51 protein-coding genes and 2 pseudogenes (1 of these 53 running past the window's edge) are annotated in these 57,671 nt (G+C 59.0%); 28 read left to right on the top strand and 25 right to left on the bottom strand.

The annotated features are described in order from the left end of the window. Positions 1–31, top strand: the end of a protein-coding gene (locus tag FHT71_RS25535; RefSeq protein ID WP_132589558.1) for a GTP-binding protein. It extends 1,154 nt beyond the left edge of the window; 31 of the gene's 1,185 nt are visible here — the last part of the coding sequence; the start codon falls outside the window, past its left edge; its stop codon occupies positions 29–31. A 316-nt stretch (positions 32–347) separates the two neighbouring features. On the opposite strand, the gene FHT71_RS25530 is transcribed toward FHT71_RS25535, so the two are convergent. Further along, positions 348–1,142 carry a TIGR01458 family HAD-type hydrolase gene (locus tag FHT71_RS25530; protein WP_183722587.1) on the bottom strand — a complete coding sequence of 265 codons (795 nt, stop codon included), beginning with the start codon at positions 1,140–1,142 and terminating at the stop codon, positions 348–350. 126 nt (positions 1,143–1,268) lie between these two features. On the opposite strand from FHT71_RS25530, the gene FHT71_RS25525 reads away from it, so the two are divergent. Next, a complete protein-coding gene (locus FHT71_RS25525) occupies positions 1,269–2,195 on the top strand; it encodes a cation transporter (RefSeq protein WP_183722586.1) in 927 nt (308 codons plus the stop codon). 14 nt (positions 2,196–2,209) lie between these two features. On the opposite strand, the gene FHT71_RS25520 is transcribed toward FHT71_RS25525, so the two are convergent. After that, positions 2,210–2,647, bottom strand: coding sequence for a VOC family protein (locus FHT71_RS25520; protein WP_183722584.1), 438 nt, complete (start codon positions 2,645–2,647; stop codon positions 2,210–2,212). A 222-nt stretch (positions 2,648–2,869) separates the two neighbouring features. Between FHT71_RS25520 and FHT71_RS25515 the strand changes: the two genes are divergently transcribed. From FHT71_RS25515 to FHT71_RS25480, 9 genes and pseudogenes are all read left to right on the top strand, one after another. Beyond that, a complete protein-coding gene (locus FHT71_RS25515; protein WP_246718090.1) occupies positions 2,870–3,328 on the top strand; it encodes a hypothetical protein in 459 nt (152 codons plus the stop codon). 471 nt (positions 3,329–3,799) lie between these two features. Continuing rightward, positions 3,800–5,188: a diguanylate cyclase gene (locus FHT71_RS25510; protein ID WP_183722582.1), complete on the top strand. Its 1,389-nt coding sequence runs from the start codon at positions 3,800–3,802 to the stop codon at positions 5,186–5,188. Positions 5,189–5,394: 206 nt separating this feature from the next. Then, positions 5,395–5,837, top strand: a pseudogene (locus FHT71_RS31900) (N-acetyltransferase); the annotation flags it as partial. 296 nt (positions 5,838–6,133) lie between these two features. Then, positions 6,134–7,060 carry a helix-turn-helix domain-containing protein gene (locus tag FHT71_RS25505; protein ID WP_132589568.1) on the top strand — a complete coding sequence of 309 codons (927 nt, stop codon included), beginning with the start codon at positions 6,134–6,136 and terminating at the stop codon, positions 7,058–7,060. Between the two features lie 106 nt (positions 7,061–7,166). Next, positions 7,167–8,678, top strand: a complete 1,512-nt coding sequence (locus FHT71_RS25500) for an alpha-N-arabinofuranosidase (RefSeq protein WP_183722580.1) — start codon at positions 7,167–7,169, stop codon at positions 8,676–8,678. Between the two features lie 245 nt (positions 8,679–8,923). Beyond that, entirely contained in the window at positions 8,924–10,024 is a 1,101-nt protein-coding gene (gene ugpC, locus FHT71_RS25495) for a sn-glycerol-3-phosphate ABC transporter ATP-binding protein UgpC (RefSeq protein WP_132589572.1), read from the top strand. Further along, entirely contained in the window at positions 10,017–10,952 is a 936-nt protein-coding gene (locus tag FHT71_RS25490; RefSeq protein WP_183722578.1) for a sugar ABC transporter permease, read from the top strand. Before ugpC (FHT71_RS25495) ends, FHT71_RS25490 begins: the two co-directional genes overlap by 8 nt. Then, positions 10,949–11,800, top strand: a complete 852-nt coding sequence (locus FHT71_RS25485) for a carbohydrate ABC transporter permease (RefSeq protein ID WP_183722576.1) — start codon at positions 10,949–10,951, stop codon at positions 11,798–11,800. The genes FHT71_RS25490 and FHT71_RS25485 overlap by 4 nt, the downstream gene beginning before the upstream one ends. Positions 11,801–11,867: 67 nt before the next feature. Then, on the top strand, positions 11,868–13,193 hold the full coding sequence (locus FHT71_RS25480; RefSeq protein WP_183722574.1) for an extracellular solute-binding protein: 1,326 nt from the start codon (positions 11,868–11,870) through the stop codon (positions 13,191–13,193). Between the two features lie 98 nt (positions 13,194–13,291). Here the strand turns inward: FHT71_RS25480 and FHT71_RS25475 are convergent, their stop codons facing one another. The 6 genes from FHT71_RS25475 to FHT71_RS25450 all read right to left on the bottom strand — a co-directional run bounded on the left by FHT71_RS25475 (position 13,292) and on the right by FHT71_RS25450 (position 20,057). Then, positions 13,292–14,497 carry an MFS transporter gene (locus tag FHT71_RS25475; protein ID WP_183722572.1) on the bottom strand — a complete coding sequence of 402 codons (1,206 nt, stop codon included), beginning with the start codon at positions 14,495–14,497 and terminating at the stop codon, positions 13,292–13,294. 92 nt (positions 14,498–14,589) lie between these two features. Then, complete coding sequence (locus FHT71_RS25470) at positions 14,590–16,026, bottom strand: M81 family metallopeptidase (RefSeq protein WP_183722570.1); 1,437 nt, start codon at positions 16,024–16,026, stop codon at positions 14,590–14,592. Positions 16,027–16,034: 8 nt separating this feature from the next. Next, on the bottom strand, positions 16,035–17,954 hold the full coding sequence (locus tag FHT71_RS25465) for a beta-N-acetylhexosaminidase (protein ID WP_183722568.1): 1,920 nt from the start codon (positions 17,952–17,954) through the stop codon (positions 16,035–16,037). A gap of 25 nt (positions 17,955–17,979) precedes the next feature. Beyond that, positions 17,980–18,756, bottom strand: a complete 777-nt coding sequence (locus FHT71_RS25460; protein WP_132589586.1) for an SDR family oxidoreductase — start codon at positions 18,754–18,756, stop codon at positions 17,980–17,982. A gap of 27 nt (positions 18,757–18,783) precedes the next feature. Further along, entirely contained in the window at positions 18,784–19,647 is an 864-nt protein-coding gene (locus FHT71_RS25455; RefSeq protein WP_132589588.1) for a MurR/RpiR family transcriptional regulator, read from the bottom strand. Between the two features lie 20 nt (positions 19,648–19,667). Then, complete coding sequence (locus FHT71_RS25450; protein WP_183722566.1) at positions 19,668–20,057, bottom strand: RidA family protein; 390 nt, start codon at positions 20,055–20,057, stop codon at positions 19,668–19,670. Positions 20,058–20,168: 111 nt separating this feature from the next. Between FHT71_RS25450 and FHT71_RS25445 the strand changes: the two genes are divergently transcribed. The 4 genes from FHT71_RS25445 to FHT71_RS25430 all read left to right on the top strand — a co-directional run bounded on the left by FHT71_RS25445 (position 20,169) and on the right by FHT71_RS25430 (position 23,655). After that, positions 20,169–20,654 carry a hypothetical protein gene (locus FHT71_RS25445; RefSeq protein ID WP_132589592.1) on the top strand — a complete coding sequence of 162 codons (486 nt, stop codon included), beginning with the start codon at positions 20,169–20,171 and terminating at the stop codon, positions 20,652–20,654. A gap of 20 nt (positions 20,655–20,674) precedes the next feature. Continuing rightward, positions 20,675–22,135 (top strand): M81 family metallopeptidase, encoded by a 1,461-nt coding sequence (locus FHT71_RS25440; protein WP_183722564.1) that lies wholly within the window; start codon positions 20,675–20,677, stop codon positions 22,133–22,135. Positions 22,136–22,150: 15 nt separating this feature from the next. Then, positions 22,151–23,251, top strand: a complete 1,101-nt coding sequence (locus FHT71_RS25435; protein ID WP_132589594.1) for a D-TA family PLP-dependent enzyme — start codon at positions 22,151–22,153, stop codon at positions 23,249–23,251. A 107-nt stretch (positions 23,252–23,358) separates the two neighbouring features. Next, a complete protein-coding gene (locus FHT71_RS25430; protein WP_007798758.1) occupies positions 23,359–23,655 on the top strand; it encodes a hypothetical protein in 297 nt (98 codons plus the stop codon). 28 nt (positions 23,656–23,683) lie between these two features. Here the strand turns inward: FHT71_RS25430 and ugpC (FHT71_RS25425) are convergent, their stop codons facing one another. The 6 genes from ugpC (FHT71_RS25425) to scpA all read right to left on the bottom strand — a co-directional run bounded on the left by ugpC (FHT71_RS25425) (position 23,684) and on the right by scpA (position 31,486). Beyond that, positions 23,684–24,817 (bottom strand): sn-glycerol-3-phosphate ABC transporter ATP-binding protein UgpC, encoded by a 1,134-nt coding sequence (gene ugpC / locus FHT71_RS25425; RefSeq protein WP_183722562.1) that lies wholly within the window; start codon positions 24,815–24,817, stop codon positions 23,684–23,686. A gap of 94 nt (positions 24,818–24,911) precedes the next feature. Further along, on the bottom strand, positions 24,912–26,141 hold the full coding sequence (locus tag FHT71_RS25420) for an ABC transporter substrate-binding protein (RefSeq protein ID WP_183722560.1): 1,230 nt from the start codon (positions 26,139–26,141) through the stop codon (positions 24,912–24,914). Positions 26,142–26,174: 33 nt separating this feature from the next. Beyond that, on the bottom strand, positions 26,175–27,035 hold the full coding sequence (locus tag FHT71_RS25415; protein WP_132589600.1) for a carbohydrate ABC transporter permease: 861 nt from the start codon (positions 27,033–27,035) through the stop codon (positions 26,175–26,177). Continuing rightward, a complete protein-coding gene (locus FHT71_RS25410) occupies positions 27,032–27,916 on the bottom strand; it encodes a sugar ABC transporter permease (protein WP_183722558.1) in 885 nt (294 codons plus the stop codon). Before FHT71_RS25410 ends, FHT71_RS25415 begins: the two co-directional genes overlap by 4 nt. A 13-nt stretch (positions 27,917–27,929) precedes the next feature. Continuing rightward, positions 27,930–29,087 (bottom strand): Gfo/Idh/MocA family oxidoreductase, encoded by a 1,158-nt coding sequence (locus FHT71_RS25405; RefSeq protein WP_132589602.1) that lies wholly within the window; start codon positions 29,085–29,087, stop codon positions 27,930–27,932. A gap of 260 nt (positions 29,088–29,347) precedes the next feature. Next, positions 29,348–31,486: a methylmalonyl-CoA mutase gene (gene scpA / locus FHT71_RS25400; RefSeq protein WP_183722556.1), complete on the bottom strand. Its 2,139-nt coding sequence runs from the start codon at positions 31,484–31,486 to the stop codon at positions 29,348–29,350. Positions 31,487–31,857: 371 nt separating this feature from the next. On the opposite strand from scpA, the gene FHT71_RS25395 reads away from it, so the two are divergent. The 7 genes from FHT71_RS25395 to FHT71_RS25365 all read left to right on the top strand — a co-directional run bounded on the left by FHT71_RS25395 (position 31,858) and on the right by FHT71_RS25365 (position 39,464). Then, entirely contained in the window at positions 31,858–32,856 is a 999-nt protein-coding gene (locus tag FHT71_RS25395) for a LacI family DNA-binding transcriptional regulator (RefSeq protein WP_132589606.1), read from the top strand. A 38-nt stretch (positions 32,857–32,894) separates the two neighbouring features. Further along, positions 32,895–34,190 (top strand): sugar ABC transporter substrate-binding protein, encoded by a 1,296-nt coding sequence (locus FHT71_RS25390; RefSeq protein WP_183722554.1) that lies wholly within the window; start codon positions 32,895–32,897, stop codon positions 34,188–34,190. 74 nt (positions 34,191–34,264) lie between these two features. Next, the gene (locus FHT71_RS25385) at positions 34,265–35,197 is read left to right on the top strand and encodes a sugar ABC transporter permease (protein WP_132589610.1); all 933 of its coding nucleotides are present in this window, start codon (positions 34,265–34,267) and stop codon (positions 35,195–35,197) included. After that, positions 35,190–36,074 (top strand): carbohydrate ABC transporter permease, encoded by an 885-nt coding sequence (locus FHT71_RS25380; protein ID WP_183722552.1) that lies wholly within the window; start codon positions 35,190–35,192, stop codon positions 36,072–36,074. The genes FHT71_RS25385 and FHT71_RS25380 overlap by 8 nt, the downstream gene beginning before the upstream one ends. Before the next feature lie 3 nt (positions 36,075–36,077). Then, a complete protein-coding gene (locus tag FHT71_RS25375; RefSeq protein WP_132589614.1) occupies positions 36,078–37,787 on the top strand; it encodes a glycoside hydrolase family 32 protein in 1,710 nt (569 codons plus the stop codon). 149 nt (positions 37,788–37,936) lie between these two features. Continuing rightward, complete coding sequence (locus tag FHT71_RS25370; RefSeq protein WP_183722550.1) at positions 37,937–38,206, top strand: cyclase; 270 nt, start codon at positions 37,937–37,939, stop codon at positions 38,204–38,206. Between the two features lie 232 nt (positions 38,207–38,438). Then, on the top strand, positions 38,439–39,464 hold the full coding sequence (locus FHT71_RS25365) for a hydroxyacid dehydrogenase (RefSeq protein WP_132589618.1): 1,026 nt from the start codon (positions 38,439–38,441) through the stop codon (positions 39,462–39,464). A 459-nt stretch (positions 39,465–39,923) separates the two neighbouring features. Here the strand turns inward: FHT71_RS25365 and FHT71_RS25360 are convergent, their stop codons facing one another. Beyond that, positions 39,924–40,823, bottom strand: a complete 900-nt coding sequence (locus FHT71_RS25360) for a LysR family transcriptional regulator (RefSeq protein WP_132589620.1) — start codon at positions 40,821–40,823, stop codon at positions 39,924–39,926. Positions 40,824–40,949: 126 nt separating this feature from the next. Here FHT71_RS25360 and FHT71_RS25355 point away from each other — a divergent pair, with 126 nt between their 5' ends. The 4 genes from FHT71_RS25355 (at position 40,950) to FHT71_RS25340 (ending at position 43,810) form a co-directional block, all read left to right on the top strand. Then, complete coding sequence (locus FHT71_RS25355) at positions 40,950–41,429, top strand: carboxymuconolactone decarboxylase family protein (protein ID WP_183722547.1); 480 nt, start codon at positions 40,950–40,952, stop codon at positions 41,427–41,429. Positions 41,430–41,489: 60 nt separating this feature from the next. Continuing rightward, positions 41,490–42,242, top strand: coding sequence for an SDR family oxidoreductase (locus tag FHT71_RS25350; RefSeq protein ID WP_183722544.1), 753 nt, complete (start codon positions 41,490–41,492; stop codon positions 42,240–42,242). A 61-nt stretch (positions 42,243–42,303) separates the two neighbouring features. Beyond that, positions 42,304–42,723 carry a cupin domain-containing protein gene (locus tag FHT71_RS25345; RefSeq protein WP_132589626.1) on the top strand — a complete coding sequence of 140 codons (420 nt, stop codon included), beginning with the start codon at positions 42,304–42,306 and terminating at the stop codon, positions 42,721–42,723. Positions 42,724–42,799: 76 nt separating this feature from the next. Further along, positions 42,800–43,810 (top strand): mechanosensitive ion channel family protein, encoded by a 1,011-nt coding sequence (locus FHT71_RS25340; RefSeq protein WP_183722541.1) that lies wholly within the window; start codon positions 42,800–42,802, stop codon positions 43,808–43,810. Here FHT71_RS25340 and FHT71_RS25335 read toward each other — a convergent pair. The 7 genes from FHT71_RS25335 to FHT71_RS25305 form a co-directional block, all read right to left on the bottom strand. Then, positions 43,793–44,281 carry an Rrf2 family transcriptional regulator gene (locus FHT71_RS25335; protein WP_132589781.1) on the bottom strand — a complete coding sequence of 163 codons (489 nt, stop codon included), beginning with the start codon at positions 44,279–44,281 and terminating at the stop codon, positions 43,793–43,795. The two genes, FHT71_RS25340 and FHT71_RS25335, sit on opposite strands and share 18 nt — an antisense overlap. 218 nt (positions 44,282–44,499) lie before the next feature. Then, complete coding sequence (locus FHT71_RS25330) at positions 44,500–46,119, bottom strand: FGGY-family carbohydrate kinase (RefSeq protein ID WP_183722538.1); 1,620 nt, start codon at positions 46,117–46,119, stop codon at positions 44,500–44,502. A 2-nt stretch (positions 46,120–46,121) separates the two neighbouring features. Then, the gene (locus tag FHT71_RS25325; protein ID WP_183722535.1) at positions 46,122–46,850 is read right to left on the bottom strand and encodes an SDR family oxidoreductase; all 729 of its coding nucleotides are present in this window, start codon (positions 46,848–46,850) and stop codon (positions 46,122–46,124) included. 26 nt (positions 46,851–46,876) lie between these two features. Further along, a complete protein-coding gene (locus tag FHT71_RS25320) occupies positions 46,877–48,136 on the bottom strand; it encodes an ABC transporter permease (protein WP_007798827.1) in 1,260 nt (419 codons plus the stop codon). Beyond that, positions 48,133–48,954, bottom strand: a complete 822-nt coding sequence (locus tag FHT71_RS25315; protein ID WP_132589634.1) for an ATP-binding cassette domain-containing protein — start codon at positions 48,952–48,954, stop codon at positions 48,133–48,135. Before FHT71_RS25315 ends, FHT71_RS25320 begins: the two co-directional genes overlap by 4 nt. A gap of 84 nt (positions 48,955–49,038) precedes the next feature. Next, the gene (locus FHT71_RS25310) at positions 49,039–50,124 is read right to left on the bottom strand and encodes a sugar ABC transporter substrate-binding protein (RefSeq protein WP_183722532.1); all 1,086 of its coding nucleotides are present in this window, start codon (positions 50,122–50,124) and stop codon (positions 49,039–49,041) included. Between the two features lie 234 nt (positions 50,125–50,358). Beyond that, the gene (locus tag FHT71_RS25305) at positions 50,359–51,255 is read right to left on the bottom strand and encodes a helix-turn-helix domain-containing protein (RefSeq protein WP_132589638.1); all 897 of its coding nucleotides are present in this window, start codon (positions 51,253–51,255) and stop codon (positions 50,359–50,361) included. Positions 51,256–52,003: 748 nt separating this feature from the next. On the opposite strand from FHT71_RS25305, the gene FHT71_RS25300 reads away from it, so the two are divergent. Then, on the top strand, positions 52,004–52,513 hold the full coding sequence (locus FHT71_RS25300; RefSeq protein WP_132589642.1) for a hypothetical protein: 510 nt from the start codon (positions 52,004–52,006) through the stop codon (positions 52,511–52,513). Between the two features lie 152 nt (positions 52,514–52,665). On the opposite strand, the pseudogene FHT71_RS25295 reads toward FHT71_RS25300, so the two are convergent. From FHT71_RS25295 to FHT71_RS25285, 3 genes and pseudogenes are all read right to left on the bottom strand, one after another. Then, positions 52,666–54,089, bottom strand: a pseudogene (locus FHT71_RS25295) (NAD-dependent succinate-semialdehyde dehydrogenase). A gap of 22 nt (positions 54,090–54,111) precedes the next feature. Next, positions 54,112–55,704: a gamma-glutamyltransferase gene (gene ggt / locus FHT71_RS25290; protein WP_183722529.1), complete on the bottom strand. Its 1,593-nt coding sequence runs from the start codon at positions 55,702–55,704 to the stop codon at positions 54,112–54,114. Between the two features lie 91 nt (positions 55,705–55,795). Beyond that, the gene (locus FHT71_RS25285) at positions 55,796–56,437 is read right to left on the bottom strand and encodes a YecA family protein (RefSeq protein WP_183722526.1); all 642 of its coding nucleotides are present in this window, start codon (positions 56,435–56,437) and stop codon (positions 55,796–55,798) included. 283 nt (positions 56,438–56,720) lie between these two features. On the opposite strand from FHT71_RS25285, the gene FHT71_RS31895 reads away from it, so the two are divergent. Further along, entirely contained in the window at positions 56,721–57,182 is a 462-nt protein-coding gene (locus FHT71_RS31895) for a hypothetical protein (RefSeq protein WP_246718089.1), read from the top strand. Positions 57,183–57,671 lie beyond the last annotated feature (489 nt).

Below are 57,671 nucleotides of genomic sequence, written 5' to 3'. Positions count from 1 at the left end.
CGCACTCGAAGATCCGTTTCCGGCCTGGTAGCGCGGGCAGCGCTGCTCGACATTGGCCTCGGCCTCGTCGATCTCGCAGTCTCTCCTGACCGGCACCGCGCAGCGTCGAACTGCTTGAGGACCTTGTAGCGAAGCACAGGCCGCCGGACCTGCCGTCTTCGACATGGGCCCCGAAGGCCGCGATGCGTCTTGGCCGCAAGGTTCTCGAGGAACAACACATTCATCGTCCCCTTCAGGCCGACATGTTGCTCGCCGATCTCTCCCCCGGCCACTGTGACGATCGGCACGCCTGCGACACCGGCCTCGTCGCGTGTCAAACCAGACAGCGCCGGCAGGCTGCGTTGATGTCAATCGCCCTTAGCAGACATTCCCAGGATGAGCTGGGTGGCCTCCTCGATACTTGCGACGATAGCCGTCGGTCGTGGTTCGACCTGCCTCTCGTCTCCGGCGCGGTATTTCCCCGTTCGAACCAGGATACCCGCGCCGATCCCCGCCCTAAGTGCTCCGGCAACATCGCTCTCGACGTCGTCCCCTACCATGGCGACATCGTGCGGGCGGCAGCCCATGCTTTCCACCGCTGCGGTGAAGAAATCTCGAGACGGCTTGCCAAACAGAATGGCTTTGGTGCCGGCGGCATATTCGAGCGCCTCGACGAAGGCGCCCGCGTCCAGGCTCAAAAGGCCGTCGTGATCCTTGAAAGCGCGATTGCGGGCCAGTGCCAGGAATGGCGCACCCTTCTGCAGCTTGCGGAAGGCTTCGTTCAGACTGTCATAGCCGAAGGCTTGTGCCGCATCACCGATGACGACAGCGCAGGGACCCGAGGTGCTGCACTCGGCGAAATCCTCTTCAAGGTCCGGATGAACCAGCAGATGCGGCGCGTATCCGTTCTTTTTCAGCCAACCACAGGCAGCCGCAGCGGGGGCGAACAGTCTGTGCAGCTCAACCTCGATGCCATGAGATCGGAGATGTTGCGCAAGTTGGCGTTTGGATTGCCGCGTCGTATTGGTCACGAGCCGGACAGGCAGGCCGGCCGATTCAAGGCTCACGATACACTGTGCTGCTCCCGGCAAAACCCTGTCACCGTCGAGCAGCACGCCGGAAACGTCAAGAAGGACACCCTTGACCATAAGATAAGACTGCATGAGGGCGGCGCGTCGGTCAACGCACAACAAAGCAGGCGACGGGTCCGAATGGCTCCGGACGTCTTCACCATCGGTCCGGAAACGATAGAGTGAATGCGGTGCCGTGCCATCGTGGGGGAAATGCGGATGTGGAGTGAGCAGGGTTTTTTACGCATTTCGATCGCTGCCACGGTTGTGGTTGCTGCGCTCGGTGTCGTCTTCGGCATATTGTCGGGCTCGTTTTCCATCGCCTTCGATGGCGTCTATTCGCTGGCGGACGCGGCAATGACGGGGCTCGCGCTGTGGGTTTCGAGCCTGATCGTCAAGTCGGCGCAGACCGATGCGCTCTCCGGCAGAATTCGCAACCGCTTCACCATGGGCTTCTGGCACCTGGAACCGATCGTCCTCATGCTCAACGGCTGCCTGCTCATGACGGTGGCAGTCTATGCGCTGATCAACGCGATCATCAGTATCCTCAACGGCGGTCACGAACTGCATTTCGGTGTCGCGATCGCCTATTGCGCGGCGACATTGCTCGTCTGTGTGGCCATGGCCGGAATGGGCATCAGGCTGAACCGCAGCCTGCAATCGAATATCATATCGCTCGATATCACGGCCTGGATCATGTCCGGCGGGATCGCGCTCGCATTGCTGATTGCTTTTCTGGTCGGCCTCGCCGTCCAACCGACGCCCGCTGCCTGGGTCGCCAATTATGTCGATCCGGTCGTCCTGACGCTCGTCTGCCTGGTGATGATCCCGCTTCCGATCGGCACCGTCTGGAAGGCGCTGACGGAAATCCTGCTGATCGCGCCGGCCGATCTGAAGGACCATGTCGATGAGGTTGCATTGGAGACGGTTCGCCGCCTTGGTTTCCTCTCCTACCGCGCCTATGTCGCTCGCGTCGGCCGCGCGACGCAGATTGAGCTCTACTTCATCGTTCCAGAGGGCCTGCCGCCCAAGACGGTGGAGGAATGGGATGCGCTGCGCGACGAAATCGGTGCGGCAATCGGCGACGAGAGTGCCAATCGCTGGCTCACCATTGCCTTTACCGCCGATGTCGAATGGGCGGAATAGACGCCTTATTGCGCTCAGCAGAGTTCTTGGGCGAGTCCGATGAGAATCCCTTCAGGCCCACGGATGTAGCAGAGCCGATACGCGTCTTTATACTGGACCACTTCGCCTACGAGCTGCGCGCCGCGCGTGCGGAGCCGTTCAAGCGTCTCGTCGATTTCGTCCACTGCGAACATGACGCGGAGGTAGCCTAGGGCGTTAACCGGGGCTTTCCGGTGATCTGCGACGACAGGCGGCCTGATGAAGCGGGAAAGCTCGAGCCGGCTGTGGCCGTCCGGTGTGCGCATCATGGCAATCTCGACCTGCTGATCGCCCAGTCCCGTGACACGTCCGGCCCATTCTCCTTCGATCACGGCCCGTCCTTCGAGCTCGAGGCCAAGTTCGCGAAAGAAATCAATCGTCCCGCCGAGGTCTTCGACGACGATTCCGACATTGTCCATCCGCTTGAGGGCCATGTTTCCAATCTCCAAGGTGTCGTTTCAATCTGCAAGGTGTCGCCTCGTCTAACAAAGGACGTTTGAGGCAACCCAACACCGACAGCCATCTACGCCCAATTCGTTGTTTTCCACATCAGAAGCTTGAACCACGGGCCGCCTCAAATTTCCGCCCCGTTGTCAAACGGTCTCTAAGATCTGTCGGCTATCTGGTAAGCCGCGCTTGATGGTGATCAAGGGTAAATGTCTAGACGCAGCAACATCCAAACATGTCGCGTACGAAAACCGGTACCGTTTGGTACTTTTTTACTTGCTAGTAAGGCAGCGCGAAGTAGAGAGGTGCAAGTCGCCTATAACGAGGGTCGTATGGTCACCGCTATTTCGAATTCGTCGACATCGACAACGTTGCTTTCGACATCAGCTTCTTCATCTTCGTCGGACGATGCAGCGAGCATCAAGCAAGAGATCGCCAGCAAGAAGGCCGAACTTGCCAGCACGAAGGACCAGAACGAAGCGCAAGCACTGCAAGGCGACATTTCAACGCTTGAGGCAAAATTGGCCAAACTGGTGAAGTCTTCGAATACAGCCTCTGGCCAGCAGGTCGGCGGCCAGCCGCCGAGGCTCTCTGGTGAAGGTGACCGCATCGGAACCAAGAACTTTGATGACGACAGCGAATTCGGCGAGCGGGTTGCTTACGTCTGATTTCAACGCTCCCGCTCTAAAAGCAGAGCGCTTTGGTGACGAATTCGCCCCCGCCACCCTGCGCCTGACCGGCGGACAGATCGCCGGCTGCAGTGCGGTGCGAACGTGAAAACGTCCGCCAAAGCCGCTGGAAACCGGCAAAGGAATAGTTCCTTTCCCCAGACGATGACCGGGCCTCGGTTGCCTCTATCGGCATGGTGTGGAACACAGTCAGCCCCGCAACTGCGCCAACTCACCCGACTTCGATGGTATTTGGCGACCCCGAAGGAAAGGTGCACGGATTGCTCGCGCGCAATCTCAGTGAAAAATTGGCACGAGAAAGATTGAAACTGAGGCTCTTTCTTCACGACTTCTAAATTAAGCGCGTGCATAGGTCATCTGCAAATGGCGGGTGGTCACACAAGCCAAGAGCGCCGGGTTTTTGGATTGCTCGGCGACCTTCCGCGCAAGAAACGCTGTTCGTTGAGAAAAATGCCCAGACAAATCGATGCCACCCGGCAATTCTTCTTCAGGGTCATTCTGCCACTTGTGCTGCTGACCGCACTGCTGCTCGTTGGTTCGGCTGGCGGTTTGATCTGGCTCGCAAACTATCAGACGGAGACCGCGATCAGTGAACAGGCACGATTGGCGCGTGCCGCAATTGACGTTCACGGCAAAGCCCTTGCCAAGGGAGCGTCAGATTATGGCCATTGGGATGAAGCCGTCGTTGCAATCGTCGATAACTTCGATTTTCCCTGGATCGACGGCAATATCGGCCACGCCGGCGAGGATAGCTACGGCTTAGCAATGTCGTTCGTGCTGGATCCAGAAAATCGCACCGTTTACTCTTATGTCGATAAAAAAGGCGGGGCGGTGGATGCCCGGTCTCTGTTATCGAACGGCTTCAACGAGATTGTTGCGCGCACTCGTGGCGGCGATCGCGTCAGCGCGACGTTTGGCCTGGTCAGCGCCGGAAATGAACTCGCTATGGTGGCGGTAGCGCCCCTGCGTCCTTTCGTTGACAAGACACGGCCTCAGGATACGGGCTATCTGGTTGTGTTTGTGGACGTCTTGACCGCAGCCCGCCTGGCCGACCTTGGAAATACCTATCTGCTGCCCAATCTGAGACTCGCCGATATTGATGACGAGAGTGTAGACCCTCGTGCGCGAATCCGCTTTTCCGACGAGATAAAGGCGACGGCCCGCTATCTGGCCTGGGATCCTGCGCGTCCCGGTGATGCGCTCTTGCGAACGGCCGGACCGATTCTTGTCATCACCTTATGCGCCTTCGTGGCTCTGTCGGTATTCGTACTTCGCTATTCGGGAGAGGCGGCACGGCTGATCCGCAGCAGCGAGGCGCGCGCCATGCGCGACGCACTTACGGGCTTGCCCAATCGCGTGCTGCTGCTTGATCGCCTGGATCGCCTCATTGGCCATCTGAAAAGCCGCCAGCCGGGCGTAGCCCTCATGTATCTTGATCTGGATGGCTTCAAAGCGGTCAATGACGGGCACGGCCATGCGGCCGGCGATGAGCTTCTCTGTCAGGTCGCGGAGCGGTTGCGATCGCTCCTTCGCGAGCAGGATACGGCGGCCCGCCTCGGGGGCGATGAATTTGTGGTGGTGATGCCGGGGCTGACAAACCGTGACGAGTTGCGGACACGTGCAAGCAGGATCATCGAGACTTTGCGATCCCCCTACAGGGTGACGGACACTGTCGTCGAAATCGGTGTCAGCATCGGTATCGCAGTCTCGCCCACCGACGGACGAGAAGGCGCCGATTTGTTACAGAAGGCCGATCAGGCGCTCTACCTGGCCAAATCCAGTGGCAAGGGAACAGCAAGATTCCACTCGGATAAGGCCCTTCAGGTGGTCGGCGGCTAGCGCATTTTGTGTAGGAAGTCGTCATGGAGCAGGTGCTGGTTCGCATGAGCCCTGAAGGATTCGCCGAATTTATGGAAGTCCTATCTCGTAAGGCAGCCCCAGGTCCCGAGATGGTGGAGCTTGCCAGGCGGCCCGCGCCTTTGGAACCTGGCTACGTGGCGAAGCGGTAAGACGTCTCGCCATCGGCTCGCGCGCTTACCACCACGCATGACGTTTCTAACTTCTCCTGCGGAAAACCCACGCTCGATCGCTGGTTGAAGACGCGCGCGCTCACCAATCAGCAAAAGGGCTTCACGGCCGTTCTCGTAGTCCACGAAGCCGGCCTGGTGGTCGGATGTTGTGGCCTTGCCCCTACAGCTGTGGTTGCCTCTATCTTGCCGCGCTCAATTCGCACGGGCCAACCACCCGATCCGGTTCCCTGCCTGCTTCTCGGTCAACTCGCTGCCGTCACGGCATGGGCGGGGTGCGGCATTGGCGCGGGTCTGGTCAAGCACGCCCTCCAGCGTTCGGGCCTTGATGGTCAACGCCATCGACGACGAAGCCGCTGAAATTTTGGCGGCGGCGAGGTTTCACACCTTCGAAGGATGATTGGTTCGTGCTCTTCCGCTCCATCGCAGACATCGCCGCATCGCTCGGAGACTTCGGCTAACCGTTCAATGGCGGCCCCGTCCTGATCCGTGTGACTTGCCTCCGCAGCGCACGCGCCCGTAACCTCGCCTCATACGGCAGCGCGCAGCAAGACGCTTTGCGTATTCAAGCCGCTTCATGTCCCAGGCCGACGCAAGACAGCCCAGGCAGATAGAGTTGCCTGGAGGCCCGCCCTGATGCGTTTTCCTGCAGAACACGCCTGTGGTCGCTTCTGATCAATCAATCGCGATCGTCCAATTGATAACATCACATTTTCTGATATAAAACAACGATTGTGTTGTCGTAGATCGGAGTCCCATGAGCCGCAACTTTCTTGTCGTCGAGCCAGAAGAGGGGATGCCTATCCTCAAAGGGCTCGCATCTCCGGCTCGCATCGCCGTATTGAAGCTCCTGCACGAGAGGGGGGCGATGAACGTCAACGAAATTGCTGATATACTTGACCTGCCGCAGTCCAGCGTATCGACCAACGTGCAGATGCTCGAAGAGGCCGGGCTGATCCAGACGGAAACCCAGAAGGCACGCAAGGGCAACCAGAAGGTCTGCCGTAGCGTTTACGATGAGATTCTCGTCGTCTTCAAGAACGAAATCAAGGAAACCAAACCGGACGCGATCGAGGTGTCGATGCCGCTTGGGCTCTATACGAGCTTCGAAGTGACGGCGCCTTGCGGGCTCTGTTCAGCCGATGGCATCATCGGGCTACTCGACGTTCCCAATACATTCCTCGATCCGGACCGGATGAAAGCCGGGCTCATTTGGTTCACGCGAGGCTACGTCGAGTATCAGTTTCCCAACAACGCGCGACTGACGAATACCAGCATCCGCGAGATTGAGTTCGTGATGGAACTGAGTTCCGAGGTTCCTGGCACCAGCGCCGACTGGCCCTCCGACATCACCCTCGCGGTCAACGGTACCGATATCGGAACCTGGACGTCTCCGGGTGATTTTGGCGACAAACGTGGGGTTTTCACGCCCGACTGGTGGAAGCTGAAGGGTTCGCAGTACGGCAAACTGAAGAACTTCCGCATCAATGACGATGGCGCTTTCGTCGATGGATTGCGCATTTCCGATGTAACCCTTGCCGATCTGAAGCTGGACGAACACCATTCAGTCCGTCTGCGCATCGGTGTGCGCGACGACGCCAAGCATCCCGGTGGCATCAACATCTTTGGCCGCGGCTTCGGCAACTACGATCAGGACATTCTGCTGCGCCTGAAGACTCGATGAGTCTATCCGATTTTCTGAATTTTACGCTTGACCGCGCCTCGGGGTTCCGCTTTATTGATCTCAAATTGTGATATAAATCACAAAAGACGATACAGTGGAGGACACCATGAGGGCTGCGGTTACAGCGCACAGTAAATACACGATCTCTGACATCGATCCGCGCCTTTATGGCTCATTCATCGAGCACCTCGGTCGTGCCGTTTATACCGGCATCTACGAGCCTGATCATGCGACTGCTGACGAAAGCGGCATGCGCAAGGATGTCATCGAGCTCGTCAAGGAACTGAATGTTCCGATCGTGCGCTACCCCGGTGGCAATTTCGTGTCTGCCTACAATTGGGAAGACGGCATTGGCCCCAAGGAAAGCCGTCCGACGCGCCTCGATCTTGCTTGGCACACCTGCGAGAGCAATCAGGTCGGCATCCACGAGTTTGCCGATTGGTGCACGTCGGCCAACACCGAGATGATGCTTGCCGTCAACCTCGGCTCGCGCGGCCTCGATGAGGCGCGCAACTTCCTCGAATATGTCAATCATTCCGGCGGCAGCGAGTGGAGCGACAAGCGCATTGCCAATGGCCGCAGCCAGCCCTGGGACGTCAAACTCTGGTGCCTCGGCAACGAGATGGACGGCCCCTGGCAGATCGGCCACAAGACGGCGGACGAGTATGGCCGGCTAGCGCATGAGACTGCCAAGGCCATGCGCGCCTTCGACAGCTCGCTCGAACTCGTCGTCTGCGGGTCGTCGAACGCACATATGCCGACCTATCCGGAATGGGAAGCAACCGTGCTCGACCACACCTACAATGAGGTCGACTACATCTCGCTGCATATGTATTTCGAAAACCGTGCCAAAAACACGGCCAACTATCTCGCTCGTAGTATCGAGCTCGACAATTACATCGGAACGGTCGCAGGCGTAATCGACTACGTCAAGGCGAAGAAGCGCTCCTCCAAGAACGTATACATCTCGTTCGACGAATGGAATGTCTGGTACCACTCTAAGGAGCGCGACAAGGCAACGCTTGCCGGCGCAAATGGTTGGCCGCATGCGCCGGCCCTCCTGGAGGATGACTATAACTTCGAGGACGTGCTGCAGGTCGGCTGCATTCTCAACACCTTCATCAACCGTGCGGATGTCGTCAAGATTGCCTGCCTGGCGCAGCTCATCAACGTAATCGCTCCGATCATGACGATCCCGGGTGGTCCGGCATGGCGCCAGACGATCTTCTATCCGTACTATTTCGCCTCCGTCTACGGACGCGGAACGGCACTGAAGCTGATGGTCGACAGCCCGACCTACAAGGTCGACGATCTAGGCGATGTTCCCTATCTGGACGTCTCAGCCGTGCATGATGCGGACAAGAAGACGGTGACCTTCTTCATCGTCAACCGCCATGGCACGGAGACGCTCGATCTCGACGCCAGCCTGCTCGAATTCGGTATGCTGCGGGTGATCGACGACCAGGTCGTCGCGCATAGCGATCTCAACATCACCAACACCGCCGACAAGCCCGACAATGTCGTGCCAAGGGCCGTGACCGGTTCAAGCATCGTCGACGGCAAGCTCAGCGCAAAGATCGCGCCGCTCTCCTACCGGATGATCCGCCTGCAAGTGTAATCTAAATCCTGTTTTCGGATACGTATCAAACGATATGTTGACAAAGCAATTGTATGATTTAACGTCAGCACATCGGTCTTGACGTGCCACTGGGAGGAAAAGATGGGAGCGAGCGCTTCTGTTTTGGCACTATCACTGACTGAGGGAGGTCCGTTTGTCATAGCGGACGCTCTTTCGGTGGAAGCATGCCATCTTCGTGTTCATATCGGTATTTCGGGTTCCGCCTGCAATTCAGGAGCAGTCGGATGACCGCCAATATTGAAATCCAGAATGTCACCAAGCGCTATGGCTCGATGACCGTCTTGGACGGCTTGTCGTTGTCAATCAAGGCGAACGAATTCCTGGTTTTCCTTGGCCCTTCCGGGTGCGGCAAGTCTACGCTTCTTCGCATGATCGCGGGCCTTGAAAGCGTGGATGGCGGGACGATCTCAATCAATGGCGAGCGCATCGATACACTGCCGCCCGGCCAGCGCGACATCGCCATGGTGTTCCAGTCCTATGCACTCTATCCGCATATGACGGTGGCCGACAACATGGCCTTCGGATTGCGCAACATCAACGTTTCGGCCGATGTGATCTCCGCGCGCATTGCAGAGGCGGCTCGCATGCTCGAGATCGGCCACCTCTTGGAGCGCAAGCCGGGCCAACTTTCCGGCGGTCAGCGTCAGCGTGTCGCCATTGGCCGCGCGATCGTCAAGGAACCAAAGGCCTTCCTCTTCGACGAGCCGCTATCGAACCTCGATGCGGCGCTGCGCGTTCGCACCCGCGTCGAGCTTGCACAGCTGCGCCATCGGGTCAGATCGACAATGATCTTTGTCACGCACGACCAGATCGAGGCCATGACGCTGGCCGATCGCATCGTCGTGATGAACAATCGGAAGATCGAGCAGATCGGCACGCCGATGGAGATCTATTCACGCCCGGCAAGTCGTTTCGTCGCCACCTTTGTCGGGTCGCCGACCATGAACTTCCTGTCCGTCGGCCTCTCGGAAGAAAATGGTTTCCTGCGTGCCAAACTTCCGGATGGCACGCAATTGCAGACGGCGATCCGTGCAGGTGGGGTCAAGGCCGGCGAACATTCGCTCGGCATCCGTGCCGAGGCCGTCAAGCTCGCCAATGGCGTTGCAGCAACGACGACGGGGAAGGTGGATGTATTGGAACGCCTCGGCGACCGGACGCTTCTCTATACCCGTCTCAAGGATGGCAGCGCAGTCGTTGCCGAGGACATCGGCAACAGTCGCGTCATGATCGGCGACGAGGTGGCACTGGTGCTCGATGGAAGTCGCGCGCATCTCTTTGATGATGCCGGTCACGCCTGGCACAATGAGGAGGCCGGTCATGGCTGAGGCGGCACTTTCCTCCGCCCGGTCTGCCGCTGGCATCACTGCCCGGCAGAAAGTGCAGAACATCAATGCGCCACTCTGGCGAAACGCACTCTTCGTGGCGCCCTACCTCTTCTTTTTCGTGACCTTGCTTGTCGTGCCGCTGTTCTGGGGCATCTGGCTCAGCCTTCACAAGGCTGACGCCTTCGGCGTCGGCCGCTTCGTCGGGGTCGATAATTACATCCGGCTCTTCAGAGACAGGGTCTTCATCCAGGCCGTCGGCAATACCTTCTACTTCGTGCTTCTGACAGTGCCGACGCTTGCTATCTTGGGTCTGCTTTTGGCGCTCGCCCTGAACCGAAAGACGAAAATGGCAGCCGCGCTGCGCGTCGTCTATTTCTCGTCCTCCGTCCTGTCCGTGACAATCGTCACGCTGATATGGCGTATCGTCTTTATCGGCAACTTCGGCCTGCTTGCCACCATCTACGGTTGGTTCGGCGTGCCAGCGCCGGCCTTTTTGTCCGACCCGAACCTCGCCATGATCAGCATAGCGATTGCCACTGTCTGGTGGTGCATCGGCCTGCCAATGATGCTCTTTCTCTCGGCGCTGCAGCAGGTGCCGGCAGAAATCTATGAAGCAGCGGCCCTCGACAATGCCAGCCGCTGGCGAACGCTCTGGTACATCACGCTCCCTTCGATCCGGCGGACTTTCGTGCTCGTGCTGATCATCCAGGTCGTGCTGCAGTTCCAGCTCTTTGGCCAGGCAAAGCTGATGACGCTCGGTGGCCCGAACAACGTGTCGAAGCCTATCGTGCTTTACATCTACGAAGCTGCGTTCAGGCAGTGGGACCTCGGTCTCGGTGCCGCCGCCTCTGAAATCCTCTTCATACTGATCCTGATTGCTGCGATGGCGCAGTACTTCATCTCGCGACGCAAAGGAGAAGAAGGATGAGCGCTTTATCCGGTGAAAACATGGTCGGCCGCTCGAGCGGTGATCGCGTGATTCTTCTCCTGGCACTTGTCTGCGCACTGATCATGATGGCGCCGGTGCTGTGGGTGATCGGACTATCCCTCAAGGACAACAAGGAGCTGATGGCGGACATGAACTCCGTCTTTCATGCGCCTTACACGATCAACAACTATATCAACATCCTGGCAACATCGTCGGTATTCCGCTGGATATTGAACAGCATCATCGTTGCCGGCGGCTTGACGATCTTCACGCTTTGCCTCTCGTCGCTTGCAGGCTACGGCTTCGCACGTCTGAACTTTCCGTTCCGTAACACGCTCTTCATCATCGTGTTGCTCGGACTTGCCATCCCTGAGCAGGCGGTGCTCATCGCTCGTCATCAGATTTTCTCCTGGCTGAAGTTTCACAACACCTATCACGGTCTGATCCTGCCAGGATTGTCGGCACCCTTCGGCGTGTTCCTGATGACGCAGTATTTCAGGGCCATCCCGAAGGAACTCGACGAGGCAGCACTGCTGGACAATGCCAGCCGTTTCAAGATCTTCTGGAAGGTGCTGCTGCCGTTGACGGTTCCCGCGCAGGCGACGCTCGGCATCTTCACCTTCCTTGGTGCCTGGAACGATTATCTCTGGCCGCTGATCTCCGGCACCAGGAAGGAAATGTATACTCTGACGATCGGGATCGCCTCGACGCAGACCAATTTTGCGCAGTCGGAAGGTCTCGGCTTTCTGATGTCGCAAGCGGTCTTCGCCGGCGCCCCGATCCTCGTTCTCTACCTGTTCTTCCAGAAATACATCGTCACGGCAGTGTCTGGCGCCGCCGTGCGCTGACGTCGAAACCGGCTCCCGGGGAGGGGGCCTAGCCAAGGGTCGCAGATCCAATGAGGAGGAGATGGAAATGACGCATACTTTGAGAAAATACATGCTGGCGGCGGCCTCGGTGATCGCGCTTGCCGGCGCAAGTCCGGCCTTTGCCACCACCGAACTGACGGTGCAGCGCTTCTTCGGGGCTTGCGACGCCGATTTCGGTACCAACACCGACGTCAGCAAGGCCGTTGGCGAATGCGGCATCATCACCTCGCTCATCAACAAGTTCAACGCGGACAATCCGGATGTGCATGTGACGGTGACGACCGTCGAATGGCCAGGCTACGATCAGCTAACCGCACAGTTCGCCGCCGGCGATCCGCCTGACATTGTCACCATCCACCAATCGGTGCTCGCCGATTATCAGGCCAAGGGCCTGCTGATGCCGCTCGACGAGGTGCTGAAGTCCGTCGGTGTTGCGGCCACTGACTTTACCGACGCCAGCTTGAATGGCGTGACCAAGGACGGAAAGATCTACGGTCTGCCGATCGACAACTGGACCATGCTGTATCACATCAACATGGACCTCTTCAAAAAGGCCGATCTCGTCAATGCCGACGGCACGCCGAAGCTGCCGACGAGCGTCGACGAGCTCTTGGCTCAGGCTAAGCAATTCAAGGAAAAGACCGGCAAGCCTTACTTCGTCCAGAATCTCGCCAATGAAGTCGCGCTTTATACGCGCAACCTCTACACCTACCTGTTCCAGCAGAATTCAGACTTCTTTGCCGATCCGAAGCAGGTCAAGATCAATACGCCCGAGGCCAAGAAGGTCCTTGAGATGTACAAGGCGGTCTACGACAACGGCTACACGACCAAGGATCTGGACTACGCCGCCGGCATCAACGCCTTCCTCGCAGGCGAAGGCGGTGTTCACCTGAACGGGACCTGGGTCATCGGTGACTACACGGCATCATCGGAAAAGTCCGGCACAGCGCTCAACGCCGGCGGCTATGCCGTCTATCCCTATCCGCAGCTCTTCCCGGGCAAGAAGGCGCAATACGCCGACGGCCACAGCTGGGCCGTCTCGCAAAAGGACCGATCCGAGGAACAGACCGCTGCCATCGGGAAGTTCTTGAAGTTCTTCCATGACAACGATTTCGACTGGTCACGCACCGGCCATTTGCCGGCCGTCAAAGCGGTGTTGAATTCTGATCAGTTCAAGGCCCTACCGCATCGCGACACGATTTCGGCGATCGCCACGCTCGGCACGCCGCTTCCGTCCACCGTCCAGCGCCAGTTCGCGATCCAGGACATCATCGGCCAGGAAATGAGCGCAGCGATCACCGGTCAGAAGGAGATCGACGCAGCCCTTTCCGACATGGAACAACGCATCAACGAGCTGCTCGCCAACATCTGAGGCTCATACTCTCTCCCGAGCCTGAGAGCAGATGCCCGCCGCCGGTCTCGCGGCGGGCATTTTCGGTGACGTGGCTGACGGTTAAAACATTGATCGTCTCAGCGCCGTCGTTTGGTTCCATCGAAGAAGAGCAGCAGAAAAAGGCCCGAGAGGCCGGCCACAGCACCGATGATTGCCGTTCCGGAATAGCCGCCGCCGAGGCCGGTGCCGATCGCAAAGAGGAGCGCGCTCAGCCCCGCGCTCAGGAAAATGTTGACGGATATCAGCGCACTGCCGAGACCCGGCCGCTCAGCAATCAGATCCTGCAGATAGGTGATCGGGATGCTGATGAGCGCCGCGGCGCCGATTCCACTGACGAGCGTCAACGCATAAGCATGCCATGGCGCGGACGCAAGGCCGAGCAGTACGAGGTAGACGACGTAGATGATCGTACCGATCGCCAGGGCCGTGACGGGGTTCATGATCCGTTGGGCACGGCCCCAGACGACGATAAAGACGACTTCGAGGAAGGCGACGATGCCGACCATGATCCCGACATCGCCAACGGTCCCATGCGCGGCTCCGGTAACGATCAGCGGCAGGATGGCGCCGTTAACATGAAGAGTGCTGCTGATCAGCGACACCGCGATCACACGAATGAAGACACGTGGCGAGATGACTTCTGCAAGCGCAGCAAGATAGGAAAGATGGTGTGTGGCCGCCTTGTCCGTGCCGTTCTGGCGCGGCAGGAAGGCTGCGATCAGGCCAAGACACACCATGCAGGCGAGGCTCGCAAAGAGATAGGCCGGCAGCATGCTTGTCGATCGCGACAGAAATATTCCGACAAGGCCCGGCACAAGTACCCAGGAGAGCGAGATCATCGCCCGCACACCTGAGTTCACCGTTGCCACGTCGCCGCGTGGCATCCCGTTGGTAGTGGCGCGTACATTGGCGAAGAGCAGGGAATTGAGTGCGTTGTAGATCGGCAGCAGCAACAAGGCACTGACGATGAACGTTGCCTGCGCGGGAAAGAGGTAGACCGCGCCGTAACCGAAGATACCGAAGACGGCGACCGTCACCATCAGCGACCGATACTCGACAAGTCGGTCCGCGAGATTGCCAAGGAGAATGCTCACGGTGACGTTGACGGCTGCGGCGGCAAATATCAGCGCCGAGTAGAGGGTGTTGCTCAGACCCAATTCGCGAATGCCAATAACCGATTGGTATGGCGAGGTTGCCGCTCCGGCAAAGCCAAAGGCAAAGATAGCAAGCATGCTGACCCGGATCGTCGGGTCGCGGAAAACATCGGGGAGGAGACGGCTCATGACATGTATCGTGCGGCGACAGGTCACCGGGTATTGCGGATGAAGGCGCCTTGGCAGCTTTGGCGTGAGGCCGAAGCCTGCTAAGCGATGGATCAGTCTTGCCAGCGCGCCGAAAGGCGCACATGTGGTTCGTATTCGAAGTTACGATCGAACGGGAAGATCGGTCGAGCGCGTCGGTTACTGACCAAGCCTTCGATGTCCTGGTTCACGACGCCCCCGGTCAATGCCATCAGGTTCGGATTGGCGATCGGCGCCAGTTCCGGGGAAAGATAACCGGACTTGACCACAAGCACCCGCACTGACTTCGGATCGAGCCCGAGCCGCTCGAAATCCGCTATATTGTGATAAGGACGCCGCCGTGCCGCGAGCACCACGGTCATGCCCGCAGTGCTTATGACCGCCTGACGCTCGGCGGCCGGGCCCGGGTCATCGAGGAAAAGGACTTCCGCTTCGATCTTGACAGGCGAGCTCGACACGTCGAGGGCTGCGCCGATGCGGAGTCCGATCCTTGCACCCTTGCCGGCTGCAAAGCATGCCGCGACGGCCGGTGGATCGGTGATACCGGCAACCAGCGCTCCTTCAAATCCACGTGCCAGCAGTGCTCTCAGCACGTCGGCCCGGTCGCCAACGCCGCCACCTGTCGGGTTGTCACCGGAATCTGCCAGGATGACAGGTGCTGTCGAGGCGTTCACCACAATGTCGAGCATGGCGTCGAGCGGACCGGTAACAGGACCAAAGACAAAGTGGTCGCGCGCATTCCAATAGGATAGTGCGATCTCTTCTGCGGCTGTGACGGCCGCTTGCTTGTCCGTCGCTGTGACGACTGCGCAGGCGGTCGCCCGAGGTTCATCCGCCCACACATAGCCGATCATCAAATTGGCATCGAGGATGCCCTCGCGCTGATCGATTGCAGACAGTGCTTTGTACAGGCGCCTTGCGGGCTCGTCTTCGCTCGACGTTCGCTCGCCCGGCCAGAGAACCGGCACCGGAGCCCAGGCCACCCCTGGCCGCGTGCCCGATCTTAAGGTATCCACCAGCAGCGACCATGCACGCACCATCGTTTCGCGCACATCGATGTGCGGCGCGGTCCGGTAGGCCGCGAATATGTCGAGCTGGTCGACGATCCTCTGGCTGACATTGCCGTGCAAATCATAACTCGCTGCGATCACGCAATCAGGACCGACGACAGAGCGGGCAGCGGCAATCCAGTCGCCCTCAGCGTCGTCCATTGCCTCGACATTCATCGCGCCGTGCATCGCAAGGTAGAGGCCTTCGAGCGGCAAGGCAGCTTTCAGCCGGTCAAGAAACTCGGTTTTGAATGCCGCGTACGCCACCCTGGAGATCGGCCCCCCGGGCACTGCGCGCGCATGCAAGAGCGGTAGGTGCTCAACCCCATCGGCTTTCAAAAACCCGAAGTAGTCCGAAGCCAGGAGATCCCCGCCGCGCAGAACGCGAAAGTCCTCGACTGTCATCAGCACCGGCGAATAGGTGCTGCATTCCGTGTGAATTCCGCCCACTGCAATCCGCATTCTCGGCCTCACAATTTCGGGCTCAGAGGCACGATCGCAGCGAAGCGATTCCAGTCCTTCATCGCCCGTGGCGTCCATGCGGCTTCGGCAATCGCCGGCAGGCGTGGGAAAACAAGCCGGTTGAAGTAGCCGCGTGACAGGAAATGTTCCGACCAGATGCAGGCCTGGACGCCCTTCATCTTGTCCTTCAGGTCCTCCGGAAAGTCGCCCTCAGCTTCATAGGCGTAGGTATGCGCCGGCGGCACGGTTCCGGCCCAACTTGCGCCGGGCTCCTGAAACGCCTCCGCCTGAACCATGTCGAGATAATAGGCCTGGCCGGGAGTCATGACGACCTCGTAGCCTTCCTTGGCCAGGTCGATGCCAACCTGCGGGTTCTCCCAGGCCATCAGCAGTGTGTCCTTGGCTGCAACACCGCCACCATGCGCCACTTCGTTCCAACCGGCGAGCTTACGGCCGCGCGCCGTCAGCATGTCCTTCACACGCTTGAGGAAATGGGATTGCAGTGCGAACGTGCCTGAGATTGCCTCCTTCTCCATCAATGCCTTGGCAAGCGGAGAGGCAAGCCACGAACCGTTCGCCACCTCGTCACCGCCGATGTGGAGGTAGGCGGAGGGAAACAGCTCGACCATCTCGTCGAGCACTTTTTCGAGAAATTCGTAGGTCAGTGGCACCGCGGGATTGAGCGCATTGTTCGGATATCCCTGTACGGAATGATAGCTCTCCGGCGCTTCCTGGCCGTCGGTCAGACCGGGCAGTGCCGTCAACGTCGCCGTGCTATGACCGGGGATATCAATTTCGGGGATGATCTCCACGTTCAATTCCGCAGCATGGCCGACGATGTCGCGCACATCAACCTGGGAGTAGAAGCCGCCGACAGGTTCGGCAGCGTTGCCAAGCTGCGGCAAGAGAGGCTCGTTCGGACCGCGAAGGACGCCTGTCGTCGTGAGTTCGGGATAAGCCTTGATTTCCAGCCGCCATGCCTCGTCGTCGGTCAGATGCCAATGGAAGATATTGAGCTTCAGCCAGGCGAGGATGTCGATCAGCCGCTTGATGTCGGCTGTCGGATAGAACTGACGCGAAACGTCGAGATGGCAGCCGCGCCAGCCGTATCGCGGCCGATCCGAAATCGCGCCGGAGACCGGAAAGCGAAACGTTTGCGGTTGGCTGCGAGCCCCATGCAAGAGCTGCGCAAGCGACGTCAGTCCATATTGACGCCCAGCGGCATCGGCAAATGACAATGTGATGCGCGTGGCCTTGAAGCCGAGCTTGTAGCCTTCAGGGGCAACCGTCGTATCGAGCAGAAACTGCAAGGGCCGTCCCTGGGCCGAGGCAGCGAGATTGAACGGCGCATGATCACTCTCGAACAGACGATGGCAAAGGGAAAGCACCGTCGAGACTGCCCGCAGATCGTCTGTCGACGATCCTTCCGCGGGATAGAGAACGACGGGGAAATCCCAGCCTGGCTCGGCGTCGATTTCCGCCGGCCAGGGCTGCAATGAGAACGGCAGTGAAAGCTTGCCTTCAGGAAGAAGGACCGGCGGCGGCTCGTTCACGCGTCCTTCAAGAAGCAAATCGGAAACGGCAACCGTGATGTGCTTGCCATCCTGAAGCGTCACATAGGCGGACTTCGCACCATCGGTGCAATGGCGAGCCGGCCGGTGCAGGCCGCTGACCGTAAAAGTCCAGCTCTTTCCCGGCTCGAGAAGAAAGCCCTGCGGCGGAGCAAACTCATGGAAATTGGCGTTGCGACGCAGAAAGGTTGCGTTCCCACAAGCGTTCGCATCGATGACGCGCGTCAGCGAGGTATAGACCAGCGTGAAGCCAGAAAGCGCGACCTCGCAGAGATTGAAAAGGGAAAAGCTAAAGCGGCCGTTCGGACCACCATCGGGCTGCCACGAACTCTCCAGGCGAAAAGGCGCCAAAGTCATATCGGTTCCTCTCTTAATATGTCTCTTAATAGTGCTCGGACTGCGAGAATGTCCGAGCGATCTCAGCCTGACCGGCAGTCAGCCCGCAATCCACCGGCAAGCAGACGCCGGTAATCGCGGCAGCCTGCGGTCCGGCAAGAAACGCCACGGCGTTAGCGACATCGCTAGGGTCGACGACCCGCTGGAGCGGGTACCAGCGGCGAGCCTCTTCGAAGACGTTGGGGTTAGTGGCTGCACGCGCCTCCCATGCCTGCGTACGTACAGTGCCGGGCGCAACTGCGTTCGAACGGATACCGAGCTTTCCGTATTCTACCGCCACCAACTTGGTGAAATGCAGCAATCCCGCCTTCGCTGCGCTATAGGCGGGGTGGCCAAAGACGTTCATGCCGTTGACGGATGCGATGTTGATAACCGAGCCCTTCGACGCCTCGAGCAGACCTTCGACGGCGCGGAAGCACAAGAAGGCAGCCTCGAGATTAAGCGCATTGTCCATCCTCCAAATCTCGGGCGTGGTATCGTGGAGGCTGACGGCGCGTGCGGCCCCTGCATTGTTGACCAGCGTACGAACCGAACCAAACGAGGCGGCCTGCTTTGCCATTTCCGCGACGCTTGCTTCGCTGGTCACATCGCAGCCGTGCGCGGCAAAGTGCTCGACTGGCCCCAAAGCGCGGGCGGCCTTCTCGGCGGCAGCAACGTCGATGTCGACCATCAGGATGACATCGTGATCTTCCGCAAGCCGCTCAGCAATAGCCCGTCCAATATCGCCCGCAGCACCGGTTACGATCGCTACCGTCTGTGTCATTTTGCATCCCTTTTTGGCATGGAATTGTTAGTCCCCGAGCAGTTGCCGGTCGTCGCCATCGCGGTGGGCAACGAGCTGTTGCTTGATGCGACGCAGGGCCACCGCGGCCTTTGGTTGGATCGCGTAAGCAACGAGGCTGGCGAGAATATCGACGACAGCCAGATAGGCGATCCGCGTCGAGGTGGGCCGGAAGATATTGCTTCCTTCCTGTAGGTCGATAGGAACAACAATTTCCGCTACTTGCGCGACCGGGCTATTACTCTGGGTGAGCGCGATCGTCGTCACCTTGGACTCACGCGCAAGCGCGAAAGCGCGTACGAGCTCGGTGTTTCGCCCGGTGAAGGACGACCCGATCAACACGTCGGTCGACTTGGCGGCGGCGGCCATCATCAATTGCATGCCATGGTCGGAGCTTGCCGTCACATGCAAGCCGAAGCGAAACAGGCGGTTTTGCAATTCGCTGGCAATCATGGACGAGTTGCCGCCGGAGCCGAAGGCATAAATCATGTCGGCGCGCGAAAGCCGTTCAGCAGCCAGTTCGATTGCAGCAACGTCCAGCGAACGATGAAGCAGGAAAAGTGCGTTCTGTGCCTTGGTGATAATGTCCTGCGCGACATCACCGGGGTTGGTGCTTTTGGGCTCCGGCTTCAGGTAACGCATACCGACATAGGCTGTCCTTGCGAGCTGGACCTTAAAATCGGAAAAGCTCTCGCAGCCTAATCGCCGGCAGAAGCGCGTGACCGTCGGCGGCGACACATCGGCCTTTTCAGCAAGCTCGATGATCGAGGCGTTGACCGCAAACTCGAAGTCATTGAGGAGGATATCCGCGATGCGGTTTTCCGAGGGCGAAAGCCTGGCCTTCTCTTCTTGCAATGTCGAGAAAATGTCCATCCCGCCCTCCGTCGTTTGCGCTACTGGTCCTTCGGCCTATACGCTACGCAGTCGATTTCGACCTTGCAATCGACCATCATCGACGACTGAACACAGGCCCTTGCCGGCGGGTGTTCGCCGAAATACTGCTGGTAGATCGCATTGAAGGTCCAGAAGTCGCGCGGATCATCGAGCCACACGCCGCAGCGCACCACGTGCTCAACGCCGTATCCGGCTTCTTTAAGAATCGCCAGCATATTCTCGATCGTCTTGTGCGTCTGCGCGACGATATTTCCATCGATGACTTCGCCATTTTCCATGGCAACCTGCCCCGAGACATAGAGCCAACCGTCGGCTTCGACGGCACGCGCAAAGGGCAGGGGCTTACCGCCGGTACCTTTTTGAACCGTGCCATAACGCTTGATGGACATCGATCGATCCTTGCAAATTATTTTCGTATTAAGTTGACAAATGACCATAGAAAGCAGAATTTGACCAGTGAAAACTGCCATTAATGAAAAGAATTTCAATCCGGGGGAGATATGCGCGATCCGTTCAAGAACCCATTTCCTGCGTCCGACGTTACGCGGCACTCGATCTGGGAGATGCTGGTTTCCCGTGACATCGATGCATTCCTCGCCGCCGACTGGTCGATGGTGGAGCATGATTTCGTCGAGGAAGGCTTTATCGGGATCGATGGGCGCAAGCAGGTAAGCCCCGACAACTGGCGTCTGGCATTTCCGACGCTATCGGCCTATCGCGACGAGTGGCTGCGCCAGGCAAACGACTTTGCGACGCAATCTTTCGCTGAAGATGCCCGCACCGCGATCTTTGCGACCACCACGCTTGAAGACATCGAGGTTGAGGGCGACATGGCGCTGGTGCGCAAGAAGTTCGACGGTGGGCTCACCAAGGCCGACGGTACGCGTGATGTGATGCAGTGGCAGACGCTCTACTATTGCCGCCTGCATGAAGATCGCTGGAAGATATGCGGCTTTACCGGCTACCTGCCGAACCCGATGGGCTGATCAACACAAAGGCCGAACCCTTGCGCATATTCACGGCGGCGCTCGCAACCGAGACCAATACCTTTTCTCCTATCTGCGTCGATCGGCGCGCGTTCGAGGCGTCTCTGTATGCGCCTCCCGGCCAGCATCCGCAAACCCCAACCCTGTGCTCGGCGCCCATCACGGTTGGGCGCCGGGTCTGCGCAGAGAAGGGATGGGAGCTGATCGAGGGTACGGCCGCCTGGGCTGATCCGGCCGGATTGGTGAACCGATCGACCTACGAGGGTCTGCGCGACGAGGTGCTGAACCAGCTCAGGGCTGCTATGCCGGTCGATGCCGTTGTCCTCGGTCTGCACGGCGCCATGGTTGCGGCCGGCTACGAGGATACGGAAGGTGACATATTGGCGCGCGTGCGCGAGATCGTCGGGCCGGACATCCTCGTCTGCGCTGAGCTTGATCCGCACAGCCACCTCACAGCCAAACGGCTCGCGGCCGCAGATTTCTTCGTCTACTTCAAGGAGTTCCCACACACCGACTTCGTCGATCGAGCCGAGGACCTCTGGCGGATTGCCGTCGAGACCCTGGAAGGCCGGCTGGCCCCTGTCATGTCCGTATTCGACTGCCGGATGATCGACGTCTATCCGACCTCGCGCGATCCGATGCGATCCTTTGTCGACAAAGTCATGCGCCTCGAGAAGGAAGACGCAGACATCGTGTCCATCTCGGTCATCCATGGCTTCATGGCGGGTGACGTACCGGAGATGGGGACCAAGATGCTTGTTGTCAGCAACAACAAGCCGAAGAAGGGCGAGGCCTTAGCGCGTGAACTCGGCCTCGAGCTGTTTTCCAAACGCGGCACCTTCATCATGCCGCAGATCGACGAAATTGAGGCTGTGACGCAGGCCGTCGCTGCAACCTCCTGGCCCGTGGTCATCGCCGACGTTTGGGATAATCCCGGCGGCGGCACCGCCGGCGACGCTACCGTGCTTCTCCAAGAGCTCTTAGATCGGAAGGTAAGTGACGCCGCGATCGGCACGATCTGGGATCCGATGGCTGTGCAGATCTGCATGGCGGCGGGGCAGGGCGCCGAGATTCCATTGCGTTTCGGCGCAAAGTCTGCACCCGGCACCGGCAACCCGGTGGACGGCGTCGTCAAGGTGGTGAAGCTCGTCGAGAACGCACAGATGCGGTTCGGTGAAAGCTATGCGCCGTTCGGGGATGCCGTGCACATCACGCTCGACGGCATCGATATCATCCTGAATTCGACGCGCGCCCAAAGTTTCGATCCAAGCCTTTTCTCCGTCATGGGGATCGATCCGACGTCCAAGAAGATCCTGGTCATCAAGTCGACCAATCATTTCTACGCCTCCTTCTCGAAAATCGCCGCGGACATCATTTACTGCTCGGCCGGAACGCCTTATCCCAACACTCCAGCCAAGACAGCCTATCGTCGGGCGCCGAAGAATATCTGGCCGATGGTCGCCGACCCTCACGGCCGCTAACGCGGAGAGCGTCATATGCAGGAAAATCCGTTCGCCGTTGTCGCCAAGCCGGGCGACAGGGTCGCCGATCTCTCGACGCCGCGGCCAATCATCGACGAGGATCGGCTGGCGGCAAACATCGCCCGCACGCAGGCCTACATGGATAAGCACGGTCTGGACTTCCGACCGCATATCAAGACGCACAAGATCCCAGCGCTCGCCGCCGAGCAGATCGCGGCGGGTGCGAAGGGCATCAACTGCCAGAAGATCAGCGAAGCGGAAGTCTTCGCTGCGGCCGGCTTTGAAGACATCCTGATTACCTTCAACATTCTCGGCCCGCAAAAGCTCGAGCGTCTTGGCGCGCTCAACGCGCGGATCTCCGGTCTCAAGGTGGTTGCCGATAGCGCGGTGACGGTCGATGGTCTGTCCTCCTATTTCGCATCCTCTAAACCATTGACTGTTCTCGTAGAATGCGACACCGGCGGCGGGCGCTGCGGCGTCCAGACGCCGGAAGAAGCACGAAGCCTGGCAAAGCGGATCAACGACGCCCCGGGTCTTACGTTCGGTGGCCTCCTTAACTACCCAAAGCCCGCCTCCGCTGAGGCGGTGCAGGCCTTCCTCAGCAAAGCACTCTCGCTCCTAAAGACCGATGGGATCGCGTGTCCAATCGTTAGCAATGGCGGCACGCCCAGCCTCTTTGAGGCGCATCTCGTCACGGCCGCGACCGAGCATCGCGCAGGTACCTATATCTATAACGACCGCTCCATGGTCCGCGCCGGCCACTGCAGCGAGGCCGACTGTGCCATGCATGTGCTGGCAACGGTGGTGTCCCGTCCAACGGCTGATCGCGCGGTCATTGACGCCGGATCAAAGGCTCTGACCTCCGATCTGCTTGGCTTTGCGGATTTCGGGACAGTTGTCGGCTATCCTGAGGCGGTGATTACAGGACTGTCCGAGGAACATGGCGTCATCGACCTGTCGAGGTGCGGCGACCGTCGTCCTGAGATCGGCGAGAAGATCCGCATCATCCCCAACCACACCTGCGTCGTCTCCAACCTGTTCGACACGATGGTCTTTCATCGTGACGGCGTGGTAACGCGCATCGAGGATGTTGCCGCCCGCGGCCTCGTCTGGTAGCAACACAATCGCTCCAAGCGCCTTCCTTTGATGTAGAGCCCTTGACCTTACGCAATTGAAAAACATCTTCTTTCGCGCGAGCATTGGGCGCGCGGGAGGTCAAATCGATGAGAATCTCGGTTGCATTGGGAGTAGCAGCAAGTCTGTTGGCGATCTCGGCGGCTGAACCGCCGGGGCAATGGCAAACCTATCATGGCGTACGGATGGATTCCGATCCGGTGCTGTTGGCCCGGTTCGATCGGGCGTATCGCTATTGCGAGCCCGAAGCCGTCTATCGTGGCTCACCCTATCCGGCAAATCCTTGGCACGTGACCGCACTTAGAAGCTGCATGTACCGATTGGGGATCGTGGACCGGGGCGCCTATTCCTACCCCGCCAATAGGCTGTTTTATCCTCTGTATTGAAGAGGCGACACCACACGGTCGGGAATGATTATGCCGCTGTCGGATTGATGAGGTTCATGTCGATGTCCGTCAGTTCCACATGACGCTCGAATGATATGCCCGCCTCATCGAACAGATGGCAGTCTGCAACATTGATCCCGGCCCCCAGCGGCTGATCCGGGCGAACTGCCGCGCTCCCTGGTAACATTGCACAGAAATTCTCGCCTTCGCCGTCAAGCGACGCATAGGCCACCGTCTGTGCGCCAAGCCGCTCGATGACTGTCGGCGTAACAGTGAGCGTGATGTCGCCTGTGCCAATCTGGATGTGCTCGGGCCGCACGCCGAGCGTAAGGGATTTGCCAACGACACCCTGACGCTGCGCGACCGGGATCACCGCCTTTTGCCCCTTGTAGTCAATTTCGACGCCGGCATCGCCGACGCCGGTGCAGGTGACATTGAGGAAGTTCATCTTGGGATTGCCGATGAAGCTTGCGACGAAGATATTCGCAGGCTTGTGGTAGAGTTCCAGTGGCGCACCGGTCTGTGCGATCTCACCCGCATTCAGCACCACGATCCGGTCTGCCATCGTCATCGCCTCGATCTGGTCGTGGGTGACGTAGATCATCGTCGCCTTTAGCTGACGATGCAGCTTGGCGAGCTCAATGCGCATGTCGGCGCGCAAGGCAGCATCGAGATTGGAGAGCGGCTCGTCGAACAGGAAGATCTTCGGCTCGCGCACGATCGCGCGACCGATCGCCACGCGCTGGCGCTGACCGCCTGAAAGCATCCCGGGCTTCTGCTGCAGGCGCTGATCGAGGTGAAGGATGCGCGCGGCATGCTCGACCTTGGCCTTCAGCTTCTCCTCTTCCATCTTTTCCACACGCAGCGGGAAGGCGATGTTCTCGAAGACGGACATGTGCGGGTAAAGCGCGTAGGACTGGAACACCATGGCGATTCCGCGCTTGACCGGCGCCAGGTCATTCACCCTGAGCCCGTCGATGACGATGTCGCCCGCCGTCGTGGCATCAAGACCGGCGATCATGCGAAGAAGCGTCGACTTGCCGCAGCCAGACGGGCCAACGAAGACCACGAACTCGCCATTCTTCACCTCGAGCTGGACACCCTTGATGACTTTGAAATCGCCAAAGAACTTCTGGACCTTGTTGAGATGGAGCTGTCCCACAGTGCTTTCCCCGGCCGCCGGCAAGGCGGCTTGCTGTTTGATGCGATAAGAAAGGGGTCGCGCGAAAAGCGCGGCCCCTCGCTAAAGCAGCGGCCTATTTGTACTGCTCAAGATCGGTGGCGGCCTTCTTCAACGCGTCCGCCGGCTCAGCCTTGCCGGTCACGACCGACTGAACCATTTCAATCATGACATTCTGGAAGCCCTTGTAATCCTTGAAGAGCGGCTCCGGTCCGCCATAGGAGATGCCGTCGATCAGCGGCTTCCAGGATGGATCCTCCTTCACGAATTCATCAACCTTTGCGGACGGACGCAACGGCGTCAGGCCTGCACCACCCTGGAGCTCGTACTCACCCTGTGGGCCGGGAGCGGTGATGTATTTGGCAAATTCGATCGCCTTGTCTTCAACACCCGATCCCTTGAAGATCGCCAGGCTGTCGGTGATCAGCAGCGTACCTTCCCCCTTGGCCGATGGACCGAGCGGCAGCGGCGCGATACCCCAGTTGATCTTGGTGTCCTTCAGACGGGAGGCCGCACCAGAGCCGGCCTGGATCATCCCGACCTTGCCATCGAGGAAAATGGCGCGGATTTCGTTTTGCTCGTAAGCCGTTGCGCCCTCGACGGAATAAGGCGTGATGTCCTTGTAGGCCTGCAGGGCTGCAAGAACTTCCGGGCTATCGGCGACAATCTTGTCACCATCGATGATCTTGCCGTTGTTGCTGTAAACCCAATGCATGAACTGATGCATGGTGTTGTCGAAGGTTTTTGCCGGTAGGCCGTAACCAGCAATTCCGGTCTTCTCCTTGATGGCCTTTGCATCGGCGATTTCTTCGGCCCAGGTGGTCGGCGGCTTTTCGGGATCAAGACCGGCCTGCTTAAAAAGATCCTTGTTCCAGTAAAGTGCCTTGGTCGAGAAAGCGATCGGAACGCCCCACTGCGTGCCATCCGAGGTCACTGTATCGACAATGTTCGGATAATAGCTCTTCTTCTCCTCGTCGGTCATTGGAACAGGAACGATGAGGTCGTTTTCGGCAAATTCCTTGAGCGTGCGCGAGCCGACGTAAGCCATCGCGACCGGCGTGCCCGCGGCTGCCAACGTTGTTGCTTTGTCCTGGCACTGTTCCCAGCCGACGACCTCCGGCTTGACCGACCAGCCAGGGTTCTTGCCCTCCCATTCCTTGATATACTTCTCATGGATCGGATCGATCTTGTCGCCACAATAGATCCAGCTGATCTCCTTGTCGGCGGCCTGAGCGGTCACGGCGCTGAGCGCGCTAGACCCGAGCAGGGCAAGGGCCATCAGCCCGGTCTTGAATTGAATTGTCACTTTGTTAGCTCCCTTTTTTCTCTGGTGGTTGACTTACTGTTTCACCGCGCCCGCGGTCAGCCCGCTGACGAGATACCGTTGAAGGAAGAAAATCACGATCATGGCCGGCGCGATGCCGACGAAGCTTGCAGCCATCAGTTCGTTCCAGACCACTTCTTGACGGCCGAAATAGGCGAAGAGTCCCACGGGCAACGGCGCATACTCGGTTTTCGAGTTGAAGGTCAGCGCAAAGATGAACTGCTGGGCATAAGAGCCGATGAAGGTGGTGATTGCGACCACCATAATGCCGGGCATGGCGATCGGCAGAATGACGCGGCGCAGCGTATAAAAGTGGCTGGCACCATCGACGAAGGCGGCTTCATCCAACTCCCTGGGAATGCGCATCATGTAGGTTCTAAGCAGCCAGATCGCCGACGGTATCAGGAAGGCAACGCCAGGAACCATGATTGCGAAATAGGTATTGAGCAGGCCGAGCGAGCGCATCAACCGGAAGAGCGGAATAAGCAGCACTGCGCCCGAGAACATGTTGACCGCCAGAAACGCGCCGAGCAGCAGCCCGGCGCCCTTGAAATCGAAGCGGGCAAACGCGTAGGAGGCAGGGATGACGAGCACCAGAACGACAGCGGTCACGACTGTCGAAATGAAGAAGGAATTGAAAATGTAGCGCGCAAAGCCTGGTACGCTGATCCACATCGTCCGGTATGCCTCGAAGGAGCCATTCTCGGGGATGAAACGATAAGGTGAGGAAAAGAGCTGGCTGAGCGGCTTCAGCGATACAAGGAAGCCCTCGACGAACGGGGCAAGCACGAAGGTAAGAAACACCAGAATGCCGGCATAGATGCCGATGATCTCGTACCACGTGTACCGATTGATCAGCAGATGGGGTTGTTTCATCGCTTGTCTCCGGAAGCAAGGCGGCTGGTCAGTCGGAAGTAGCAGACGCAGAAGATCGACAGGAAGATGCAGATCAGCACGGCGCGCGCGGCGCCTTCCCCGTATTTGTTCGAGCCGATCGCCGTGCGGTAGGTGTCGATGATCATCGTCGTCGTTTCGCCGCTTGGACCACCACGCGTCAGGATCCAGATGATGTCGAAGGAGTTGAAAGTGGCGATGAGTGACAGCATCGACATGGTGATCATCGACGGGATGATCAGTGGCAGGGTAATGCGCCGGAAACGATAGAAGCGGCCGGCCCCGTCAGTCCAGGCGGCTTCATAGAGATCCTGCGGAATCGCCTGCATGGCCGCCAGCATGTAGAGCGTCACCAGGGGAACGCCGATCCAGACGTCGGTGATGATCGTCGCCCAGAACGCCGTGGAACCCTGTGCGAGAAACGCGACGGGAGCATCCACCAAGCCAAAGCGTTGCAGCATGCCGGAAATCATTCCGAACTGCCCATTGTACATCCAGCCCCACATGAAGATGCCGATCGCCATCGGGACAATCCACGGTGGCATGGTCAGGACACGGAAGAGCGCCCTGCCAGGTACCGCAGAGTTCAGCATCGTCGCCCCGAAGACACCGATGATCATCTTGATGGAGACGGAAAAGAACGTCCAGATGAAGGTGCGAATGATGACTTCGGCGAAGGTCTCGTTGAAGATCTTCTGATAGTTGACCCAGCCGACCCAATTGGTCACCTTCTTCAGTGACGCATCGGTGAAGGAGAGGATGAACGTGTCGACGAGGGGATAGGCGACGATCACCGCGACGTAGAGCACTGCCGGAAGGAGAAGGATCCAGGCGAAGATGACTGCGTTGCGTTGGACGCTCATCTTGGCGCCCTCCTCAAGCCGCTCTTGCGTGCAGGGCTTCGTCGAACCTGTCCCACACGGGACGCAGATCGATGACCGCCTTCTTCATGCGCGCCTCGTCCATGGATAAGGCGAGAATGCCGGCTTCGAGGGCGTTAAGCGTAGAGACGGGAAGGTCCGTGCCTGTGCGCACACTATCGAGGAGGTCGGCGGCCATCTGTTCATCGGCACCGTAATGCTGCGACAGCTCGGTCGCCACGTACTTGTTCTCGACCACCTTCTTGCCGGTCAACTGCTCATGAACGTCGAGATAGCCGCGAACGAAATCGCCCTCGGCCATGCCCCGTGAGCCCATGATGGCAAAGCGGCGAAACTGATCGGGGACGTTGAGGTTGGTATGGAAGTTCATACCGACGCCGTTGGCATATTCGACGATCGCCACCTGATAATCGATGATGTCGGCATCGCTGTCGAACACCTTGTCGGACCCCATCCAGCCGCTCGGCTTGCGGTGGAAAAGCTCCAGATCATTGATGCCTTCTCGGGCGGGATCGTTGGCGGGCGTGAAGCTCTTGCGGCCGCCGAAGCTTGCAACGCGCTCCGGCCGCGCGCCGACGACGCCATTGTAGAGATCGAGGTCGTGGCAGCACTTCTCCAGCATGAAGCTGCCGGAATAGCGTTCGTAACGGCGCCAGTCGCGCATGAAGAATGCGCCATGGTAAGGCTCGATATGCTCCGAGGCCTCGATCGAAACGATCTGGCCGAGCTTGCCAGCAGCCTGGATAGCGCGCAGATCCTTGTAGAGCGGTGAATAGCGCAGAACGAGACCGACCATCAGGCGCTCATGGCCGAACTTTGCCATCAGACGCGCGAGCTCGATGCTCTCGGCGATCGTCGTGACAATCGGCTTTTCACAAAAGACCTTCAGGCCGCTCTCGAGACCCAGCCTGATGTGGTCGAGATGCATGTGGTTCGGGGAACCGATCATCAGCAGATCGAGCTTTTCGCTGGCGATCAGCTCTTCAGGGGAGGCATAGGCCGTACCGGTTCGAATGCCTTTTTCGACGAGGCCTGGAAGACCCGCCGGATCGGGATCAACATAACCGACGATCTCGAAACTTTCGTCGACAGACTTGAAGACGTAGCCAAGGTAGCCGAGCCGGAAACCTAGCCCGATAATTCCCACGTTCATGCTGCTCTTGTTCCCACTTACGTAATTTATTTTCGTCAAGTTGGGACAAAAATTCGAACTCGTCAACACGAATCCCGCGAAAAGTTGAAGCTATGAAATTAATTTTCATCCTGGCCCGTTTCCTGGGCTTATCAACTTTCCGCTGAAAATATGGAATCGTTTTCGCCGCCCACGAGCAGCAAACAACGAGGCTCCGTTGCCGCGGACGATGGTTGCAAAGGCGAGGGCGATGCCCCGGAAGGCGCAGCAGCACGTAAAATCTAGCGATTTCGTCGCTTGCCCTCGAGCAGATCGAGAACCGAATTTGCCGCATCCAGCACATTCGTTCCGGGGCCAAAGACGGCTGCCACGCCATGGTTGATCAGGTACTCGTAGTCCTGCCGCGGAATGACACCTCCGACGACGACAATGACGTCGTCAGCGCCCCGCACCTTCAGTTCCTCAATAAGTTGCGGTGCCAAAGTTTTGTGGCCGGCGGCAAGCGACGACATGCCAACCACGTGCACCTTGCTGGCGACGGCGAGGTCGGCTGCTTCCTTCGGCGTCTGAAAGAGGGGTCCCGCCAACACGTCAAAACCGATGTCTCCAAACGCCGAGGCGATCACTTTCGCGCCGCGGTCGTGGCCATCCTGACCAAGTTTCGCAACCATGATCTTCGGCCTGTGTCCAAGGATCCTGCCGATTTCGCTCATGCGGTCCTTCAGCACCGCCAGCTCGGGCTCGTCGCGATAGGCTTGACCATAGACGTCCTTGATGACTTCAGGCTCAGCCACATGATCCCCGAAGGCGCGACGCATGGCATCCGAGATCTCGCCAACCGTCGCCCGCGCGCGCGCCGCTTCAACGGCTGCCGCAAGCAGGTTGCCGTTGCCGCTACTTGCCACGTGCGCAAGCGCATCGAGTGCTGCTTGCACGGCGGTTCCATCGCGGCGGCGTTTCGTCTCTTCGATCCGCTTGATCTGGGCGTTGCGCACCGCAGCGTTGTCGATCGCCAGGATCTCGATCTCCTGCTCTGTCTCAAGGCGGTATTTGTTGACGCCGACAATGACCTCGTCACCCCTGTCGACGGCCGCCTGCCGTCGCGTCGCCGCTTCCTCGATCAACCGCTTGGGCAAGCCATCGTTGACGGCCTTCGTCATGCCGCCGAGCGCCTCGACCTCCTCGATCAGATCCCACGCCTTGTCGGCAAGCTCCTTCGTCAGGGTCTCGACGTAGTAAGAGCCGGCAAGCGGATCGACGACCTTCGTCACGCCCGTCTCGTGCTGAAGAATGAGCTGCGTATTGCGCGCGATGCGTGCCGAAAATTCTGTTGGCAGGGCGATCGCCTCGTCGAAAGAATTGGTGTGAAGTGATTGTGTGCCGCCCAGTACTGCCGACATCGCCTCAAAGGCGGTGCGGATAATATTGTTGTAGGGATCCTGCTCCTGCAGCGACACGCCCGACGTCTGGCAATGGGTGCGCAGCATCAGCGACGAAGCCTTCTTTGGCTCGAACTCCTCCATGATGCGCGTCCACATAAGACGCGCGGCCCGCAGCTTTGCCGCCTCCATGAAAAAGTTCATGCCGATGGCGAAGAAGAAGGAAAGGCGACCGGCGAAATCGTCAACGTTCAACCCCTTGGCGAGCGCGGCGCGAACATATTCGCGCCCGTCGGCAAGGGTGAAGGCAAGCTCCTGAACGAGCGTCGCACCCGCCTCCTGCATGTGATAACCGGAGATCGAGATCGAGTTGAACTTTGGCATCTCCTTGGCGGTGTATTCGATGATATCGGCAACGATCCGCATCGAGGGTTCCGGCGGATAGATATAGGTGTTGCGGACCATGAACTCCTTGAGAATGTCGTTCTGGATGGTCCCGGAAAGCTCGGCGCGGGACACGCCCTGTTCCTCACCGGCAACGATGAAACTCGCCAGTATCGGGATAACCGCACCGTTCATCGTCATCGAGACCGAGACTTTCTCCAGCGGGATGCCATCGAACAGGATCTTCATGTCTTCGACACTGTCGATCGCAACGCCCGCCTTGCCGACGTCGCCGACGACGCGCGGATGATCGCTGTCATAGCCGCGGTGGGTTGCAAGGTCGAAGGCCACCGAAACGCCCTGCTGCCCGGAGCTAAGCGCCTTGCGGTAGAAGGCGTTGGAGGCTTCCGCGGTGGAAAAGCCGGCATATTGGCGGATTGTCCACGGCCGACCGGCATACATCGTGGCACGCGGTCCGCGGGTGAAGGGCGCAAAGCCTGGAAGCGATCCCAGGTGCTCGGTGCCTTCGATATCGGCCTCGGTATAAAGCGGCTTGACGTCGATCCCTTCGGGCGTGCTCCAGACCAGCGTTTCGGGCGAGACCTTCAGCTCTCGTTCGGCTAGCGCCTTCCAATCGCCAAGCGTCTTCTTCGTCATGTCATCCTCCGGCATTGTTCTTTGCCGCAGGCTAGCACTTTAACAGCCTGGGGCGCGATAGAGGCCTTCGGATATTTTATAAAGGGTTTCCCGTGTTCATCGGCGTTGCGTCGAGCCGTTAGTCTCGATTCCGACGGCCGAACACACGTTCAGTCCATGGCGTTAGCCTATGGACACCAGGAGGGGTGGCAGAACGTGAGGCAAGACTTGCGGCCCGGGCGCGCCCGGATCAACGTCGCGGGTCTCGGCGAGACAACCCACTTATTCCTTGCCGGACGGTGAAATGATTGGCCGCGCCTATGGGGCGCACCTTGACACAGACAGGAGAAGAAGATTATTGGGTAACCGATAACCCACGGGAGGAGCCAAGATTGACGACATCGCTGTCTGATATCGCAGAAAGGGCGGGAGTCTCTGTAAAGACCGTCTCAGGCGCGCTCCATGGCGGCTCGGCTCGGATGTCAGACGAGACCCGCGCAAGGATCAAGGTGATTGCCGACGAGCTCGGCTATGTCACCAATCTTGCCGCACGCGGTGTTCGACAAGGATGGCTGCCGCTCATTGGCGTCATCGCTGACGAGCTCATCACGTCTCCTTTCGCAACGGAAATCATTCGCGGCCTCGACGGTGCGGCCCGGAGTGCGCAAATGGCCGTATTTGCCATGAACCTCAGCGGAAATCGCGACGTCGCGTCAGTACTAGAGGAAGTTCGCCGGTTCCGTCCGCGCGCAATCGCATTCGCCGCCATGTATCACAAGACAGTGGCGCTGGCCCCCGAGCTTTCCAAGAGCGTCGGCGTCATGATCAATTGCCGAGAGGCTGCAGGTCGTGTGGCGTCCCTGGTGCCGGATGAGGAGGAGGCAGCGGCAGAAATAACCAGGTACCTGATTGCTGCCGGACGCCGCCGCATTGCCTTCGTCAACCTTCCCGGCATCCTGGCAGGGCAGTTGCGTGAAAAGGGCTTCAGAAGGGCGTTGGATGAAGCGGGGTTTGCTCCTGTTGCCGTTCTTCCAGCTGCGCGGCGGAGCATCTACAGTGATCGCGCGCCAAGTCTTGTCCTGTCTCATGTGGCAACGCTGATGGAAGCAGGCGAGCGTCCCGACGCGATATTGTGCGGCAACGACCGCGTTGCCATGGAAGTCTACGCCGCGCTGCGTCGCCAAGGCGCTGCAATCCCGGACGACGTCGCCGTAGCAAGTTTCGACAACCAGGTCGAAATAGCCTCGCGTCTTGATCCGCCCTTGACGACCATGGCGCTGCCGCATCGCGCCATGGGTCGGCTTGCCGCCGAGATTCTGCTGGCCCCGCATGCCGGGGAACCGAAGCTGCGAAAACTCCCGTTCCAACTCGTGGAGCGGTCTTCCGTTTAAAATGCCGTCGTACCATGTCCATCAAGGAGGAGACTAACATGGGTAAACGTTTACTATCTGCATTGCTTTTGACCTCGGCCTCGCTTGCCGCGTCCACCGGCTGGGCCGATGCAAAGACCGTCATCCACATGATGCACCAGGGCGATCCGGGTTGGGTCAAGGCCTATGCGGACGTCGCAAAACGCTTTGAGGCAGCCAATCCGGATGTCGACATCGAATTCATCTATGCGCCACACGACGCCTACAATGAAAAGTTCAGCGCCGCCGTCATGTCCAAGCAGTTGCCTGATATCATGGAAATCGATGCGCCCTTCCTCGCCAACTATGCCTGGTCGGGCTATCTGCAGCCGATCAAGTCGCTGATCGATAAGGACGTCATCGACGACATGACGGGCTCAAACGTGTCGCAGGGAACCTATCCCATCGACAAGGAACTCTATGCTGTTGGCCTCACCGACTCCTCCGTCGTGCTTTACGGCAACAAGAAGTACCTGGAAGCCATCGGTGCCCGCATTCCGAAGTCGGTCGACGACGCCTGGACCAAGGAGGAGTTCGAAGGTTATCTTGAAAAGCTCTCCAAGCTCGACGGCGTGAAGTGGCCAATCGACACCTTCCGCGGCTACGGCATCAAGACCGAATGGATCACCTATGCCTACGGGCCCTTGCTTGAAAGTGCCGGTTGCGACTTGATCGATCGAAAAACCTGGAAGGCGACCGGAACACTCGACAGCGATGCCTGCATCGGCGCGCTTGCGATGATGCAGACATGGGTGAAAAACGGTTGGGTGGTCCCTGGATCGTCTGGCACCAACCAGTTCTATGCGGAAGGCCGTCCGGCTGCTCTGGCGCTTGGCGGGCACTGGTTCTACGCGGAAGCAGCCGCGGCAATGAAGGACGACATCGTCGTCATGCCGCTGCCGAAGCTCGGCGACAAGGGTGTCAGCCCCAACGGCACCTGGATCTGGGGGATCACCAAGACCTCCGAGCATCCTGATGTTGCCGGAAAATTCCTGAGCTTCTTGCTGAAGGACAAGGATTATCGCGAATACGCAAAGCACGAGTCGGCCTTTCCCGGCCTGAAGAGCTTCGCCGAATCCTCCCCGCTCTATGCGCCGGGCGGTGCAATGGCGGTGGCCTTCGAGCAGGCCTCGAAGACTGCAGTCGCCCGGCCGCCGCATCCAGCCTATCCGGCCATTACCTCCGCCTTCATGCAGGCCGTCGACAAGGCCTTCAATGGTGGCGACGTGAAACAGGCGCTGTCTGAGGCCGCTCAGAAGATCGACGAGGATATCGACGACAATGACGGCTATCCGCCGTTCAACGCCCAGCAATAAGCGCCGAGCACGGGGCCGGGAAGCCCGGCCCCGAAAGCGCTCGTCATGACAGAACAGACTGCGAGGAGGAGACGATGACACTGCAACAATCAATTGCCTCTACCCGACCGCGCGTCGGCAGGCGCCGGGATCCCGGCCGGCTCATGCAGGAACTGCTGATGATTGCGCCAGCAGTCATCCTGCTCGCCTGCTTCCTGATTGCACCGTTCCTGTTGTCGTTCTGGACGTCGATGACCAATCAGCCGCTGGTGCCGCGCCCGACACCGGTGCGCTTCATCGGCCTGCAGAACTTCGTCCGCATCTTCAACGACCCGCTGTTTTGGACCTCGTTGTGGAACGTGACCCGTTTCACCATCTGGGTACTGCCGGTCCAGTGCGGCATGGCATTTGCCACGGCGCTACTGCTCCACCAGAAGATTCCCGGCCGCAACGTGCTTCGCGGCATGTTCTTTCTTCCCGCCATCACGTCGATGGTCGTCGTTTGCGTTATCTGGGGTACGCTGTTCCAGTATCCGAGCGGTCCGCTGAACCAGATCGTCGGCTTTCTGTCCGCTGGCCACATCCAGCCGATCGATTGGCTCGGTAATCCCAAGTGGGCGATGTTCTCTATTGTCCTTCTGTCGGCCTGGCAGGCCTACGGCTTCCAGATGATCGTCTATCTCGCCGGTCTTCAGGGAATTCCTGATGAACTGTACGACGCGTCACGGATTGACGGAGCCAACGTCTTCCAGCGCTTCTGGCACGTTACGATGCCGGGCTTGCGACCGACCCACGTCTTCGTGCTTGTGATCACCACGATCCAGGCCTTCAAGCTCTACACACAGGTCGCCATCCTGACGCAGGGCGGACCGAGCGGAAGCACCGAAACAGTCGTTCACTACATGGTGAGGACCGGATTCGAGCAGCAGAAGCTCGGCTATGCCTCCGCCGTCTCGGTGATCCTCTTCGTCATCGTTCTCGTAATCGCGCTGCTGCAGCGCCAACTTTTGAGACGCTTCGATGTCTGATATCGCTCTTCCTCGTGTCGTACCCGCCGAACGCTCCGGCAAGATCTCGCTTCGCATCGTTCAGACGGCCGCAATCTTCATCATCGCGCTCATCGTGATCTCGCCGCTCTTCATGCTCTTGATCGCGAGCCTCAAGGACGACCGCTTCCAGATCTTGGCGGACATGGGTAGTTTCCGCGCTTTCTGGGTCTCCAATCCAACGCTCTCCAACTTCAACGAGATCGCCCATTTTTCCGGCGAACTCGCCTATGGCCGCTATCTTTTCAATTCGCTGGTGATCCTCGCCGTTACTGTCGCGTCGGGCCTTGTCGTCAATTCCATGGCCGGCTTCATCCTCGCTTGGGGTTCACTGCGCGGCAAGGCAGTGCTTTTGTCACTCGTCGTCGCACTCTACGTCATCCCCCAAGAAAGCATCATCATGCCGCTGGTGGTGATGATGTCGCGCGCAGGATTGACGGACACATTCGCGGTCCAGATCCTGCCCTGGGTCGCAAGCCCCTTGTATATTTTCCTGTTCTACCAGTTCTTCGCCCAGCTTCCGAAGGAGCTCTATGAAGCAGCCGAGATCGACGGAGCGTCGATCTTCAGGATCTACCGTTCGATCTACCTGCCGCTCAGCCTTCCCGCTCTTGCAACGGTATCAATCCTGATGGGTATCGAAAGCTGGAACCAGTATCTCTGGCCGACGCTGGTGACGCAGACCGATTATGCCCGACCGATCTCCGTCGCGATTGCCACCTTCTTCGGCCAGGACAGCATTTATTGGGATCGCGCCATGGCAGCCTCGGTCCTGATGATGATCCCCATTCTCGCTCTTTATCTCGCGTTCCAAAGGTGGTTCGTGAGCTCGTTCGTCGGCTCCGCCGTGAAAGGTTGATTGATGACTTACCAGGCAACGTCCACTCTCTCGGTCCGGGAAACCGTGCGCGTCGAACTCGATGCGGGAGCAATGATACACCTCTGGCTCAAGTCGCGTCGACCAAACATGGCGGCTGACCTCAAGGTCAGGATCGACGGCGTCGACCTAAAGCAAGTGATCGCGACGCAGACGGAAGAGTTCCAGTTTAACGAGGTGCTACTGCCCCATGCCGGAAACGTAGAGCTGAGCTACAGCCCCTTAGACGCCGCAGTCTCGGTCATCTACGCGTTCCACCCAGGGCGCGTTCAAAAAGAGGGTATTCACATTCTGCACCATGCAGCCGAGAACGCTCCACCGGCACTCCTGGACGGCTATCATTTCAGGCCGCCCTTTGGTTGGATGAACGACCCGAATGGCTTCGGCCGCTTTGGCGGCAAGGCGCATCTCTTCTACCAGCATTATCCGCACAGCCTTCGCTGGAATACGATGCACTGGGGGCATGCGGTCTCAGATGACTATATCCGTTGGAAGCATCTTCCGATTTTTTTGTTTCCCTCAGATCAACTATCGCAACGAAACGACGGAAGGGGCGGCGCGTTCTCCGGCTCAGCCATACCGGGAAACGGACCTGATGGTTCCATCCGCGTCTTCTTCACCGAGCAGGTGCGCGACCGCAAACCGGAGGAGCAGATCCAGCTCTGCGCCTTAAGCGGGGACGGTCTCGTCGCGCAAGCACCCTCGATTGTATTGCGGGAGCGGCCGCAGGGGTTGGACCTGACGCTCGATTTCCGCGATCCATATGTATTCAAGGGGCCGGACGGATACTGGAAAATGCTGCTCGGCAGTCGCGACAAATCCGGCGGCGTAGTTCTGCTCTACGAGACGCTCGATCCCCGGGGCGCGGAGGGATGGACTTTTGTCGGCACACTTCATCGGGAGGACCGCTACGGCATGACGGCGGCGGAATGCCCATGCATCGTGCCACTCGGCGACATCGAGCCCCCGGAAACGCGCTGGGCGTTGATTTTCGGTCTCCTCACCAGCCGCGATCCGGCAACAGGCCGCCGCAATTTGACCAAGGTAACGATCGGCCGCTTCGATGGCCGAACCTTCAAACCTGAAACCGAGCAGGAGCTCGATTTTGGCTCCGACGCATACGCATTCCAGGCTTTTGTCGACGATGGCGGTCCAGTCGGAGTCGCCTGGTTGGCAAACTGGACGGATGTCTCGAAAAAGGAGGACTTTCCAACGGCCATGACGCTGCCCCGCCGGGTTCTATGGGACGGTTCTGCGCTTCTTACACCTCCTATCGAGAGCGTCGATAGCCTTCGGCATCTGGCACTCGACGCCAGCCGTCTTACTTCCGGCGAACAACTAGCCTTGGAAACCGGTGCGATCGAGATCGAGATCGATCTTGTGGCACCCGGGGCGCCGTTCGAGCTCCGTTTCGGACATCCCGACATCGATCTGGGAGTAAGGCTCAACGAAGACGGATTGGAGGTGCTGTTTTCTGATCGAAGCGGCAACGCTTCTCCACGCTATATCGCGGCGGGCGCGCGACCGTCACAAGTGCGCATCTTTCTCGATGCCGGCTCGATCGAAGTGTTCGCCGATAAGGGCCGCTGGGCCGGGACAAAGCGGCTACCGAGCTTTGCGGGCATAAGCTCGGTGCAGCTTCTGGCCGAAGAGCGCACGATTTCGGCCGCGCGCATCTGGCAACTCAAGATTTGATGGTAAGGGAGGAATTTATCGCATGGCATCTGTCGCAATCGACGAAGTGCGTAACGCCGCGCGCGATACTTCTCCCAGCGTGGACGCCCTTTCTGTGATACGGTGACGAGGCAGCATACAACTTGTAAACTCAATAGTGGGAGGGTGAGATGACGACGTTGTTCGTAAGGCACGAGGTCTCGGACTACGCGACCTGGCGCCAGGTGTACGACGATCTTAGGTCCGTGCAGAAGGCAAATGGAGTTACGGCGGAAGCAGTCTATCAAGCCGTCGACAACCCCAACGACGTTACCGTCACCCACGAGTTTGCCACGAGTGAAGCAGCTCAAGCCTTCGGTCAGCTTCAGGAGTTAAGGGCTGCAATGCGCGTGGGGGGCGTACTGGGTGCACCGACGGTATGGCTCACCAACAAGGCCTGAAATCAGCTTACAATGTCGTTCGCATAGGCATGATGGAAGCTTTGGCTGCGCCTCTTTGGGTGCGAAGAAGACTAAGCAGACGTCTGCTGATGGCGCGTCTCGTGTGACATGGCTGGCGGCTCAACAGCACTAAAAACGTCCCTCCTATCCTCAATCGGCAGATCACGGTGAAAGGAGAGGACCGTCGACATACCCTCAATGCCGTTCACTTTTTTATGCGTCGGGAGGAAGCATGAGCCGCGCTGTAGTCATTGTCGATCCATTGCCACGGACCCTTGGCCTCATCATGGGGCCTGACGTCCGCACGAGGTTGGAGCGGCTAGGGGAGGTCGTCATTTCTGAGGAACAACAGATGTCCCCGGAGCTCGTAGACGAGCTTTTGCCAGACACAGTGCTGATCTTCGGGCAGACGGACATGCCAAGGGAGCGCTTGGATCGAGCGCCGAAATTGAAAGCGATTATCAACGTCGAATCCAACTTCTTGCCGAATATCGATTACAAGACTTGTGTGGAGCGGGGAATTTGGGTCATCACGCCTGCTGCAGCGTTCGCCTCACCGGTAGCCGAGGCGGCGTTGGCGATGGGGCTGGATCTTGCGCGCGGCATCACTCAGGCGGACCGAGATTTCAGGGCAGGGGTCGAGCAATATGGTTTGGCCGGCAACGCAACGACCTTCAGATTCGCCGGAGCGCCGGTGGGTATCATCGGGTTCGGCGACCTTGGGCGACAATTCAGGGAGCTGATCCGGCCGTTCAAGAATACAGTTCGGGTTTTCGATCCGTGGCTTCCTCTGGAGATCATCACAAATGCGGACTGCACTGCGAGTTCTATGGAAGAGGTGCTGACCGACAGCCAACTGGTTTTTGTCTTTGCCAGCGTGACGAGCGAAAACCAATCATTCCTGGGCAGGCGGGAGTTCGCGATGATGAAGAGAGGCGCCGCTTTTCTACTTATGAGCCGCGCCGCGGTGGTAGACTTTCCCGCCATGTTGGCGGCCGCTGAATCGGGTCACATCCGTGTCGCTACCGATGTCTTTCCTGAAGAGCCGGTTCCCGCAAATGACCCCGTGCGATCTGTACCAGGGATGCTTCTTTCGGCACATCGCACCGGCGGAACGCGTGATGCGTTCTATGCCCTGGGCTCCATGGCCGTTGCCGATGCCGAACTGATTATGAGAGGATTGCCTCCGCAACTTTGCCGGCGGGCAGATCTGGCGACGGTCAATCGGCTCCGGTCGAAACCTGTCACTGTGTCCTAATATCCGTTCGTCCCCGCGCCGGCAGAAAATAGGTGATTGATTTCAACACCATGCCAGCGACCGTTCGATCATACTCAGACGTGGCAATCGCAACCGCCCTTACGAGCGACATTCGGTGTCGACCTGACGGGAGGCTTTCGGAATATGCCCGGACTTTTCGTTATCCGATCTGTCGTTGGCTCGCAACGAGCAGTTGTTCGGATCGATAGCTGCTGCTGGAAATTTAGTCCCGAATGGTTGTGGCCGTCAGTATCTTCTTGAATCCTTGCCTCCGGCCATGCCCTTCGGGCCGCTTGACGAAGCGATTCTAGGACCGGCACAGTCTTTTCGTAGTCCATATCCAGAACTTTGGCCGCATGGCGAAACGCCTTACGGTCTAAAAATAGATAAAGTACGCGCGTCCTGCCAATTCGCCTGCAGAATGAAAATGCCCGCAGATTCTCGCCAGAGCTTTGTGTTCTACGATCCCATAAATGGATCCTCTCTGACCGCCTGTGCCAGGAAATCGAGGACAGTACGGACCCGCAACGGCAGGTTTTTGCGCGTGGGGTAGACGACATGGATTGGCAGGCGCGCGGGAGGGAATTCAGGCATCAGCTTCACCAGCCTGCCAGCCTCTATGTCGTCGCAGGCAAGGAGATGCGAAAGCACCGCAAGACCGCCCCCGGCCAACACCGCGCGATGTACCGCCACGGCATTGTTGGCGATCAGGCGCGGTGCGATGCGCACGGAAATCTCATCCGATCCATCCGAAAACGTCCACGATCGTCCATCTCCGGCGCGGCTGTAGCAGATGCATTCATGACCACTGATCTCATCCGGCGTCCTAGGCATACCATGTTGCTCCAGGTAGCAGGGTGCTGCGACGAGGAAGGCCGTCGTCCAACCGATCCGCCGGCACATCAAGCTACTGTCTGATACTGCGCCGAGCCGCACTTCGAGATCGATGCCATCGCCGATCAGATCGGACGGCTCCTCTCGGAAGATGAGTTCGACCGACAGTCCGGGATGGCGTTCGAGCAGCCCCGCAAGACGCTCGCTGACATAGAGACCGAGAGGCGCGGGCAGGGTAAGCCGCACCCGGCCGGACGCCATGGCTGTCTCGACGCAGGAGGCTTCGTTGAGGGCGTCCACCGCCTCGACCACCCGCAGCGCCATCGCGATCATTTGTTCGCCTTCTGCGGTCAGGGCAAGCGCATTTGTGCTACGATGCAGCAGGCGCGTGTTGAGATGTCCTTCGAGTGCGGAAACCTGCCGGGAAACTGCTGGCTGTGTGAGATCGAGATCGATTGCCGCTGCAGAAAACGAGCCTGTCTCTGCCACACGCAGGAAGGCTCTCAGCGCAGATACGATATCCATCTGTCCCCCCATACGTTTCGACATAAGCCTTATGTCGCAGTTTAGGTCGGAAGAGCTTTACTGTCCAGATATTACGGATATCGTGTGTCCATAAGGATGCTAGATATCCTTAATAAGGAGAAAGACATGACACAGCGCCTCAACTACGCACAGCAATCACCCGGATTCTTCAAGAAGCTTTCAGACCTGAGCATGGGACTAAACGACAGCGTCATCGAACAGAAACTCCGTGACCTCGTCAACATCCGCGCCTCACAGATCAATGGCTGCGGCTTCTGCCTCGACATGCATGTCAAAGAGGCCAAGATCCACGGCGAAAGCGAGCTGCGCCTGTATCACGTCGCGATCTGGCGTGAATCGAACCTCTTTATCCCACGCGAGCGGGCGGCCCTTGCGTGGACCGAAGCCGTCACGAACCTTCCCGAAGGCGGAATCCCCGACGAACTCTACGAGCGGGTCCGCGGCCAGCTCTCGGAGAAGGAAGTATCCGACCTGACCTTCTCGATCATGGTGATCAATGCCTGGAACCGCGCCAGCATCGCCTTCAAGGCAGTCCCCGGTTCCGCAGACAAGGCCTACGGCCTCGACAAGGCCGGTCTCAACTAAGCCTACGACCTCAAAGCCATCAACACCGCGGCCGACAGCCGCCCTGAAGGGAGAAATCCTATGAAGATCGTCATCATCGGCGGGACCGGCCTTATCGGTTCCAAGACAGTTGATCGCCTTAGCAAGCAGGGCCATGAGGTGATTGCCGCCTCTCCAAACACCGGCGTCAACACGATCACCGGGGAGGGGCTGGCCACGGCACTTGCTGGCACCGAGGTCGTTGTCGATCTCGCCAACTCGCCATCCTTCGAAGACAAGGCGGTGCTGGAATTCTTCGAGACCTCGGGCCGCAATCTGTTTGCGGCTGAAAAGGCTGCTGGCGTCAAACACCATATAGCGCTTTCGGTCGTCGGAACCGAGCGACTGCAGGAAAGTGGCTACTTTCGCGGCAAGCTCGCCCAGGAAAAGTTGATCAAGGCTTCCGGCGTTCCGTACACGATTGTTCATTCGACGCAGTTCATGGAGTTTTTGAGCGGCATCGCACAATCCGGCACGCTCGGCGACACAGTTCACCTATCACCGGCCTATGTGCAGCCGATCGCCTCCGATGATGTCGCCGACGCGATGGCAGATGTGACCCTTGCTGCCCCCGTCAACGCAACGATCGAAATTGCCGGCCCTGAGCGCTTCCGGCTCAATGAACTCGTTGCTCGCTACCTCAAGGCGATGGGCGATGCCCGCAAGGTCGAACCGGATCCCGAGGCGCGTTATTTCGGGGCCCGGCTGGAGGATGGTTCGCTGGTCTCCGACAACAACCCACGTCTGGGGCGGATCACCTTCGAGCAATGGTTCGCAACCTCCGCGCGGAAATGACCGAGCGCCGCTGCGCCATAGCTCTTAAGCGCAGCGCCCAACCCTTGAAAGGAATCTCGATATGATGAAGTCGATTTTTGTCACGGCTGCCCTTGCAGCGGTATCTTTCAACGTAGCCGTCGCCGATGACGCCGGCGGCAAGGCTTCCAAGGTCACGCTCGTCTATGAGCATGAACTGCCGAACGTTCCGGGCAAGAGCATTAAGGGTGTCCTGGTCGAATATGGTCCAGCCGGGTTTTCCGAGGGCCACACCCATCCGAACTCCGCCTTCATCTACGCAACGGTTCTGGAAGGCTCCATCCGTAGCCAGGTCAATGATGGGCCGGTGAAGACCTACAAAGCCGGAGAGAGCTTTTCGGAGATGCCCGGCGATCGTCATGGCGTCAGCGCAAACGGCAGCAAGACAAAGCCTGCAAAGCTGCTTGCGGTCTTCGTGGTTGACACCAACCAGAAGGAACTGACTTATCCCCTGAAGAAGTAAGTCAGTGCGGGCCGGGTGTTGATCGCACACGCGGCCCTTCCGCATGAGGCCGCAACTATCGCGATTGGAGCCTGCCATGTTCAACGAACAACTCTCGTTGCCGCTTGTTCTGATCAATCTTCTCGGAGTTGCCGGCATTGTCGTATGGCATCTCCAGGGTCGCGACCGTCCAACTGCTCGGCTGGTCGTTCAGATCCTGTTTTTCTCTAGCATGACTGCCGTCCTCGCCCTTGCAGGCATTCTGCCGCATCGCGTTGACGAGACGCACTCAACCGGCCTCATGGCATTCCTGTCCATCTCAGCCAGGGTGCTGTGGTGGACACATCTGGCGTGGACGCTCATCGGCTTCGTGCGTATCTATATCGTTCTGGAGCGAAGGCCGCAGGAGGCGCGACTGCTGCAGGATCTGATCGTTGCCGTTGTCTATCTCGGGGTGGCCTTGTCCATCCTGGGCTTCGTCTTCAAAGCGCCCATCGGCACCTTGGTGGCAACCTCCGGCGTCGTCGCCATCATTTTCGGCCTCGCGCTGCAAAATACGCTCGGCGATGTGTTTTCGGGCATCGCACTGACATTGGGGCGCCCTTTTGCCATCGGCGACTGGATCGTGCTCAGCGACGGTACAGAGGGACGTGTCATCGAGAATAACTGGCGCTCCACATTTCTGCTCACCGGCGCTCACAACGTGGTCGTTCTGCCAAATAGCGCCCTGGCGAAAGTGGGCCTTACCAATCTAAGCCGTCCTGACGAGACGCATCAGATCACTCTGCTTATCCGGGTTGCGGCAAGCCACAGTCCGCAGCTCGTCGAGGAGGCGATGCGAACCGCCCTGCAACGCTGCACATACATCGTCCAAGACCCGCCGCCGATCGTCGCTCTGAAGGGGATCGACGCTGTGGCAATCGAGACCGAATTGCAGTTTCGCGTGACCAGTCCGGCAAACAGGACGCCAGCGAGGAATGAAGTCATCGACCTTGTCCACAATCACTGCCGGGAAAGCGGCCTCTCCCTTGCGATGCCGCCCCAGAGCTATCTCTACGCATTGCCGGGCGCAAGCGACGTCAAACTGCGCTCATCCGGCTCTCTCTAGCACCCATTCGAAGCTGCTCTTCCAAAGCTGCGCCGGGATATCCCTGGACAGCGTCTCGATCAGATCGGATAGCCTGACGCTGCGTAGTTTCTGGCGCCACGCTTCGTCGGCTTCCCACATGATGCGCGCCACGGCGCAGGGACCGCTTTCACAGTAGCCGAGCGGCCGGCAGGGGTTGTTGGCTCTGATATTGTTGCAAACAAAGGTCCGCGCGTTGCCCTCGACCGCCTCGACGATATCAAGAAACGTCAGCTCTGCCGGTGCCTTTGCCAATCGATAGCCGCCCGACGGACCGAGGGTCGTATCGACGAGACCGGCTTGCGAAAGGCTCTGCAACGCCTTCGAAAGATATTCCTTGGGAAGTCCGTGGAACTCGGCCAGCGCCTTGGTGGACAGATAACGGCCCGCAGGCAGACCGGCGAGTATGGCGCAACAATGTAGCGCCCATTCGACTTGGCTTTTCAGGATCATCATTTCAGTCCGGATCGATGCTGAACCGCATCTATTAAGGATATAAAATATCCCTATTTCACCGTGAAGTAAACAGACTGAGCTGTGCCGCAATAAAACTTGCCCGCATGCTTCCAACGATCCAGCAGTATCTCGATACCACTAGGACCAGCCAAGCGACTTACGGGTGCCAATACGCTCGACGCAGCGCTGTCGGAGGGCAGGGGCACAAAGCCTCGCTAGTTCATGCCACGCAGCTTTCGGCCGGTTTCCTGCAGCAGCTTGAAGGCCTGATATCGCCGATCATATCTTTCTCTCATCGCACCCGAGGCAGGCCGGAAGACCTTTGCAATGCGCGACATGACGCCCATCGCGCTTGATATGTCGCAGTAGCAGCCACCGGCAACGGCACCGAGCATGGCAGCGCCAAGCAGCACCGGCTCCCGGCTCGTCACGCTGGCAACCTGCGTCGACGTAGTATCGGCGATCATCTGTAGAACGAGAGGGCTGTTTGCTGCACCACCACTGGCTATGATGAGGTCGATATCGATCGCCTTGGCTTCCAATGCGTCGAGCAGCTGCCGCAACCCGTAGCCGAGCCCGGCGAGGCCGGCAACGTAAAGCGCAACAAGCGATGCTTCATCCTCGTCAAGCGCAAGCCCGGCAATCAACGCACGCGCATCAGGGTCGGCAAATGGCGCGCGGTTGCCCAGGAATTCCGGCACCACAATGATCCCCCCGGCAAGATCAGCGGCGCCGTCGCCGGCGCGGGCGGCTGCTCGCTCCAAATAGCCAATGAGCGACAAACCCTCGACCTTGGCGCGTGCCTCGATTTCGGCAGCTGCCGGATGCATGGTCACCAGATGGTCGATGGCCGCGCCTGCCGCCGACTGTCCACCCTCGTTCAGCCACAGGCCCGGGACCATCGCTGAAAAATACGGACCCCAGACGCCGTCAACAAAGGTCGGCTGCTCTGTGGTCGCCATCGAGCATGCCGAAGTACCGAAGATGTAGGCCAGGCGACGGCCGATCTCGGCGCTGCCCAACGCTTCGTTCTCGACCGCCCCAAGTGTCCCGATCCCGCCGGCATGCGCATCGATGAGGGCTGCGCCAACCGGTGTCCCGACCAAGAGACCGAGGTCGGCCGCCGCCTGGCGAGAAAGCCCCGTGCCAAGCGCGGCTCCCGGCGCGACAATTTCCGTCCCAATCCGCTTGAAACCATCTCCTGCCAGATCCTCAAGCCCAATGGCGCGAAAGTAGTCAGCGTCCCAGCGCCCTTCATGGGCGAGATAGGTCCATTTGCATGTCACTGTGCAGACCGATCGCGACAAGCTGCCGGTCGCACGCCAGGTCAGATAGTCGGAAAGGTCGAAGAAGTGGGATGCAGCGTGATATTGCGCGGGTAGGTGCCGCTTCAGCCACAGGAGCTTCGGAGTTTCCATTTCCGGCGAGATGCGACCGCCGACATAGCGCAGAACGGCGTGCTCGCCGGCGTTGATCTCGTCGGCTTCCGCAACGGCCCGGTGATCCATCCAGACGATGATGTTCCTATCGGGATCGCCGGAACTGTTTATGCTGATCGGGCGTCCGTCCTCGGAGACTGCGACCAGCGAGCAGGTCGCGTCAAAGCCGATGCCGGCGATGGAGGCCGGATCGATGCCCGCCTCTTTGACGGCCTGGCGGACGGTGCGCGACACTGCCCGCCAGATGTCCTCACTGGACTGCTCTACGATGCCACCAGCTTCATGCCAGATGGCAATCGGGTGCTTTGCCGATGATAGCAAATCACCGCTCTCGCTGAACACTCCGGTCCGCGCGCTGCCAGTACCGACATCGATTCCGAGAAAGTGACGTCTCATATCTAGAGATCCGTGTTGTGAGGCAGAATGACGAGGTCGCGGATTGTCACATTCCGCGGCCGCGAGAGCATGAACATGACGGCATCAGCCACTTCGCTTGCCTCGATCAGCCCACCTGCTGCGATGGCTTCTTCGAGCTTCGCCTTCGGCCAATCGCTGATCAGGGCCGTGACAACGGGTCCCGGCGCAACGGCGCCGACGCGAATGCCGTGCTTCATCACCTGTCGGCGAACCGTGTGCACGAAAGCCTGTACCGCAAATTTGGAGGCGGTGTAAATCGGCTCCCAAACGACGGGAACGAGACCCGCAATGGAACTGGTCATGATGATGTCGCCGGTCTGCCGCTCAACCATGTGCGGCAGCACGGCCTGAACGGAACGGAAGGCGGCATTGATATTGAGGTTCAGCATGCGGTCCCAGGCATCCGGATCTCCCTCAACCACGTCTCCGCCAATATAGGCACCGGCATTGGCGTGGAAGATATCGAGCTTGCCGAACTTCTCCAGGACCTTCGGCATCATCGTCGCAACACTTTCCGGGCTTGTCAGATCGACGACCAGCGGGAGCGCCTGTGGCCCCAATTCGGCGCAGATCCGCTTTAATGAATCCTCAGCCCGGTCAATGAGGGCGACGTTGACACCCTCATTGATCAATGCCTTTGCGCATTCAAGGCCGATCCCCGAGGCCGCGCCGGTGATTGCAGCGACCTTTCCAGAAAGTTCCTGTCTCATAGCATTCCTTACCTTTTGTCTGGGTTTTACGCGCGTCCGTGGGACACTCGCGAACGGCGTGCAAGGGAGTCGACGATAACGGCAATGGCAAGAACGGCGCCGGTGATCATGTAGCGAAGCGACGATGACAGATCGAGCAGCGTCAGACCGTTGGCAATCGACTGGATAACAATGATGCCAAGCAGTGCCGAATAGGCGCTGCCGCGGCCGCCGAAGAGACTGGTGCCACCGATTACGGCAGCGGCTATCGCATTCAGGTTGACGTCGCCGGTGCCAGCCTGCTGGCTTGCCGATGCAAGGCGCGCAGCAGACAGTACGCCGCCGAGCGCAGCCAGCATCGAGCAGAGCATGAAGGCGCTCGTGTAGATCAGGCGCACGTTGATGCCGGCGCGGCGCGCGGCCTCGCGATTGCCGCCGACCGCCGTCATCGAGCGGCCCCACTTTGTGCGGGTCAGCGCATAGCTCATCGCTACGACAAGGCCGACGAACAGACCGAACATCCACGGAATGCCGCGGTCCTGGTTGAGATAAAAGACGATCAGCTCGAGCACCACGGTAATAATAACCGCACGGAACACGAGACTGCCAAGCGACTGCGAAGACAGGCTAGCCTCGCGGCGCCGCACGACGGTCCGGTAATCGGTCACGAACATCACGATCCCGGGAATGGCGGCCAGAACGTAGGAAACCGGGTCCGGCATGACCAACAGCTGGCCGAAGTTCACCACTGCAGAGCCGTAGGGCAGATTGATCGAACCGGTAGCGCCAAGCAGATAAAGCTGCATGCCGAGAACCGCCAGAAGACCAGCCAGTGTCGAAACGAAGCTCGGCATTCCGAGGCGGTTGAAGAGCAATGCATAAAGCGCACCGATGACACCGCCGGCGGCAAGAGCAGCGACAATCGCCAGCGCAACCGGCCAGCCTTCGTTGACCCAGAGCATGCCGACCAGCGCCGAAGCAAAGCCACTGATCGAGCCCACGGACAGGTCGATCTCGCCAACCATTAAGATGCAGACGATCCCAAGCGAGATGACGCCGACGGTCGATGCATCGAAAAGCAAATTGACGAGGTTGTTGGCCGAGAGGAAGATGGGATTGAGCGACGCAAAGACGGTCCAGATGAGAACTAGGCCGACGACGACCGGCAGCGAGCCTAGATCGCCCGATCTCACGCGATCGGCAAAGGCCCGGATGGCGCCGCTCACGCCGGTTTCATGCTTGACGCGAACGTCGCTCCTATCCAGCAACGGTGCGGATGGCGCGCTCTGATTGGCGTTGCTGCTCATGGGGTTCCTCCGTTCGTGATCTCGCGCGGCGCCTGGCGTCGGCTTGCCCTGCGGGAGACGGAATTGTCGGCGGCTCCTGTGATGGCGCTGACGAGTTCCTGATTGGTGGCGTCGGGATAGAATATTCCATTGTTGCGGCCGAGACGCAGGACGACGATGCGGTCTGCCACGGCCCGCACGTCCTCCATATTGTGGCTGATCATGATCACGCCGAGGCCACGGTCGCGGACCCGTTCGATAAGGTTCAAGACCTCCGCCGTCTGCGCCACGCCGAGCGCAGCGGTCGGCTCGTCGAGCATGATAAGCTTCGGCTCCAACAGCAGCGATCTCGCAATCGCCACCGTCTGACGCTGGCCGCCGGAAAGCGAGGCGATCGGAATGCGGACGCTGGGGATGCGCGCCGACAGCTCATTCAGGAGCTTCCAGGAGCGTACCTCCATCGACACTTCATCGAGCTTTAGCGGACTGGTCTCCCGGCCAAGGAAGATGTTGGCCACGACATCGAGATTTTCGCAGAGCGCGAGGTCCTGGAAAACCGTCGCAATACCGAGATCAAGTGCCGTACTGGGGTCAGCGAGCGTTACGGGTTTGCCCGCGAAAGTGATCGTGCCCGATGTCGGCTGGTGGACACCGGCAAGAATTTTGACAAGTGTCGACTTGCCCGCACCGTTGTCGCCGACCAGCGCCACGACTTCGCCCGCATGCACGTCGAGATCGATATCCGTCAGGGCCGAAACGGCGCCGAAATTCTTGGAGACGCCACGCAGGCTGAGCACCAGCTCGCCGGTCGGGGGCGCGTCATGTTGGTCGTCCATCATCGAGGCAAGCCTTTCCGTATGACTTCGTGATGCCTGCAATGAGCCCCCCGACGACATGCGCCGGAGGACCCTCGGGAGGAGTTCTTAGCTGCCGATACCAAGCTTCTTGCAACCCTCGGCGTAACGATCGCCGCAAAGCAGTTCAGGCGTCTGGATCGGCTTACCGTTGACGGTCTTGTCGATGATTTCGCCCTTCAGGTTCTCTGCAGTCACAAGCGCCGGCGTGAAGAGCTGCGTCGGTGTGTCGAACAGCTTCGTATCCGCCTTCGGCGTCTCACCGGAAAGCAGTTGCAGTGCGACGTTGGCGGCGGCGGCAGCAACGATCTCACTCGGCTTGGAAATCGTGTTGTACTGATCACCAGCAATGATCAGCTGCAGGCCGGCAATCGTCGCGTCATTGCCTGTCACTGGCGGGACCGGATCGACACCGGCAGCCTTGAAGGCAGCGACTGCGGCACCACCAGTACCGTCATTGGCCGCTACGACACCAATGATCTTCTTGCCGAAGCGGGTAATCTGGCCGCTTGCCCACTGCTGTGCCTTCGGCGGCGCCCACTCCGGCGTATCGTATTCGGCGAGAACTCGATATCCACCCTCGGCGATCCCGGCATGGATACCCTTCTTGATCAAGCCGGCGGCTGCATCGGTCGGAGAGCCGTTGATCTCAAGCAGACCACCGTCTTCTGGTTTGACGTTGTTCTTTTTCAAATGCTCGACGAGCGATACGGCAATCATCTTGCCGATCTCTTCATTGTTGAAGGAGACATAGTAGTCGGCTGCCGCGGAAGGGATCGGGCGGTCATAGGCGATAACCTTGACGCCTTGGCTCTGTGCCATCTTCACCAACGAGGCAGCAGCGGTGGAGTCAACCGGGTCGAGGATGATCGCCTTGGCCCCTTGCGAGATCGCGGAGTTGAACTGCTGTTGCTGACGGGATGCATCGCCGTTGGCATTCTGGTAGATCACCTTGCAGCCGGCGCAGAGCTTGGCCATTTCCGCCTGGAAGCCCGGGAAGTCATGCTCTTCGTAACGCGTCGAGCTCTGGTCGGGCATCAGGAAGGCGACAGTCGCGTCGGTGACTTTGGCCGACTGTGCAAAGACGGACGTTGCGCTGAGAAGGCCGAAGGCCAGGATCGCGGCGCCTGCGAGTTTCGTTTTGAGTTGCGTCATTTCGGTTTCTCCATTGAAGAGATCGATTGTTGCAGTGACCGTCTCAGGCGCGTGGTGGCCTGAGTGCAAAGCGCACAAAGCCTCTGTCGGAACCGCGGTCAAAGACCATCGCCGGCCATGCTGCTGAGGCGCACATGTTATGAATCTGAAGACAAGCGTTCTCTCGCGGAGGCCGCCACGGTCTCCGTTCGAACTTGCCATCAATGTGTCCTGTCTCCTCCCTGTCCTCCCTGGTTAGGCGGCCTCCACCGCTTTTTCGTTTTGTGCCCGCAAGGCTCGAAACCTGGAGGGCGGCATCCCTTTCTGCGCGAGAAAGTGTCTGTTGAAATTCGAAAGGTTGTTGAACCCAGACGCGTAGCAGATATCGATAACGGGCATGTCCTCGCCGCTCATCAACAGCTGGCAGGCGAGGTTGATGCGCAGGCGGTTCACATACTGAACCACCGAGAAGCCGGTATGTTTGCGAAACGACCTGGAGAACGCACTCGGCGTTTGACCGGCGATCGCAGCCAGGTCGGTTTCGGAAAATGGCTCCGTTAGTCGCTCACGGATAAATGCCAGGGCCTTGTTGGTGCCGATCGACATATAACCGGACGGATCGGGCTGATAGTCGGACGTGGTCAGCGCCACGCGATTGTTGGCAGCCGTCAGAAGTTCGACAAGCTGCATGAAAAGCGCGATGCGACGCGCACCGGTGGCATCCAGCATCTCCTGCATGATCGGTTTGGCGAGTGCGGCGGTCTCGACAGGGAAGAGGACGCCCCGACGGCTGTCGGCGAGCACCGAGCGAAACCCTTTGAGTTCCGGCAGGATGGCAAGCAGGCCATCGATGAATTGCTCGGAGAACTGCAAAACCATGCAGCGCTGCTCGATGCGCCGGTTGTCGAGGACTTCGCTTACCCAATTGTGCGGCAGGTTCGGGCCGGTCATCACAAAATTCCCCGGCTGGAAATCGCCGATGAAGTCACCGACGAAATAGCAGCCGGAGGTTTCGGTGATCAGGTGGATTTCATATTCGGGATGAAAGTGCCACCGCACCGTATGATAGGGATATCCATGCGACCACATCTTGAAGGACTCGCCGGAACGTATCTGGACGACTTCCAGATCGGGCTCTGATACATCCCTCATACGACTACCCCTCCCAGGGTCTCCTCACTCTGTTACTGGGCTAAAAGCAGGTGGAGCTCTCCCGGTTCCATCCCGCGACCATGAAAGAAGTTTAGCCGGATGCGACAGGGCGCTCCACCACATTTGCCCCTACGCACCGATACTTTTTTGTCATCCGATTCATGATTGCCTGGATGCCCAGCCGTGCATTTCCGGCTAAGTCTGGATCAGTCTGCATCAGCGGCGTTAGGGTCACGGCTCATCTAGGTTCAGCGTGTTCTTCTGGTGCTGCCGCGCAGAGCAGGGTGCAATTTTTAGGGGCTGGCTTGAAACGCAAGTTTTGCCGGCCTTCGAGAGTCGGATTCTGGCGGTCGACCGTGCCGTTGCGAGGATGGCGGCCAGGCTACATGTTCCAGATCCTCAACCGATCAACGACGCTTAAATAGCCGCGACAGCACTGATCCACGGGATGACGGTCGCAACGCGCAACGCTGCTGATTTTATGCCGACCGGCGTTCGTATTCTCAATCCATGGGAACCTTGAGGCTATCGCAGGCCAAGAGCCGATCTTTTTGGCACGATAGGCAATCCATCTGTCTTCAACTTGCTCAATGACCTAAGATTTGGCTGAGAAAGAGCTTGGTGCGATCCGACTGGGGGTTGCCGAAAATGCCTTGGGCTCGTTCTGCTCGACGATTGCCCCTAATCCCCTTGGGGCGTGTAGCAGTTTTGTGGTGCGGATTCCCGCGTCGTTTTGGAGGCAAGATGAATGAAGGCGATGGTAGAGAGTGTTCGAAGAAGCGCAGAAACATCGAACTGGTACGCGGCGCTTGCACTGGCGCTGATGCTGCCGGATGTGTGTTCGAACATCGAAGGAACACCTGGTGGTGTGGGCGCACGCTATAGTAGCTGGTGCGATCGATGGATCTCGCCAATCTACTCGGATCAACATGATATCATCATCCCAGGCGGCGAATTCTATGTGTTAAGGTGCGCCTACCTGCACGAAGGTTCAGAAGACGTTTCCAACCAACAGAAAAAGGATGTCATCGAAAGATATCGGTTTCTTGCACCGCAGGAAGGCCTGACCGTTCATCCACGCCAGATTGGCGGAACCAGAATCTTCCAGCTACCGATACAGCAATTCTGCGAAATATTCTGCATTGCAGCCGAATCCTGGTCGGCAACATTTTTTGCCACACGGCCTGATATGGCAGACAGTGACGACAGGATACTCAAGTTTTATGACCCAGCTGTTGATGGAATTCGTCTTACATAGTTGCGAGTTCGAGCGACCCGCGCCGTCGGGGCTCGATTGCAAAGGGAAGGCCACTTCCTCTTTTCAGTCGGCTTTGGATTTCCGCTTCGAGGCTACCGGACCAAGTGACCTGCCGCGGAACCTTCATCCGGCTGCAATTAGAACCTCAGCGATCAGATGGTCTCCGTCACCAGCTTCATGTTGAAGAAGCTTTCCATCGCCTCCGTCCCGCCTTCTGACCCATAGCCGGAGTCTTTTATGCCACCGAACGGCAACTCCGGCAGCGCCAAACCGTGATGATTGATCGAAACCATGCCGCTTTGCATGTCGCGCCCGAGTGCGGCACCTGTCTTTGCCGACGAGGTATACGCGTAGGCCGCAAGGCCATAAGGCAGGCGGTTGGCTTCCGAAATGGGATTCATACGTCGAAAAAGCGTTGACGACAGCAATCGGGCCGAACGGCTCGTCGTTCAAGACGCGGGCGCAGGGTGGCACGTCGGTGAGGACCGTGGGTTTGTAGAAATTTCCTTGGTTTCCAATCCGTTCCCCGCTGGTCGCAATCCTCCCCCCCCCCCCCGCGAGAGATGGCGTCAGCCGTGAGAGCTTCCATGGCTTCGACGCGCTTTCCGCCGGCAAGGGGGCCCATTGTTATCTCTGCGTCCAAGCCATTGCCCACCTTGATGGCCTCTGCCGCTTTCACGAAGCCGGCGAGGAACCTAGAACAGACCTTCTCCTGGACGAGGAAGCGAGTCGGAGCAACGCAGACCTGGCCGGCATTGCGGAATTTCGAGCCGGACAGGATCCGCACGGCGACATCCACGTCGGCATCGTCAAAAACGATTGCTGGGGCATGACCGCCTAGTTCCATCGTCATCCGCTTCATATGCACACCGGCAAGTACGGCAAGCTGCTTGCCGACAGCTGTCGAACCGGTGAACGTAATCTTGCGAATGATTGGGCGCGCAATGAGGTGGTTGGAGATATCGGCGGGAGTGGCATAAACGAGGTTGAGGGCGCCGGTTGGCAGTCCGGCATCGGCGAATGCGTAGACAAGTTCGGCACAGCTCGCCGGTGTCTCCTCCGGTCCCTTGAAAATGATCGAGCAGCCTGCAGCAAGACCTGCCGCAACTTTACGAACGGCCTGGTTCAAAGGAAAGTTCCAGGGGCTGAAGGCGGCAACGGGGCCGACCGGCTCTTTGAGGAGGGGCGAACCGGGGAGGGGCAACCCGACCGTACGCCCTTCGGGCTTCCTCGGCGAACCAGTCGATCATATCGGCTGCTCCCAACGTCTCCGCCCCTGGCTTCGGCGATCGGCTTGCCCTGCTCGAGGGTCATGATCGTTGCGATCTTCTCAACCCGGTCCCGCAGCAACTGCGCAGCCTTGTGCAACACCCTCGCACGATCGAAAGCGCTGACCTCACGCCAGATGTCAAACCCGGACTCGGCTGCGACAAGTGCGGCATCGAGGTCGTCGCGGCCGGCATTGGCGACAGGTCCGATGATTTCACCTGTGGCTGTTGACGATCGGCAGGCGATCGTTCGAACCGTCCCGCCAAGCGCCATCGATAAAGAGTTGGGTTTCTGGGTAGTCCGACAAATGGTTCTCCGATGCTCTTGAATCAGTAACCGAGGGCACAACCATCCTTGCGATGGTCCGACGCCCCGAGCAGGGTTCCGTGCTCTTGGTCAATCCAAATCGCCTGCGCGCCGCCAATCGCCGATTTCGGAGGAACCACTTTGAGGCCTCGGCCCCTGAGATTTTCGCCAATCGCGGTTCGAATTGTTTCCTCCGCTTCAATCGTTAGTGTGCCGGGGAGGGGGAACAGACGAGGAAGATCGACCGCCGATTGGATATCCATGCCGAAGTCGAACAGCTTCGACAGAAAGTGAGCATGTCCCATAGCTTGATAGTGACCTCCCATAACACCGAACGAGAGGGTCGCTTTGCCGTTTCGCGTGACCATTCCTGGGATGATCGTATGCATCGGCCTCTTGCGCGGGCCAATCGCGTTTGGATGCCCCTCCTTCAGCACGAAACTCTGGCCGCGGTTGTGGAACAGCACGCCCGACTTCGGTGCCATCAGTCCGCTGCCGTAGGGATGGAAGACCGAATTGATAAAGCTGACGGCATTGCGGTCTTTGTCGACCACCGAGATATAGACCGTGTCCGAGTGCTCGACGCCTTCAACGACACCCGTGACATTACCAGCTTCTTTCAAGTTGATGCTCGAGGCAAGACGGTCGGCAAGTTCATCCGACAGAAGAAAATCTGCCGGGACATTCAAGAAGGCGGCGTCTGCAAGCCAACGTTCGCGCGCTGCATAGGCAAGCCGGGTCGCCTCGACTTCAACATAAAGGTTGTCGGGATCGAGGGGGTCGCCTGACGGCGCAAAACGCTCAAGAATCTTGAGGATCATCAATGCAATGATACCTTGCCCATTTGGTGGGCATTCGTGAACCGTCCAGCCGCGATAGGTTGCGCTGATAGGGGTGACATATTCCCCAGCGGCGGATGCGAAATCCTCGATTGTGTGCAGACCGCCGAGCGAGCGAAGATAAGAAACCATGTCTTCGGCGACATCGCCGCGATAGAAGGCATCCCGGCCGTGGCTGCCGATCGCCGACAACGTCTGTGCGAGTTGCGGCTGACGCTGAATGGATCCAACTGCGGGAACTTCATCGTTGTCGAGGAAAATGCGGCGCGTCGACGGGTCGAGTGCGAGCATGGCGCGCTGATGCGAAATATCAGCGGAAACGCGCGGTGTAATGCCATAGCCGTCATGCGCAAGCGCGATTGCTGGCGCCAAGATATCGGCCATCGACATGCGCCCATGATCTGCGACGAGGCGCGTCCAGGCGTCGACAGCGCCGGGAACGGTCACCGCGTGAGGCGAAGACCGCGCGATCTCGGAAATTCCCTGGTCCTTGAACCATTTGAGATCCACGGCCGCGGGTGTGCGACCAGACCCGTTATAGGCGATCACCTGGTCGCCTCCGTTGGGGGCTAGCAACGCGAAACAATCGCCGCCAATGCCGGTGGAGCCTGCCTCGACCACGCACTGGACGGCGCAGGCTGCTACTGCCGCATCGATGGCCTTGCCGCCACTTTTGAGGATATCGATAGCGGTCATGGTTGCCATGGGATGGGAGGTGGCGGCCATGCCGCTACGGCCAACGGCAATCGAGCGCCCCGGTTGTTCGAAGTTCCGCATGCTGTTGTCCTTTCAGCGTCAATCAAGGGTTCTTCCGCATATTTGGTGCAGGTCAGGGGTCTTCGCCTGCTTGCGGTTTCGCTATGGTTGTTCAGGAGGCCGTTCCACAGCATTTTTTGAATTTTTTGCCTGATCCACATGGGCAGGGATCGTTTCGGCCGGGACTGGCAAACGAGCGCAAGCCAGCAGAGACGCTCTTCTTCTCGAGTTCGGACATACGCCAATAGGCCGCAATTGCCAAAACGGTGTCCGGCAGGGCCTCAATTGCGTCGTCAATCACCTGCTCTTTTTCCTCGGTGGCGAGTTCATCGGGCAGATTGCCGGGATCACAGAGCATCATGATGGGAACGAGCAGCATCGCGGCTTCAGACTTGAGCATCTTCGTCCAGTGACGCTGGCGCAACGCGAAGGACTCGACAAAGCCGTCAGCCCAGTCCCAGGCGATGACGGTGTCGCCGGATTCCCAAAAAATAGGCTCGACGGTCTCGTTGTCGATTTGCCGGACGATCTCGTCGTACCGGCCCATAATGGCCCCAAGGACAGCCTGGGCTTGGCTCTCATCGTCGAACTGAGGCGTAGTCTCGCCCCAGATAACCGGCAACCACTCGTCGGGCGGGATTGCCTCCGGCCCGACGGCGATGCCGGTCAAAAAGCCATCTAGATCGGACAGCAGCATACTCTCCGCTGGAGAACTGTCGGACATGAGATAGGCTTCGAGATCATCAAGGCTCATTGCTTCGGTGAAGGATGTCTGATGCGCAGTCATATCGCGATCCTTGTAGAGCTTCGAACAAATCTAAGGCCGAGGCGCCGCCACAGGCAATGCTGAATGGTTCCAGTCACCGTTCAATTGTCCGCACACTCGTGCCGACCTGTGGCGCAATCTGCCTCGCACAGGTGATCCCCGCATCACCCAGGCGCATCACCTTCTCATACAGATCACGACGTTGCCGCTTTCGCTGGTGCCGCAAGCTTTGCAGCGATGTTTGCTTCTGCGATGGGTGTTCTCGGGCCTCATGACTTCCTGCGGCGATCTCATTCATCGCGGCGACGCTGCCAAGATGGACAGCTTTGCGATAACGACCGACCGCCAGACGAAGAGCCTCACCCAGATTCGCGAGAAGATGCCATCGATCCGCGATCTGAGCGGCATCAGGGGCGCCTCGTCGCGCCCCTTCTGCATAAACGCCAGCACGGTCGCGGGCGATGATTTCTACGCCGGAATGTCGGGCAAGCCATTCGGCTACGACATCAGCATTTCGTTCGGGAAGCAGATCAAGAACGCGGTTGCGTTCCAGATCGCAGACAATCGTGCCGTAACGCTGACCCTTGCGCCAGGCCCAATCGTCGATACCAACGATCCGAGGGGCAGGGTAGGCTTCATGCACCGATGCGCTCACCATTCGCAAAAGTGTATCGCCGCTCACAGATGGTCAGCTTTTGCGATAAGCGACCGCCGGGCTCGCCTCCTGCCGTAAGCCCGACCGCTGTTTGCGCCGCTCTGAGGCGGTTGGTTCGACGGGTTTGGTGGAAACCAATTCCGGAAATCGTTCGGTGAAGATACGCGTTACGCATTGTCTGTCGACACAACGAAAACGCCTGGCACGAAGTCGGATCGCTGCAGCTTGATCCTGGAAAGGCAGATCGGCAAGCCGGCGCAGGTAATGGCTGTGAACGCGCCCGCTGGATCGGTCGCAACTGGGGCTTGCCGAGGCCGAAATCGACCGCGCCGAAATAACGACTGTCCCACCTTGGCGATCGACCTCCACGACCTCGAAATTCTCTGGAAGCAACGAGTTGAAAAAATGAAGCACGAGCAAATCACTGCATAGACTACGATTCCGAATCTATGACCGTATTCGCGCCGTACGTGAATCTGGAGGGTTATGTGAGGTCGCATCCGTCGTCGCGGCGAGCTCGAGCGACCTCACATAAGCCGGATTGAAGTAAGGCGCGGGTTGTTTGCC

Origin of the sequence: Rhizobium sp. BK060 (assembly GCF_014193145.1) — a bacterium.
Classification (GTDB): domain Bacteria; phylum Pseudomonadota; class Alphaproteobacteria; order Rhizobiales; family Rhizobiaceae; genus Rhizobium.
The sequence above is the reverse complement of the archived record's forward strand: the minus strand, read 5'-3'. Positions and strand labels throughout refer to the sequence as shown.

Excerpts from the sequence above, each read along its gene's own strand:
- FHT71_RS25530 (WP_183722587.1), bottom strand. The coding sequence starts at position 1,142 with ATGCAGTCTTATCTTATGGTCAAGGGTGTCCTTCTTGACGTTTCCGGC.
- FHT71_RS25525 (WP_183722586.1), top strand. The coding sequence starts at position 1,269 with ATGTGGAGTGAGCAGGGTTTTTTACGCATTTCGATCGCTGCCACGGTT.
- FHT71_RS25520 (WP_183722584.1), bottom strand. The coding sequence starts at position 2,647 with ATGGCCCTCAAGCGGATGGACAATGTCGGAATCGTCGTCGAAGACCTC.
- FHT71_RS25515 (WP_246718090.1), top strand. The coding sequence starts at position 2,870 with ATGTCTAGACGCAGCAACATCCAAACATGTCGCGTACGAAAACCGGTA.
- FHT71_RS25510 (WP_183722582.1), top strand. The coding sequence starts at position 3,800 with ATGCCCAGACAAATCGATGCCACCCGGCAATTCTTCTTCAGGGTCATT.
- FHT71_RS25505 (WP_132589568.1), top strand. The coding sequence starts at position 6,134 with ATGAGCCGCAACTTTCTTGTCGTCGAGCCAGAAGAGGGGATGCCTATC.
- FHT71_RS25500 (WP_183722580.1), top strand. The coding sequence starts at position 7,167 with ATGAGGGCTGCGGTTACAGCGCACAGTAAATACACGATCTCTGACATC.
- ugpC (WP_132589572.1), top strand. The coding sequence starts at position 8,924 with ATGACCGCCAATATTGAAATCCAGAATGTCACCAAGCGCTATGGCTCG.
- FHT71_RS25490 (WP_183722578.1), top strand. The coding sequence starts at position 10,017 with ATGGCTGAGGCGGCACTTTCCTCCGCCCGGTCTGCCGCTGGCATCACT.
- FHT71_RS25485 (WP_183722576.1), top strand. The coding sequence starts at position 10,949 with ATGAGCGCTTTATCCGGTGAAAACATGGTCGGCCGCTCGAGCGGTGAT.
- FHT71_RS25480 (WP_183722574.1), top strand. The coding sequence starts at position 11,868 with ATGACGCATACTTTGAGAAAATACATGCTGGCGGCGGCCTCGGTGATC.
- FHT71_RS25475 (WP_183722572.1), bottom strand. The coding sequence starts at position 14,497 with ATGAGCCGTCTCCTCCCCGATGTTTTCCGCGACCCGACGATCCGGGTC.
- FHT71_RS25470 (WP_183722570.1), bottom strand. The coding sequence starts at position 16,026 with ATGCGGATTGCAGTGGGCGGAATTCACACGGAATGCAGCACCTATTCG.
- FHT71_RS25465 (WP_183722568.1), bottom strand. The coding sequence starts at position 17,954 with ATGACTTTGGCGCCTTTTCGCCTGGAGAGTTCGTGGCAGCCCGATGGT.
- FHT71_RS25460 (WP_132589586.1), bottom strand. The coding sequence starts at position 18,756 with ATGACACAGACGGTAGCGATCGTAACCGGTGCTGCGGGCGATATTGGA.
- FHT71_RS25455 (WP_132589588.1), bottom strand. The coding sequence starts at position 19,647 with ATGGACATTTTCTCGACATTGCAAGAAGAGAAGGCCAGGCTTTCGCCC.
- FHT71_RS25450 (WP_183722566.1), bottom strand. The coding sequence starts at position 20,057 with ATGTCCATCAAGCGTTATGGCACGGTTCAAAAAGGTACCGGCGGTAAG.
- FHT71_RS25445 (WP_132589592.1), top strand. The coding sequence starts at position 20,169 with ATGCGCGATCCGTTCAAGAACCCATTTCCTGCGTCCGACGTTACGCGG.
- FHT71_RS25435 (WP_132589594.1), top strand. The coding sequence starts at position 22,151 with ATGCAGGAAAATCCGTTCGCCGTTGTCGCCAAGCCGGGCGACAGGGTC.
- FHT71_RS25430 (WP_007798758.1), top strand. The coding sequence starts at position 23,359 with ATGAGAATCTCGGTTGCATTGGGAGTAGCAGCAAGTCTGTTGGCGATC.
- FHT71_RS25415 (WP_132589600.1), bottom strand. The coding sequence starts at position 27,035 with ATGAAACAACCCCATCTGCTGATCAATCGGTACACGTGGTACGAGATC.
- FHT71_RS25410 (WP_183722558.1), bottom strand. The coding sequence starts at position 27,916 with ATGAGCGTCCAACGCAACGCAGTCATCTTCGCCTGGATCCTTCTCCTT.
- FHT71_RS25405 (WP_132589602.1), bottom strand. The coding sequence starts at position 29,087 with ATGAACGTGGGAATTATCGGGCTAGGTTTCCGGCTCGGCTACCTTGGC.
- scpA (WP_183722556.1), bottom strand. The coding sequence starts at position 31,486 with ATGACGAAGAAGACGCTTGGCGATTGGAAGGCGCTAGCCGAACGAGAG.
- FHT71_RS25390 (WP_183722554.1), top strand. The coding sequence starts at position 32,895 with ATGGGTAAACGTTTACTATCTGCATTGCTTTTGACCTCGGCCTCGCTT.
- FHT71_RS25385 (WP_132589610.1), top strand. The coding sequence starts at position 34,265 with ATGACACTGCAACAATCAATTGCCTCTACCCGACCGCGCGTCGGCAGG.
- FHT71_RS25380 (WP_183722552.1), top strand. The coding sequence starts at position 35,190 with ATGTCTGATATCGCTCTTCCTCGTGTCGTACCCGCCGAACGCTCCGGC.
- FHT71_RS25375 (WP_132589614.1), top strand. The coding sequence starts at position 36,078 with ATGACTTACCAGGCAACGTCCACTCTCTCGGTCCGGGAAACCGTGCGC.
- FHT71_RS25370 (WP_183722550.1), top strand. The coding sequence starts at position 37,937 with ATGACGACGTTGTTCGTAAGGCACGAGGTCTCGGACTACGCGACCTGG.
- FHT71_RS25365 (WP_132589618.1), top strand. The coding sequence starts at position 38,439 with ATGAGCCGCGCTGTAGTCATTGTCGATCCATTGCCACGGACCCTTGGC.
- FHT71_RS25360 (WP_132589620.1), bottom strand. The coding sequence starts at position 40,823 with ATGGATATCGTATCTGCGCTGAGAGCCTTCCTGCGTGTGGCAGAGACA.
- FHT71_RS25355 (WP_183722547.1), top strand. The coding sequence starts at position 40,950 with ATGACACAGCGCCTCAACTACGCACAGCAATCACCCGGATTCTTCAAG.
- FHT71_RS25350 (WP_183722544.1), top strand. The coding sequence starts at position 41,490 with ATGAAGATCGTCATCATCGGCGGGACCGGCCTTATCGGTTCCAAGACA.
- FHT71_RS25345 (WP_132589626.1), top strand. The coding sequence starts at position 42,304 with ATGATGAAGTCGATTTTTGTCACGGCTGCCCTTGCAGCGGTATCTTTC.
- FHT71_RS25340 (WP_183722541.1), top strand. The coding sequence starts at position 42,800 with ATGTTCAACGAACAACTCTCGTTGCCGCTTGTTCTGATCAATCTTCTC.
- FHT71_RS25335 (WP_132589781.1), bottom strand. The coding sequence starts at position 44,281 with ATGATCCTGAAAAGCCAAGTCGAATGGGCGCTACATTGTTGCGCCATA.
- FHT71_RS25330 (WP_183722538.1), bottom strand. The coding sequence starts at position 46,119 with ATGAGACGTCACTTTCTCGGAATCGATGTCGGTACTGGCAGCGCGCGG.
- FHT71_RS25325 (WP_183722535.1), bottom strand. The coding sequence starts at position 46,850 with ATGAGACAGGAACTTTCTGGAAAGGTCGCTGCAATCACCGGCGCGGCC.
- FHT71_RS25320 (WP_007798827.1), bottom strand. The coding sequence starts at position 48,136 with ATGAGCAGCAACGCCAATCAGAGCGCGCCATCCGCACCGTTGCTGGAT.
- FHT71_RS25315 (WP_132589634.1), bottom strand. The coding sequence starts at position 48,954 with ATGATGGACGACCAACATGACGCGCCCCCGACCGGCGAGCTGGTGCTC.
- FHT71_RS25310 (WP_183722532.1), bottom strand. The coding sequence starts at position 50,124 with ATGACGCAACTCAAAACGAAACTCGCAGGCGCCGCGATCCTGGCCTTC.
- FHT71_RS25305 (WP_132589638.1), bottom strand. The coding sequence starts at position 51,255 with ATGAGGGATGTATCAGAGCCCGATCTGGAAGTCGTCCAGATACGTTCC.
- FHT71_RS25300 (WP_132589642.1), top strand. The coding sequence starts at position 52,004 with ATGAAGGCGATGGTAGAGAGTGTTCGAAGAAGCGCAGAAACATCGAAC.
- ggt (WP_183722529.1), bottom strand. The coding sequence starts at position 55,704 with ATGCGGAACTTCGAACAACCGGGGCGCTCGATTGCCGTTGGCCGTAGC.
- FHT71_RS25285 (WP_183722526.1), bottom strand. The coding sequence starts at position 56,437 with ATGAGCCTTGATGATCTCGAAGCCTATCTCATGTCCGACAGTTCTCCA.
- FHT71_RS31895 (WP_246718089.1), top strand. The coding sequence starts at position 56,721 with ATGACTTCCTGCGGCGATCTCATTCATCGCGGCGACGCTGCCAAGATG.